A 46016-nucleotide genomic window follows, 5' to 3' on the forward strand; every position below is an offset into this window, starting at 1 on the left:
ACGGACGGGGCGCCGCGCTGAGGCACGGGCTTCAAAGCCCTTGGATGAAGCGGTCTCCCGTCCGCTACCGCACCGGACACTCTAGCCGATCCGGCGCGTCCTGACTTACAAGGATGACGGATCTGATGGCTGCGTATCCGCCTAAATCACGACTTCCCTCAACACCCTCCTGCAATCCATCTCGTATTCGAGATCGACCACCGGCGGGCGGCAGAAGTGCCAGGTCAGGCCGGAGCGCGTCGCACCGCGGCGGACCAGCTCGTCGACGAGCACGGGATGGATGTCGTGCACGGTATACGCCTGCACCGCGGTCGTCTCCTGCCAGCCGAAGCTGAACTCCGCAAGACGGCGCTCCATCTCGCCGGTGGTGAAGCGGACCTTCTCCCGCCACGCGCCGGGGCTGAGATCGCGGTAGCAAACGATGCGGTCGGGATAGCTGGCAGTGCCGCTGCGGGCCTCGGCGCCGCCTGCGATCACGAAGGACGGCGACGTGCTCGTGCTCGGCCGCGTGAACGAGAAGGCGTGGAACGACGGCTCGGCCGGCGGATCGATCTCGGGACAGACATTGCTGCGCGCCACCGGATTGATGGTGCCGTCGAACAGGCCCCATTCGGCGAGCGTCTTGACGTAGTGCTGGTTAAAGGCGCGGAAGCCGTCCTCGGTGAAAGCCGCCGGCGAACGCAATTCGCAGGCGCAGAACGCGGTCAGCGGGCGGCCGGCGTCCTTGATGTAGGCCGCAATCCGCGCAAAGCCTTCCGCGAGCGGCACCAGGCGATCGAAGCGCACCCGCTCGATCTCATAGCCGGCGTTCGCCTGCGCACCGCTTGAATATTGGAACACGGCCGGAATGAACCGGTAATTGCCCGCCGCAAATTCGCTCGCCATGCCTGTTTCCTCCAGATCTTGTGTGGCGAGCATAGCGTTTTCGAGCGAAGTGGTCTTCCGGTTCGCGTGAAGAAAACGCGTCAAACCAAAGGGTCTTCGGCCCGCCCATCAGCGAAGGCTATCACGGGACAAAGAAAAGGCGGCAGTGGCTTTCGCCAAGTGCCGCCTTTCCTGCGAGCATGAGCTTGGAGGGCTCAGGTCGGTTTCAGTGCGCCGTCGCGGGCATCGAGTTCGTAGTCGGCGATCTGCTTGGCGCGCTCGGACCGGGCCGCGGCCTGGTGGTCGGTCGCGATCACCGTGTAGACCATCGGCAGCACGAACAGCGTGAACAGCGTGCCGATCGTCATGCCGGTGACGACGACGAGCCCGATCGAGAAGCGGCTGGCGGCGCCGGCGCCCGAGGCAGTGAGCAGCGGCAACAGGCCGGTGACCATGGCCGCCGTCGTCATCAGGATCGGACGCAGACGAATCCGGGCCGCCATCTCGATCGCCGAGCGACGGTCCAGTCCCTCCTTGAGCTGCAGTTCGTTGGCGAACTCCACCATCAGGATGCCGTGCTTGGTGATCAGTCCGACCAGCGTCAGCAGGCCCACCTGGGTGTAGATGTTCATGGTGGCGACGCCGAAGAACAGCGGGATCAGGGCGCCGACGATCGCCATCGGCACGGAGATCATGATCACGAACGGATCGCGCAGGCTCTCGAACTGCGCCGCCAACACCAGGAAGATGATGATGATGGCAAACGCGAAGGTGACCAGCAGCTGGTTGCCTTCATGGACGTATTGCCGGGAGTCGGCCAGGAAGTCGTAACTGAAGCCCGACGGCAGCTTCTTGGCTTCGCCCTGCAGGAACTCCACCGCCTGGCCCATCGAGACGCCGGGCATCGGCACGGCCTGGAAGGTCGACGAATTGAGCTGGTTGTAGTGGGTCAGCGCGTTCGGATCGACGCCGGTCTCGACCGTCACCACGGTCGACAGCCGGACCAGCTGCCCGGTCGCGGTCGGGACGTAGTAGTTGTCGAATGATTCCGGCGCGAGCCGGCTGGCGCGCGGCACCTGCGGAATCACCTGATAGGAGCGTCCTTCGAGGTTGAAGCGGTTGACGTAGTTGCCGCCGAGCAGCGTCGCCAGCGCGCCGCCGATCGACTGCATGGTGATGCCGAGGTCGCTCGCCTTGGAGCGATCGACCTTCACGCGGACCACCGGCTGGTTGAAGTCGAGGTCGCTGTCGGAGACGATGAACAGGCCGCTCTTGCGCGCAGCGTCCTTCAGCTTGTTCATCTGGTCGAACACCTGCTGGAACCCGGCCGTCGACGAGATCACCATCTGCACCGGCAGACCGCCGGGACCGCCGGGCAACGGCGGCAGGCTGAACGCGAACGCGCTGACGCCCTCGATCTTCGACAGCTCGGCCTGCACCAGCGGCTGCAGCGCCTGGGCCGAGCGCTTGCGCTCATCCCACGGCTTGAGCAGCATGCCGGCGAAGCCGCCCTGCGGACCGGTGATGCCGTTCAGGATGAACCGCAGATCGGTCTCGGGAAACTTCTGGAACTCCTTGTCCATCTTGTCGCCGTAGAAATCGATGTAGTCGATGTTGGCGTATTTCGGCGCCTTGGTCACCGCGAACACGATGCCCTGGTCTTCCTGCGGCGCCAGCTCCTTCTGGATGTGCATGTAGAGGAAGCCGACCAGACCGAGGATGGTCACGGCGAACAGCGCCGTGATCGGGCGGTAGTCGAGCGAACGGTCGAGCTGGCGGCCATAGGCGCGCGTCAACGCGCCGAACACGCGATTGACCAACCTGGCGAAACGCCCCTCTTCCGCGCTCTTGAGGAACACCGAGCACATCATCGGCGACAAGGTCAGCGCGATCACGCCTGACACGATCACCGAGCCTGCCAGCGTGAAGGCGAATTCGCGGAACAGCGTGCCGGTCACGCCGCCGAGGAAGCCGATCGGCGCGTACACCGCCGCGAGCGTGATCGTCATCGAGACGACCGGGCCCACGATCTCGCGTGCACCTTTCAGCGATGCCTGCACGGGTGGCAGGCCCTCCTCGAGATGTCGATGGATGTTCTCCACCACCACGATGGCGTCGTCGACCACGAGACCGATCGCCAGCACCATCGCCAGCAGCGTCAGCAGGTTGAAGCTGAAGCCTGCGGCCAGCATCAGGATGCAGACGCCGATCAGCGACAGCGGAATGGTGACGACGGGGATGATCACCGAGCGCAGCGACGCCAGGAACAGGAAGATGACGACGACGACGATCAAGACGGCTTCGGTGAGCGTCTTCTGGACCTCGTCGATCGACGATTGGATGAACTTGGTGGAGTCGTAAGCCACCTTCATCTTCATCGACGGCGGCAAATTGCGCTCGAGGTCGGGGAACAGCGCGCGCACACCCTTCACCAGGGTCAGCGGGTTGCCTTGCGGCGTCGCCTTGATGCCGATGAAGATCGCATGCTCGCCGTTGAAGGCGACGCTGGCGTCGGTCGACTGCGCCGCGAGCTCCACCGTGGCGATGTCCTCAATGCGCACGAAGCCGCCATCCTTTGCCTTCACGATCATTCGCTTGAACTGATCGATGTTCTGAAGGTCGGTATTGGCCGAGACGTTGGAGACGATGAAGAAGCCCTTGGTCTGGCCGGCGGCCGCCTGGAAGTTGTTGGCGGCGATCGCAGCTGCAACGTCGTTGGGTGACACGCCGCGTCCGGCCATCCGGTTCGGATCGAGCCAGACGCGCATCGCAAAGGTCTGGCCGCCCAGGATGTCGGCCGAGGCGACGCCGTCGACCGTCGAGAGCACCGGCTGCACGACGCGGGTCAGATAGTCCGAGATCGCCGATCCGGTCAGCTCTTCGCTGGAGAAGCCGAGATACATCACGGCGATGGTGTCGCCGGTCGCCTTGCTCACGACTGGATCGAAGGCTTCCTTCGGGATCAGATATTTGACCGAATTGACCTTGGCGAGCACTTCGGTCAGCGCCTGGTTCGGATCGTGATTGAGCTTGACGTAGACCTGAATCGTCGAGGTGCCGAGCACCGAGTTCGACGTCATGTAGTCGACGCCTTCAGCCGAAGCCACGGCCTGCTCGATCGGCGTGGTGATGAAGCCGTTGATCAGCTCGGGCGACGCGCCGGGATATGACGTCGTGATCGTCACGACGGTATTCGACAGGTTCGGATATTGCCGGATCGGCAGCACCATCGCCGCGCGCAAGCCGATCAAGAGGATCAGCAGGCTGACGACGACCGACAGCACCGGGCGCTTGATGAAAATATCAGTGAAGGCCATCGCCAACTCGATTCGTGTTGTCTGCCGGTTGCGGCAACATGTGGCGGAGGGCCAATCGGCCCTCCGAGTTCAGATGATGAAGATCAGTAACGCGGCGGCTCGGCCGGAACCGGCGGCTGCGGATCGTTCGAGATCGCAACAGCCATTCCCGATTGCAGCTTGATCTGGCCGACGGCCACGACCCTGTCCCCGGCCTTCAGGCCCTTGAGGATCTGGACGCGGCCTTCGACACGGTTGCCCGTCTTCACGAAGGTGCGGTCCGCGGTCAGGCTGGTCTTGCCGTCCTCGCCCTTCTTCTCGGTGATCAGGAACACCGAGTCGCCGTACAGCGTGTAGTCGACGGCGGTTTCGGGAATGGTCACGACCGGCGGCTTCTCGGGCAGCACGATCGTGGTGGTCGCGAACATGCCGGGCTTGAGAATGCTTTCCGGATTCTGGATCGTCGCCTGCACCCGGATGTTGCGGGTCTCGGTCGCGATCTGCGGCTCAATGGTGGTGATCTTGCCCTCGAAGGTGCGGCCCGGATAGGCATCGACCGCGACCCGCACGGCCTGGCCGACCTTGATCTGCGAGCTCTGCTTCTCGGTCACGGTCAGGTTGGCGTACAGCACCGACAGATCGGTGAGCGACACGATCTGCGTGCCGGCCGTCAAATACTGGCCGACTTCGACCTGGCGAACGCCGAGATCACCTTCGAACGGCGCGCGCACCAGCTTCTGCGAGATCAGCGCTTCGGTCTTGGCAATGCCCGCTTTGGCCTGGTCGTAGGTCGCCTGCGCCGTATCGACGGTCGACTGCGGCCCGAACTGGCGCGACGCGAGCTGCTTGGCGCGGTCGAGTTGCTGCTCACCCACGGTCGCTTGCGCCTTGAAGCTGGCGAGGTCGCCCTGCTCCGGTGCGTCGAACAGCTGCACCAGCGGCGTGCCCGCCTTCACATGGCTACCGGCGGTGAAATGGATCTCGGTTATGCGGCCCGGCACGTCGGTCGTGACATTGACCTGGTGCACGGCGACGAGATCGCCGACGGCGGTCAGAAGGTTCGGAATCACCTCGGTCTTCGCCTCGGCGACCGAGACGTTCGACGGCGGCGGCTTATTGTTAGCGAAGAACTGCGCGATCATGTGGCTGCGGAAGGCGTTGAAGCCGACCAGCGCGCCGACCAGCAGCGCCAGCAACAATCCCACGATGATGAACCAACGCACCAGGCGGACGGGACGCTTGGCTTGCTTCTCCTTGAGCGGTTGCCCCGAGATGTGGCTTTCGGTCTGGATATTCATGTCATGCACTTTCTGCAGTTACCGACGGTCCTGCGCTCGGCGACGGCTGGCGGCCCAAATGAGTTGAAATTGCGGCTTCGGTAAGTCCGATGCCGCGAAGAATGAACTGGCAAAGCTGCCGCTCGGCCGCAGCGGCATCCCCATAAGGGAGACAAGGTGTCGCAGGCAGCTGCGTCAGTGCGCCCATAAGCACGGTATGGTGCGCAAACCAGAACAGGTTGAGCGGCTCGTCACCGATCCGCGTCGCTTCGCCGGCGGCGATCGCACGCTCGAGCGAGGCAGCGAAGGTCGGACCGATCAGCTTGCCGACCTTGTCGTAGAGCAGGCGCGCAAACTCGCCGTCGTCGAGATGGCTCGTCACCATCAGCCGCATCCGCTGCGCCTCTTCCTGGTCGGGCGCATCGCGCAGCTGCATGAAGTGGCCGACCATGCCCTGCACCAGTTCGATCAGCGTCGCTGTAGAGGGCTCCTGGCCGAGCAGATGTGCGAGATCGGGATCCGCCTCGCACTCTTCGGCAAGGATTTCGGCATAGAGCGCCGCCTTCGACGGGAAGTGCTTGAACAGCAGCCCTTCCGAAATGGCAGCCGCGGCCGCCACGCTCTTTGTCGTGGTGCCGGCAAAGCCGTTGCGGGAGAAACACCGCTTGGCAGCGCTCAGGATCAACTGACGCCGCAAGTCACTCGTCATGCGTAAGGTAGACATTTGGGTCGTGAGTAATCACTCACTTTACCAAAAGTCAAGGTTCTATTGCACCGCGAAAGTCACTTTATATCGGAGTGTGTCCGACTGACCCTCTAATGCGGTTGACGATGTAGGTGCCGTCGCGGCTCGACAGCACGCGTTCCAGATTGGCCCCGTCGATCTTCGCGCTGGCGAACCGTGGTCCCGCCGCAACATCTTGCAAAGACGAAGCAAAAGCCTCGACCTCAGCCATCGTGCTGATCGAGCGGCTATCTCCGATTCCGCAGGCTTTGGCAACACCGACGAGGTCGGCGGGGCCGCCGGTATGGCTGGCCTGGCCGCCGGTCTCGCCATAGGCCTCGTTGTCGAGCACGATGATCGAGAGGTTTTTCGGCTGTTGCAGCGCGACGGTCGCGAGGCTCCCGATCCCCATCAGCATTTCGCCATCGCCGGTGATCACGACCACCGGCAGCGTCGGCTGGGCCAGCGCGAGGCCGAGCCCGATCATCACGGCGCCGCCCATGCCGCCCCAGAGATAGAAATTGCGATCGTGGTCGCCGGCGGCGGCGATGTCATAGGTCGAGGCGCCAAGGCCGCCGACGGCGAAGGCGCCCTTGCGATCCCTCAGCAGTTCGGAAACCACGGCGCGGCGGTCGAGGAGATTGGCTTTGCTCATTTGGTGAAGACCTTTGCCCCGATCAGGCGCTGCGACAGCAGCACGGCGGTTGGCGTGCAGGCGTTGTAGGCTTGCGCCGCGCCGGCTTCGACGACTTCGCGCACCTCGTCCGGACGCGAGGCGCGCAGCACCTTGATCCCCGACAATTCGAGAATGCCTTGGGTGTTCGAGCCCATCGGCACCTGCCAGGGATTGAACTCCCCCCATTCGCCGCGCATCGTCACCAACGTGAGGAACGGCAGGCGGAAGATCTGCACCAGCGACAGCATGTTGATGCAATTGCCGACGCCGCTCGACTGCATCAGCAGCACGCCGCGCTGGCCGCCGGCCCAGGCGCCAGCGAGCAGCGCCACGCCTTCCTCCTCGGTGGTCAGCGCAATGCCGCGCATCGAGGACGATCCCAGCACGCGCTCGATCAGCTCGGAATGCCCGGCGTCCGGCACGTAGGGCACCTGACGCACCTCGAAGCGCTGCAAGATCGAAAAGATCTCCTCGGGCCAGGAGGCCGCGGTGTCGGCTCGGGCATGCATCGGCGTTTCCGGTCTCTGTTGTTTGGCCGCGACTGTAGAGGGGCACGCGCGCTTCATCAAAGCGCAATAGCGCATATGGCTCTGCGATTTACTCGCATCGCGCGCCGTGCGCGGCGAGCTGTTCCCGGTCGCTGTAAATGATGTTGCGCGGCCGCCGCCCCCGGCTTACGATAGTTGCAAATGAAACCAATTGGGCTGGATCGCCATGAACGGGCACGCGCGAGAGCTGGCTGACGGCTTCGACCTGGAAAAGCTGACGGCTGACTTCTACGCGGATCCCTACCCGACCTATCGCGCGCTGCGCGAGCACGCGCCGGTCAAGCGGCTGCCGAACGGCTGCTATTTCCTCACCCGCTACGACGACCTTATCGCTGCCTACAAGAACACCAGGACGTTCTCCTCCGACAAGAAGAAGGAGTTCTTGCCAAAATACGGCAACTCGCTGCTCTACGAGCACCATACGACCAGCCTCGTCTTCAACGACCCGCCGGCGCACACCCGCGTGCGGCGCCTGATCATGGGCGCCTTGTCGCCGCGGGCGATCGCCGGCATGGAGCCGGACCTGATCGCGCTGGTCGACAGCCTGCTCGACCGGATCGCCACGAAAGACCGCTTCGAGCTGATCGGCGATTTCGCCTCCGCAATCCCGGTCGAGGTGATCGGCAATTTGCTCGACGTGCCGCACGACGAGCGCGAGCCACTGCGCGACTGGTCGCTGGCGATTTTGGGTGCGCTGGAGCCTGTGATCGCCAAGGACGCGTTCGACCGCGGCAACGATGCAGTGAAGGATTTCCTCGCCTATCTCGAAACCCTGGTCGAACGCCGCCGCGCCAAGCCGGGCAATCCCGAGCGCGATGTGCTGACGCGATTGATCCGAGGAGAAGGTAATGGCGAGGACAATGGCGAGCGGCTGACCGCGAAGGAATTGCTGCACAATTGCATCTTCCTGCTCAACGCCGGCCACGAGACCACGACCAACCTGATCGGCAACGGGCTGGTGACGCTCACCCAATATCCCGAAGAGAAGCAGCGGCTGATCGCGCAGCCCGAGCTGATCAAGACCGCCGTCGAGGAGATGCTGCGCTACGAAAGCTCGAACCAGCTCGGCAACCGCATGATCGTGGAGGAGACCGAACTCGGCGGCATCAAGATGCCCCCCGGCACGCTGGTCACGCTGTGCATCGGCGCTGCCAACCGCGACCCCGCGCAATTTCCCAACGCTGAAGGCTTCGACGTCGCACGCACGCCGAACCGCCACCTCGCCTTCGGCACCGGCGCGCATCAATGCGCCGGCATGGCGCTGGCGCGCCTCGAAGGCGCCATCGCGATCTCGCGCTTCCTTAAGCGCTTCCCGAACTATGCACTCGACGGCGAGCCGGTGCGCGGCGGCCGGGTACGCTTCCGCGGCTTCCTCAGCGTGCCATGCCGGCGCGGCGCGTGATCCGATGAGCATAGAGCAATTGCGCAAGCGCTGGGGCGATTCGCTGCTGACGGTGCTGACCGTGCTGCTCGTGATCATGATGTTCGTGGTGGCGCCGCTGCAGGCGCTCGGCCTGTTCGAGTTTCAGGTGTTCGAGCTGTTGCTCGCCATCTTCCTGGTCGGCGGCGTGTTCGTGATGTCGGGCAGCGCGATCGCCGTCGTCACCATGCTGATCGCGCTGGCGATGATCGTGACCGGCGCGATCCTGCGGCTGCGCTCGCCCTCGATCCTCGACCTCAATCTGTTTGCCGGCTCCTGGCTGCTGGTCGGCATCACGATGGCGGTGACGGTCGCGCGCGCGACCTTCGCGCCCGGACGCGTCACCTATCACCGGGTGATCGGCGCGGTCCTGCTCTATCTCACGGTGGCGGTGATCTTCGCCGCGCTCTACACCTTCATCGGCACGCTGGTGCCGGATGCGTTTGCCGGCATGAAGGTCGAGGACCGCCCGTCGCTCGCGAGCCAGCTGATCTACTTCTCCTTCGCCACGCTCACGACGACAGGCTATGGCGACGTTGCGCCGCTGCATCCCCTTGCGCGCAGCCTGTGCAACGTCGAGGCAATCTTCGGCCAGCTGTACCCGGCGACACTGCTCGCCCGGCTCGTCACGCTCGAGATCGCACACCGCGATCAGGATTCGTAGCGCAGCGCCACCGGGATGGACCGAATTTGGTCCACAGCAATCCTTTAAGCCGCGCGGGCCGATACCCAAATCAGTGATAATGTGCAGGACGGCATCCTTGGTGCCGACATCACTGGAGTGACGAAACATGCGTCCGCCAGTCACCGATTTCATCGCAAGGGAAGCGCAGTTCGGCGCCCAGAACTACGCGCCGCTCGGCGTCGTGCTGTCGCGCGGCGAAGGCGTCTGGGTTTGGGATACCGATGGCAAGCGCTACCTCGATTGCCTGTCCGCCTATTCGGCGGTCAATCAGGGCCACTGCCATCCAAAGATCCTTGCCGCCATGGTGGAGCAGGCTGGCCGGCTGACGCTGACCTCGCGGGCCTTCCACAACGATCAGCTCGCCCCGTTCTACGAGGAACTCGCCGAGCTGACCGGATCGCACAAGGTGCTGCCGATGAACAGCGGCGCGGAGGCGGTGGAAAGCGCAATCAAGTCGGTGCGCAAATGGGGCTACGAGGTCAAGGGCGTGCCTGACGGCGAGGCCGAGATCATCGTGTGCGCCGACAATTTCCACGGACGCACGCTTGCGATTGTCGGCTTCAGCACCGACCCGGACACACGCGCGCATTTCGGGCCGTTCGCGCCGGGCTTCAGGATCATTCCGTTCGGCGACGCCAGGGCGCTGGAGGATGCGATCACGCCGAACACCGTTGCCTTCCTGGTCGAGCCGATCCAGGGCGAGGCCGGCGTTGTCATTCCGCCTGCGGGCTATTTCGCTGAAGTCCGCGCGCTCTGCACCCGCAACAACATCATGCTGATCCTCGACGAGATCCAGACCGGTCTCGGCCGCACCGGCAAGCTGCTGGCGGAACAGCACGAAGGCATCGAGGCCGACGTGACGCTGCTCGGCAAGGCGCTGTCCGGCGGCTTCTATCCGGTCTCGGCGGTGCTTTCCAACAACGAGGTGCTCGGCACGCTGAAGCCCGGCCAGCACGGCTCGACCTTCGGCGGCAATCCGCTCGCCTGCGCGATCGCACGCGCGGCGCTGCGCGCGCTCGTCGACGAAGGCATGATCGAGAACGCGGCCATCGAAGGCGCACGCTTCCTCGCCGGCTTGCGCGGCATCCGCGCCAACACGGTTCGCGAAGTACGTGGACGCGGGCTGATGCTCGCGGTCGAGCTTCACCCCGAGGCTGGTCCCGCCCGCCGCTATTGCGAGCTGCTGCGCGAGAAGGGCATCCTCGCCAAGGACACCCATGACCACACCATCCGGATCGCCCCGCCGCTGGTGATTACGCCCGATCAGGTCGATTGGGCGCTGGAGCAGATCGGCGCCGCGCTGACGCAGGACCTTTCATGACGGCGAGATAGCGGGCGGCTACCTGAACCGCAGGTTTGCGCGGGAGAGCTGGCTGATCGAGGAACACCCCATCAGCCGCATGTCCCGCACCAGCTCCGCCTGCAGCAGACCAAGTGCCCGCTCGACTCCGGCCTGGCCGGCCGACGCCAGCGGATAGAGATAGAAGCGTCCGAGGCCGACGGCCTTGGCACCCAGCGACAGCGCCTTCAGGACATGGCTGCCGCGCTTGATGCCGCCGTCCATCATCACATCGATCCGGTCGCCCACGGCATCGACGATCTCGGCCAGCTGATCGAACGCCGCCCGCGAGCCATCGAGCTGCCGGCCGCCGTGATTGGACAGGATAATGCCGGTGCAGCCGATCTCGACCGCACGCTTGGCATCATCAACCGACATGACGCCCTTCAGGCAGAACTGGCCGTTCCACTGCCGGACCATTTGCGCGACGTCGTCCCATGTCATGGCCGGATCGAGCATTTCCGTGAAATAGCGCCCGATCGACATCGCACCGCCGCTCATATCGACATGCTCGTCGAGCTGCGGCAGCTTGAAGCTCTCATGGGTGACGTAGTTGATGGCCCACGCAGGCTTGATCGCGAATTGCAGCATGCCGCCGAGCGTGAGCCTGAAAGGAATCGAAAACCCGGTGCGCAGGTCGCGCTCACGGTTCCCGCCGGTGATGCTGTCGACCGTCAACATCATCACGTTGACGCCGGCCTGCTTGGCGCGCTGCATCATCGCCGTGTTCAGGCCTCGGTCCCGGTGGAAATAGAACTGATAGACCTGCGGCGTAGCGTAGGCCTTGCGCAATTCCTCGAGGCTCACGGTCCCGAGCGAGGACACGCCGAACATCGTCCCGTATTTCGCCGCGGCAGCGGCGACGGCCCGTTCGCCCTGATGATGAAACAGACGCTGCAGCGCGGTCGGCGAACAATAGAACGGCGTTGCCAGCTTCTGGCCCATCACGGTGACCGAGAGATCCACGTTCTCCACGCCGCGCAGGACATTGGGTACCAGATCGCAAGGCTCGAAGCTCGCGGTGTTCTGCCGAAGCGTCGCCTCATCGTCCGCCCCGCCGTCGATATAGTCGAAGATCGGCCCCGGAAGCCGGCGCCTTGCCAGTTCGCGGAAGTCATGGAAATTGTGGCAATCGCTCAAACGCATGTCGTGCTCCGAAGGTCCGGACCGCGGAGATCAACGGCCGCCCGTGCCGCTCACACCCACAGCACCCGGAATAACCGGCACGCTTCGCCTTGTCCACCGAACCGGTCGTTGGGTCAGACCACCGTCCGATGCCGCTCGATGCAGGTCCGCAGCACGTCGTCCAAGGGCCGGCTCCACCAGTCATTCGAGAAGATCTCGATCTCCGAATAACCCGCAAAGCCTTGCGCTTCGACCATTGCGCGCACCGATCTGATCTCGATGACACCGTCGCCCATCATGCCGCGATCGTTGAGGATGTCTTTCGTCGGCACCAGCCAGTCGCAGACGTGGAACGCCAGCAGGCGATCCTTGCCGGCGCGCGCGATCTGGCTCTTGAGTTCGGGATCCCACCAGATGTGATAGACGTCGAGCGCAACGCCGATCGCGCCGGTGCGGCCGGGATCGAGCGCGTCGCAGATGTCGAGCGCATGTTTGGTGGTGTTCACGCAGGCGCGGTCGGCCGCATAGGCCGGATGCAGCGGCTCGATCGCCAGCGGCAGCTTTGCCTGTTTCGCATGGTCCAGCATCTCGGCAATGCCGTCACGCACCTGCGACCGGGCCATCGCGATATCCTTGGACGCCGTGCTGCCCGGCCGCGAATATTGCGGCAGGCCGCCGACCACGAGCACGATGCAGGACGCGCCGAGCGCGGCCGCCTCGTCGACCGCGCGGCGATTGTCGTCGCGCGCCTCGCTGCGATGCGCGCTGTCAGCCGTGAACATGCCGCCGCGGCAATAGCCCGAGAGATCGAGCCCGGCGTCCTTCACCGCTCGCACCGCGCGGTCGAGGCCGACGCCGGCGACCTGGTCGCGCCAGGGATCGATGGCACGGATGCCGTGACGCGCGCAGGCCTCGATGATGGCGAGGAGATCGCCCTGCTTGCGGACGGTTGCCGTGTTCAGCGACAGCCAGCGGTGGTCGTTGGAAAAATCACGCATCAGGCGTCGATACCACGGGTCGCCAGGATCGCCGCCATTCGGCGTGTCGCGAGTTCCGGATTGGCGAGCAACCCCGCTTGGTCAGCGAGCCGGAACAGCTCGGCGAGATGCAGGGTCGAACGCGCACTCTCCTGTCCGCCGACCATCGTGAAATGATCCTGGTGGCCGTTGAGATAGGCCATAAACACGATGCCGGTCTTGTAGAAACGCGTCGGCGCCTTGAAGATATGGCGCGACAGCGGCACGGTCGGGCCCAGTACGTCGTGGAAGCCGGCCTCATCGCCCGCAGCCAGCCGCGACAGCGCGTAGGACGCCGCGGGCGCGATCGCGTCGAAGATGCCGAGCAGCGCATGGGAGAAGCCCTTGGCGTCGCCGGCGATCAGCTCGGCATAGTTGAAGTCGTCGCCGGTGTACATCTTGACACGCGGATCGAGCCGCCGCCGCATGTCGATCTCGCGCTGCTTGTCGAGCAGCGAAACCTTGACGCCATCGACCTTGGCGGCATTGGCGTTGATGATCGCAACCGCAATGTCCATCGCCTTGTCGAGATCGGCCGTGCCCCAATATCCTGACAGCGCCGGATCGAACATATCGCCGAGCCAGTGGATCATCACGGGCTCGCGGACCTGCGACAGCACGCGGTCATAGACCTTGGCGTAATCGTCCGCATTCCTGCCGAGCTTTGCCAGCGCCCGCGAGGCCATCAGGATGATGCGGCCGCCGACCTTCTCCACAGCCGCGATCTGCACCTCATAGGCGCGGATCACGTCGTCGATCGATTTGGCGTCCTCCACCGCGAGATGATCGGTGCCGGCGCCCGAGAACACCAGCGCATTACCCCTGGTCTTCGCGGCCTTCACCGAACGCTGGATCAGTTCGAGCGAAGTCGCCCAATCGAGGCCCATGCCGCGCTGCGCAGTGTCCATCGCCTCGGCAACGCCAAGGCCGAGCTCCCAAACGTGCTCGCGGAACGCGATCGTCTTGTCCCAGTCGATCGCGGCCGTCAGCCAGGGATCGACGTCGGCGCGCGGATCGGCGACCACATGGGCGGCCGAGAACGCAACGCGGTTCAGCGTGCCCTCGAGCTTCGCCGGAAAAGTCCGCGTGGCCGCCAGGCGGTAGGTCTCGAGGCTGCCGCCATCGGTCGGCAGCTTCAGCGACAACGATGACATCGGCAAGATCGGCTTGTTCATGACAAAGTCCTCTCTCAGACGACGATCGGGGCGACGTCGATCCAGCGCCGTTCCTTCCAGCTCTTCAGCGCACACTCGGCAAGCTGCACGCCCTTGGCGCCCTCGAGCAGCGTGTATTTATAGGGCGCATCCTCGCAGACGTGCCGGATGAACATCTCCCACTGCTCCTTGAAGCCGTTGTCGTAGACGACGTTCTCAGGGAGCTTCTGCCAGTCGGCATAGAAATCGTGCATGCGCTTCTCATCCGGATTCCACACCGGCCGCGGCGTGGCCTGGCGCGCCTGGATCACACAGTCGGTCAGGCCCGCCACCGCCGAACCGTGGGTGCCGTCGACCTGGAAGGTGACGAGGTCATCGCGGTAGACCCGCGTCACCCAGCTCATGTTGATATGCGCGATCACGCCGCCCTTCAGCTTGAAGGTGGCGTAAGCGGAATCGTCGGCCGTCGCCTGGTACTGCTTGCCCTTCTCGTCATAGCGCTCGGGTATATCGGTCGTCCCGATGCAGACCACGCTCTCGACCTCGCCAAACAGGTTGTCGAGCACGTAGCGCCAGTGGCAGACCATATCCAGGATGATGCCGCCGCCATCCTCGGTGCGGTAGTTCCACGACGGCCGCTGCGCCTCCTGCCAGCCGCCCTCGAACACCCAATAGCCGAATTCGCCGCGCACCGAGAGCATGCGGCCGAAGAAGCCGGAGTCGCGCAGGAAGGCGAGCTTCTTCAGGCCCGGCAGGAACAGCTTGTCCTGCACCGTGCCGTGCTTGAGCCCCTTGGCATTGGCGAGCTTCACGACCGCAACGGCTTCCTCCAGATTGGTGGCGATCGGCTTCTCGCAATAGACATGCTTGCCGGCGTTGATCGCCTTGGTCAGCAGCGAAGGCCGCGCCTGCGTGGTCGCGGCATCGAAGAACACGGTGTCATTCTTGTCGGCGAGTGCGCGATCGAGATCGGTGGTGTGGCGCTCGATGTTGTAGCGCTTGGCCAGGCTAGCGACCTTCTTGGCATCGCGGCCGACCAGGATCGGATCGGGCATGATGCGGTCGCCATTCGCGAGCAGCACGCCGCCCTGCTCGCGGATCGCGACGATCGAGCGGATCAGATGCTGGTTGAGACCCATCCGGCCCGTAATGCCGTTCATGATCAGGCCGAGGCGTTTGGTCGTCATACTGTCTGCTCCTGCGAAACGCGTGGTGTGGGCCGCTTCAGCGGCCGCATGGTGGACCAGTCCGGACGGATCGAACTGGCAAAGCCCGGCGCGGCGGCGATCGATCTCGTCAGCAGATCGCCGTCATGGATCGCAAGGCGGACCTTGCCGCCGGTGCGCGCGTAGAGATCGGGATGCGCGACAAGAAAGGCATCGGCCTCATCGGCCGGGGTGTCGGCAAAGCCGTCGACGTAATGATGTCCGTTGCGTTCGGCATGGGTGACGCCGATCAGCGCCCCGAGCGCGAGATCCTGCTGCACGCCGAGCCCGGCCTGGCAAGTCAGGTCCTCGCCACTGATGAAGTACGGGCCACCATCCGCGCTCCATGCGGCCGCGCGGGTGGCATTGATGATCGACTTGTAGATGCCCTTGCACGATTTCGAGGAAATGCCGCGATAGCCGAGCGCCCGCGCCTGCGGGAATGCATCGTAGCAATCGTCGGCCTCGTCGATGACGAAGTTCCGCGCCGCCAATCCGCCGAGTGGCGAAGCCTTGGTGATATCGCGCGGCATCGGCTGCTCGATATAGAGCAGGTTTGCCGCGATCGGCTTAAGCGCCGCGTCATGGTCGAGCCGGTCGATCAGCGCGTTCAGAGCCGCCAGGTCGGCATACTGCTCGTTGGCGTCGAGCGTGACCCGGCTGGCGTAAGGCAGCCTTGTGAGCTCGCTGCCGATCCGCGCCAGCCGCGCTGCGTCATGGGCGGGATCGCCGTTCAGCTTGAGCTTGAAATAGCGCGCACCGGCGTTCTCGTCTGCGTCGGCGACACCGCCCTCGCCTTCAACCTTGTCGTCCATCCCGACCGTATGCCTCACGGCCACGCGGTCGATCCGCCTGCGTGTTGAAAGGAACCGCGCGATAGCCGCGTCGTCGATATCCGGCGTCAGCCGCGCGTCGATTTCGGCGATATTGCCGGTCATGCCGTCGAAGAAGTTGACACCCACCACGCGCAGCAATCCATCGAGGATCGCCTTGTCGATCTCGGCCGGGCCAAAGCTGGCGGCGAGCGGCGGAATATCCTCCGCAGCGCAGGCGGCAACCTGCGGGCCGATACAGCTGGCATGCAAGCCGAACGCGGTCTCGAAACTCCGGTTCGCCAGATAGAGCTCGCGTGCAATCGCAAGCGAACGGCGCAGGCCGTCGAGCGACTGCGCCTCCGTCAGATGCGGCCGCTTGTCGAACCATTTCGGCGCCAGCATTTCGGCACTGGCGCCGGTCGCGCGCCCGTTGCCCTCCACCTCGATCTCGACCCGCACGAACAGCTGCGTGGATGCGGTGATCGTCACCGCGCCGAAACGGAACGGCCGGGCAAACACCAGCGGCCGTTCGAAGAAGGCGATATCGTTGACTTTGAGGCGAAGCGGCATTGAAGGCTCGGGTGTTAATCCAGCGACCCCTGCGTGAAGAAATGCTTCCGGATCCGCTGCACCAGCTCGGTGAAGACGGGATCGGACATCGTCTCGAGCGAGCGCGGCCGCGGCATCGGCACGTCGTAGATCGCGGCGATCGCGCCGGGCCGCTCGGTCATCACGAGCACGCGGTCGGCGAGGAACACGGCTTCCGGGATCGAGTGCGTGATCAGCAGCACGGTCTTGCCGGTCTCGCGCTGGATCCGCATCAGCTCGACATTCATCCGCTCGCGCGTCATGGCGTCGAGCGCGCCGAACGGCTCGTCCATCAGCATGATCTTCGGGTCATGCACCAGCGCGCGGCAGATCGAGGCGCGCTGCTGCATGCCGCCTGACAGCTGCCACGGCAGCTTCTTCTCGAAACCCTCGAGCCCGACCAGCTTCAGCAGCGCCTTGGCGCGGGCGAGATATTTGTCCCGGGCGAGCTGCTTCATGTCGATCGGCAGCATCACGTTGGAGAGGATGTTGCGCCACGGCAGCAGCAGCGCGTTCTGGAACACGATGCCGACATTGCCGTGCGGCTTGGTCACCGGCTCGCCGTCGACCAGCACCTCGCCGGTCGTCGGCGGCAGCAGGCCCGAGATCATCTTGAGCAGCGTGGACTTGCCGCAGCCGGAGGGCCCGACCACGACAAAGAACTCGCCGTCATTGATGGTGAAGTCGAGCGGCCGCAGCGACGGCACGTCGCCGTCGCGCGACCGGTAGGTCTTCGATACGCCTGAGAGCTTGATGCCCGGCGCAGCGCCGGCCGCGCGGTCTGACACCAGGCGCAGATGCGCGGCGGGCTGCTCGGCAGCGCTCTTGATTGCCGATTTCATGGCTTACGAGTCACCCTTCGGCAGATAGTCGTTGGTGTAGAACGCCTTCGGATTGGCTTTCGCCTTGGCGTCGAGGCCGCCATACTCGACCATCAGATTGACCGACTCGGTCATGTTCTGGTCGGTGACCTGAAACGGCCGCTTGGCCTTCGTCTCCGCCGTGCGATAGAGCGGGATCGTCAGTTCGAACCCTTGCGTCAGCGTGTCGATCTTGCCGCCCTTCGGGTTGGCGTCGAGGATCGACTGCGCTGCGGTTTTCGGGTCCTTCTCCGCGGCCTCCACCGCCTTTGTGGTCGCCGACATGAAGCGGCGGACCAGGTCGGCATTGGCCTTCACATAGTCGGAGTTCGCGATGATGCCCGACGACACCATGTTGATGCCGTAGTCGGCGAACTTGATCGGATAGACGTCCTTAGCCGTTGCGTCCTTGATCTTCATCGACTGGTCCATGACGTAGCCGAGCAGCAGATCAGCCTGGCCGTTGATCACGGCGTTGAGCTTGGTCTGGCCGTCGCCGGCAACGGTGTTGAAATCGCTTTCCTTGAGGCCGGTCTTCTTCAGGAACAGCGGCCAGATCTGCGTCATCGAATCCGCGGGCGTAATCGCGACCGTCTTGCCCTTGATATCCTCCGGCTTCCTGATGTTCTTGTCGACGAAGCCCATCGCCGACATCGGGCTGGTCTGCAGCAGCACGCCGGTGGCGATGACCGGCGCACCCTTCACCGCGGCGCGCATCATCGTGGGCACGTCGACATAGCCGAAATCGGCGGTCTTGGCCGCCACCGCCTGCGTGGTCGCGGCCGAGCCGCGGCCTTCCTGGATCTCGAGGTCGATGCCCTCAGCGGCATAGATGCCCTTGGCCTTGCCGTAATAGAACGGCGCGTGCTCGCCATAGACGTACCAGTTCAGCATCAGCACGACCTTGTCGGCCGCGGACGCCGGCGCCACCGCAAGCGCGGTCCAGGCCAGTGCGGCAATAACGGCAGTGAGCAATCGCATCAGATAATCCTCCCGTTGTTCTTTTTCGTCATTGCGAGCCACCCGGTCGGCGCGAAGCGCCGCCGGATGACAGGCTCCGCGAAGCAATCCATCGTGCAGCAAGTGGAGAAATGGATTGCTTCGTCGCTATCGCTGCTCGCAATGACGCTTGCTGTTGTTTCTGTGCACAAATCCTAGGATGCGAAGATGATGTCGTCGCGCTGGCTGACGTGCCAGGGGATCACGAGCCGCTCGATGCGGTCGACGATCCAGAACAGGATGACGCCGAGCAGCGCCAGGATCACCAGCGCCGCGAACATCGTCGGCAGGTCGAAGGTGCCGATCGAGCGCTGCATCACATAGCCGATGCCGGAATTGGAGCCGACGAACTCGCCGACCACGGCGCCGACCACGGCGAGCGTCACCGAGACCTTGAGGCCGGAGAAGATCGCGGGCATCGCGTGCGGCAGGTTGACCGCGCAGAACACCTTGAAGCGACTGCCCTGCATCGCGCGCGCGAGGTCAACCATGTCGGGATCGACCGACTTGAAGCCCTGCACCGCCGAGACCACCACGGGGAAGAAGCCGAGCAGGAATGCGGAGATCACCTTGGGGATGATGCCGAAGCCGAACCACACCACGAACAGCGGCGCGATCGCGATCTTCGGCACCGATTGCGAGAACACCAGCAGCGGATAGACGTAGCTCTCGACCGTCCTCGAGCCCGCGATCAGCATCGCTGTGGGAATGCCGAACAGCGCCGAGAGCAGGAAACCGCAGATCGTCGCATAGGTGGTCGGCCAGGACTGCCGCAGCAACTCCGGCCAGTCGCTCCACAGCACCGCGACGACGTCGCCGGGCGACGGGATCTGATAGGCCGGGATGCGGAACAGGCGGATCGCGAGGTCCCACGCCACCACGATGACCACCAGGAACAGGAACGGGCGCACCCACGCCGCGTTCAGCACCTTCGACACGCCCGAAGGGCTCTTTGCCTCCGCCACGTCACGCTCCCTTGCCGTCTCTGTGTTCGTGCAGAAATTAACCCGTTGGATAAATACTGTCCAGCCCTCGCACACAGCAAAATCGCGCCGTAGCACGCGACTTTCGTCAGGCGAGATTTTTTTGGGAGGTTCGCCGCAGCCCGGATGAGCACAGCGATATCAGGGAAAATCCGTCCGCGCGGATGGTCTGTTCCGGATGTCGCTTCGCGCATCCGGGCTACGGGGCCACTGGCGTTCACACCACCCGGTGTTCCGCCGCGCGCAGCGGCGGCATCGCGTTGCCAAACGCGGCGGTGGACTTGCCGGTCAGCGCCGCCAGCACCAGCGCGGTCATGTGCTCGAGGCGCTCGTCGCGGGCGTCTTTCTTGAGCAGGTCGCGACCGAAGATCACGCTCAGCGTGGCGCTGTTGGAGAGATAGAAGAACGCGAGCCCCGCGATCGAGATATAGAGCTGCACCGGATCGACCGCGTCGCGGAAATCGCCGCTCTCGACCCCGCGCGTCACCACGGTGCGGATCATCTCGACAAAGGGCGAGTGCATCGACTTGACCTTGGTCGAGCGCTTCAGGTGCTTTGCCTTGGCGAGGTTTTCCGTGTTCAGCAACGCCAGGAACTCGGGGTTGCGCAGAAAATAGTTCCAGGTGAAGGCGATCAGGCGCCCGATCGCCTCGGGTGGGTCGAGATGCTCGAGATCGAGCGTGCGCTCCTCGGCGCGGATCTTCTCGTAAGCGCCCTCAAGCACCTCGAGATAGAGATCCTCCTTGTTGCCGACATGGTAGTACAGCATGCGCTTGTTGGCGTCGGCATTGGCCGCGATGCGGTCGACCCGCGCGCCGGCGAGGCCATGGGCGGCGAATTCCTGCTTGGCCGCCTCGAGAATCCGCAGCCGCATCCCCTGGGGGTCACGCTGCCATCTCTGTATCCGCTTTGCTTTCGCCAAATCGATCGCCCGTGATGCTGAACTGTCGAATGTAGCATGACGCGCGGCGTTTGAGAACGAATGTTGTCGTAACGGCCATGCGGGAATATTTCTCGCAAGTGCGGCTTTCGTCATTCCCCGGTGCGCAATTGCGCACCTGAGGGCGTGCGCAGCACGAACCCGGAATCCATCGACCCGCATGTACCGGTGATGAATGGATTCCGGGCTCTCGCTTCGCGAGCCCCGGAATGACGAAGGAAATAAGCGCTCGGAATGCCTGGGTGCACGCTGTCGTGACGACGCGCAGATTGAACGCGGCCTAGTCTGGCTTTCCCTGTGAGGGCTGCACCAGTAGCGTCGGCACGCCGCACGTGCCGTTGCGCACCGTCATCACGCGCGTGCCGGGCTTGCGGCCGGTGCGAATCTCCGAGACGTCGACGCCGACGGCAACCAGCCGCGCGCGGGTGGCCTCGATATCGGCGACGCGCCAGCAGATGCCGCGCAGCCGGTCCGGCGCTTCCGTCTCCGCCTTGACGTTTTCCTTGCCCGGCCGGTGCGTGACCTCGACCACGAGGTCGCCGCAGCGGAAGAACATCAGCCGGCCCCATTCGGGATGTGACCGGTCGAGCGCCATGTCGAGCCCGAGCCGCGCACCATAGAGTGCCGCCGCGCGCTCCGGGTCGGCGGTCGAGACCACCACATGATCCATCGCGGTGATCGAGGCCGGCGTGGTGCGCACCGATAGCGGCCGCTCCTGCTCGCGCTCCAGGAAGAACATGCGCACACCCCGTGTCGCATCGGTCGCCGCACGCGTCCGCTTCCACGCCAGCGTGGCGCCGCTGATCTCGTCGCGGCTCTCGACCTCGGCGACGGGCTCGGGCTTCAGGGTCAGCCTGTCGAGCTTGCGGTGTGTCCTGGCGATATCGCTGGTGCGGAAACAGAGGCTCGCAAGCCCCTCGCCTTGCGTGACGAGCGCGCTGCGGACGCGCTGGGCGGCATCATCGTCGCCGCGCGGCGCCATCAATTCCAGCGTCGTGTTGTCGAGCGTGAACAGCACACGGTCGGCGCCGTCGCCGCTGTTGCGCCAGGCCGGCGCCCGCGCGAAAAGCGTCTCGTAGGCGGCGCTGGCGGCGGCAATGTCGCCGGTGAGGACGACGACATGATCGAGACCGGTAATCATGGCTCTGGCCTCCTCGAATCTGCCGTCATTGTGCTTCTCCTTACGATCTCGGAACTGCGGCCTGCCACCGGCCGTTATGCCGCATACCAGAACGGCCCGGCACATCCATCATCTCTACCTGTAAACCAAGCTGGGATGCGAATAATTTCAGCGATATCGGCCGATCAGCGGTGCTAGTCTGATCGTCGGCCGGGACCACACCAAGCGATCACGGGAAGCGAATGCAGGCTCTCTTCATTGGACAGACCTATATCGACGTCACCTTCATCACGGATCACATGCCGGTCGGCGACGAGAAGCACGTTGCAGACGCCTATGCGGTGTCGTTCGGCGGCAACGCGGTGACCGCGGCGTTCTGCTGCGCCAAGCTCGGCGTCGAGCCGGACCTGATCGCTACCATGGCCAATGACTGGCTGGGACGGATGTTCTGGGACATGGCCGACAGGTACGGCATCTCGTTCCATCCCCGCAAGGTGAACTCCTCCTCGCTGTCCTTCATCATGCCCAACGACGGCAAGCGCGCCATCGTCCGCTGCCGCGACGACCAGCACATCCATCCCTTTCCGCTGCTGAACATCAAGGGCTGCCGCGCGCTGCACATCGACGGCCACCAGCCGGACGCCGCGATCCATTACGCAAAGCTCTGCCGTGAAGACGGCATCCTGACCTCGCTCGACGGCGGCGGCCTGCGCACCAACACCCACGAGCTGCTCGCATTCATCGACGTCGCGATCGTCGCCGAACGGCTGTGCGAGCAGATGGACAAGACGCCGGAGCAGATGCTCGATTATCTCAAGAGCCGCGGCTGCCGGGTCGGCGGCATCACCATGGGTGAGCGCGGCCTGCTCTGGTACGACGAGGCGGGCACGGTGCAAACGCTGCCGGCATTTCCGATTCCACGCAAGCGCGTGATCGACACCAACGGCGCCGGCGACGTCTTCCATGGCGCTTACATCTATTCCTATCTCGCCAATCCCGGCAAAGCCTGGCATGACCACTTTGAGTTTGCGCGCGCGGCGTCGACCTACAAGATTCAGAAGCTCGGCAACGAAGCCGGCCTGCCGACGCTCGCCGACATCGCGGCCGTCAAGCAGGAGTTCGGCGCCGCGGTCTGACAGGGCGGAGTGGGGTAAGGCATGGGGCGCGTCTTCGTCGCCGGCAGCATCAATATGGACGTGGTGGCGACCGCCGAGCGCCATCCGAAGATAGGCGAGACGGTCGCGGGCGAGGCCGTGCTGTATTTTCCCGGCGGCAAGGGCGCCAACCAGGCAGTGGCATCGGCCAAGCAGGGCGTGCCGACCACGCTGGTCGGCCGGCTCGGCACCGACGCGTTCGGCAAGGAGCTTCGCGCCTTCCTTGCCGCGCAAGGCGTCGATCTCAGCTTTGTCAAGGACACCGGCGGCACGCATTCGGGCACCGCGATCATCACGCTCGCCAATGCCGACAACACCATCGTGGTCGTGCCCGGCGCCAACGGGCTGGTCGATGCCGACGATGTCGCGGCACCCGTGCTTGCCAGGGGCGACGTCGCGGTCAGCCAGTTCGAGATCCCGCTGCCGACGATCGCCGCATTTTTCAGCCGCGCCCGCGCCGCCGGCGCCACCACGATCCTCAATCCGGCACCGGCGAAACAGACCGACAAGGCGCTGCTCGATCTCGTCGATGTCCTGATCCTCAACGAGACCGAGCTCGGCCTGCTGACGGGAGCAGAGCTGCGCGACAGCGATGATCCCTCCCGCTTCGCCGAGGCGGCACGGAGCCTGGGGCGTGGCAAGACGATCTGCGTCACGCTCGGCAGGCTCGGCGTGCTGGCGCTGGTCGAGGACCAGCCGCTGCTCGTGCCGGGACGCGAGGTCAAGGCCGTCGACACCACAGGCGCCGGCGATTGCTTCGTCGGTGCCCTCGCCTCGCAGCTCGCCAGCGGCAAGCCGCTCGGCGACGTGCTGGCCTACGCCAACATTGCCGCCTCGATTTGCGTGCAACGGATGGGGGCCGCGCCGTCGATGCCGACGGCGCAGGAGGTGACCGCTATTCTCTCCCCGAGTCGTCCCGGCGAAGGCCGGGACCCATAACCACAAATCTCAATGTTGTGCGGCGCTGGAACGACGATCCTGTTCACAACATAGGCCGCGGAGTATGGATCCCGGCTCCGTGCGCAATCGCGCACTCGGCCGGGACGACGCTTGCTTACATTTGTGCCAGCGCACTCTTCAAATCAAAGCCCGTATCCACCGCCTGTTCCGGCGTGATCGAACCGCCCGCGCCGAGCAGCCGGCGCCCGAACATGTGGTCGCCGGCACGGTTGACCGACTCGATGCCGAGCAGCCTGTCACCGCGATAGCAGAACGCCGAGAACGCCCCTTGCGCGCGGTCGCCGCGCACCACGACGCGGTCGTAGCCGGTGGTAAGACCCGCCATCTGCAGCTTGTCGGGGCCCTGGTCGCTCCAGAACCACGGCAGGCCGTCATAGACCTCGGTCTTGCCGGTCAGCCGCGACGCCACGCAGCGCGCATGGTCGGTCGCATTCTGCACCGACTCGAGCCGCAGCGATCCGCCGAAGCGCTTGCTGGTGTAGAGCGCGCAATCGCCGATCGCGGAGATATTCGGATCGGCGGTCGAGAGATGCTCGTCGACGATGATGCCCGATGCGACCGGCAGGCCGGCCTCCGCAGCGAGCTCGACATTCGGCAGCACGCCGACGCCGACCACGACGAGATCGGCCGGGATGTTCGTCCCATTGCTCAGGCTGACGCCGGTGACCTTGGCGCCATCGGCCTCGATCGCCGTGACCTGCACCCCGAGGTGGATCCGGATGCCGGCCGCGCCGTGGCGCGACTGCGAGAACTCGGAAATCTCCGCGGTCACCGCGCGCGCCATCACGCGCGAGGCGAGCTCGACCACGTCGACCTCGAGGCCCTTGGCTCGCGCGGTGGCCGCGAATTCGAGCCCGATGAAGCCCGCGCCGATCACGACGACGCGCATGCCGGGTGCGAGCAGATCGCGCAGCGCCTGGCTCTCGTCGAGGATGCGCAGGTAGCGGACGGCGTCGAGCTTTGCGTTGGGAATATCGAGCAGCCGGTTCCGCGCGCCGGTCGCGAACACCAGATGGCCGTAGTCGAGCGACGTGCCGGAGGCCAGCGCCACCTTCCGCACGTTGCGGTCGACCGCATGGGCGCGATCGGTGATCAGCTCAATCTTGTTGTCCTGGTAGAATTTGTCGGGCCGGAACATCAGGGTCTCGGGCCCGCCGGTCCCTTTCAGATAGGCCTTCGACAAAGGCGGCCGCTGGTACGGCAAATGACCTTCGTCATTGAGCAGGGCGATGCGCTCGGCAAAGCCGGCCTGGCGCAACGACGCCGCGAGCTGGAAGCCGGCATGTCCGGCGCCGACGATGATGACCGAGCCTGTCATCGGAACAACCCAAATACGCGCGAGCAGGAGTGACCCATCCCGTTTCCTCTTGTCGATGTTAGCTTGCGTGCCCCGTCACCACAGCGCTCGTGTCTGCGTACCGAAGGCGCGCGCTATTTGGCCCCATGGCTCGCGCTGATGCAAGGGGGTCCCGGGCAAATCTGGGCACCCGAAAGCCGCCCTGGGACGCCGGGCCGGATTGCCACGGCTCCCGGCAAGGCCTTAAATGTCCGGAAATAACAAGCCCAAGGTCTTCAAAATGCCAGCACCCGCCTCCGCCAACGACCCTGCCCTGCTCCGCATCGACGGCGCGATTGCGACCATCACGCTGAACCGGCCGGCCGCGTTCAATGCGATCGACATGACGATCGCCAAAAAGCTCGAGCAGCTCGGCGCCGAGGTCGAAGCCAACAAGGACGTCCGCGTGCTGGTCATCGAGGGCGAAGGCCGCGCCTTCTGCGCCGGCGGCGATCTGCAAACCATCGGTGCTGCGACCGAAGCCAACAACATCGCGCCCGTGGTCGGCGAGATGCTGCATCACTACCATGCCTTCATCGAGACGGTTCGGCGGATGCCGAAGATCGTACTGTCCAGCGTGCACGGGTCGGCGGCCGGCGCCGGCATGGGCCTCGCCTTCGTGACCGACCTGTGCATCGCCGCGGAGGATGCCCGCTTCACGCCCGCCTATGCCAAGATCGGCGTATCGCCCGACGGCGGCAGCACGGTCGGCATCGTCGGCACGGTCGGGACCCGCCGCGCGCTGCAGATTTTCCTGGCCGAGGACGGCTTCACCGCGCAGCAGGCCTATGAATGGGGACTGGTCGTCAAGACCGTCCCCGCGGCCGAGTTGAAGGCCGCCACCCGGCAGCTCGCCGAGCGCCTGGCGAAAAATCCGCCCGCCGCGATCGCCGGGACCAAGTCACTGGTCTATCAGGCCGCCACCACGCCGACCAAGCAGCAGCTCGATGCCGAGGAACACAAGATCATCACGTCGATGCACACCGAGGATTTCCGCGTCGCGGTGAAGAAGTTCACCAGCAAGTCGAAGTGACCGCGTGGCGCTTCCCTCGCGCTCGTTCCTGTGCCTCCGGCACGGGACCACCGACTGGAACAGGCAAGGCCGCTTTCAGGGCCTGACCGACAATGCCCTGAACGAGGCCGGCATAGCGCAGGCGCGCGTCGCCGTTGAGCGGCTAGCGGGCGTTGCGTTGGCCGCGATCGTTGCAAGCCCGCTGCGCCGCGCCGTCCAGACGGCGGAGGTCGTGGCGGCAACGCTGGGCAAAGAGGTGAGCATCGATGCCGGCATCATCGAGTGCGATTTCGGAAGCCTCGAGGGCCAGTCGATCCGTGAGACGATGCAACAGCATGGCATCACCGCGATGGATGACCTCACCTCGGTCCTTCCTGCGGATGGCGAACCATGGCCCGCGGTGTCCGAACGCGCGCTGCGTTGCGTAGCGACGTGGCAGGATCGGCATCCGCGCACGGACATCTTGTTCGTCTGCCATGACGGCGTGATGCAGGCGATGGCGCAGGTGCTGTGCGGCGGCTTCTTCGAGAACCGTCACGGGACGCCGTTCCGCTATGCACGGAACGGCGATGGCTGGAAGGTGGAGCAGATCGATTAGTTCGGGCAGATGTATCCGGTGCCGCCGGGTGCCTTGAAGCAGCCGACCGATTCCGGGATCACCTGCTTGGGCAGCCACAGCACGACCTTCGGAAAATAGATCGTGAAGCAGATCGTGACCAGGAACACGACGTAGATCGGCAGCGCCGCCCGCAGCGCTTTCGCAAAGCTGATGCCGACGAATTTCGAGGCCATCAGCAGCACTAGCCCATAGGGCGGCGTGATCAGGCCGAAGGCAAGTGTTGCGATCAGCACGACGCCCATATGCACGCCGTTGATGTCACCGGCCTGGGTCAACGCGTTCACCAGCGGCATGAAGATGATGATGGTCGGCACCGGCTCGATGAAGTCGCCGACCACGGTGAACAGCAGCACCATCAAGAGCATGATGAGGTGCGGATCGTTGCCGGCGATCGAGGTGATCCAGTCGGCGATGTAGATGGCGCCGCGCAGATAGGCCAGCATCCAGCCGAAAGCGTTCGCCGCCCCGATCGTGATCAGCGGCAGCGAGAAGATCAGGCCGGCGAGACAAAAATCATACGGGATCTTCTTCAGGTGCCCGCGGTTCAGCGCCGGGATCACGACGAGGATGATATAGGCGACCGCGACCACGCCGGCCTCGGTCGGCGTGAACCAGCCGGTCAGGATGCCGCCGAGCAGGATCACCGGGATCATCAGCGGCAGCGCGGCGTCGCCGGCAGCGAATGCGATCTGGCGCAGCGGCGCGCGCGGCTTGCGCAGGCCTGACGGACCGAAGAAATAGCAATAGATCATCAGCCCGAAGCCGATCATCAGCCCGGGCACCACGCCCGCCATGAACAGGCCGGCGATCGAGACGTTGCCGACCGCGCCATAGACCACCGCCGTGATGCTCGGCGGCACCAGCGCCGCGATGGTCGAGGCCGAGGCGATGATCGCGGCGATGAAGGCCGGCTCATAGCCCTCCCGCCGCATCGGCCCGCCGAGCGCCCGGCTCATGACAGCGACGTCGGCGGTGGTCGAGCCGGACATTTCCGAGAAAAACATGCTGAACACGACGACGACCTGCGACAGCCCGCCCCTGATATGCCCGACCAGCGAGACCGACAGGTTGGCGATGCGGACCACGACATTCGCCGAGCTCATGAGCTCGCCGACCAGCAGGAAGAACGGGATCGCAAGCAGCGCCTCGGAATCGACGCCGTCGAATATTTTCTGAATGATCGCGGCAAGCGAGACATCCGACAGCATTGCGCCGACGAATACGCCGGCCATCAGCGAGAACGGCACGGGCACGCCGAGATAACCGAAGAACAGGAAGCAGGACGACATCAGCACGAGCACGACCGGTGCGCTCACGGCTGCACTCCCGTGGTGGCACTGGTGTTGATCGCAGGAATCGCAAGATCCTCGTCCGGCGGCTCCGGATGATCAAAGCCGTTGCGGATGCCGTTGACGAGCTGCTCGATCGTGAACAGGCCGATCAGGATGCCGGACAGGGGAATCACCGCATAGAGCGACGCGATCGGCGTGCCGGACGGCAGCCGGAAACTGCCGAAGCCGCGGAGGTAATTTTGATAACCGTACCAGACGAGGCAGAAGGCAACGCCCAGCACCACCAGGCGGATGACGATCTCGACGGCCAGCCGCGACCTGCCGTGCATCGCCTCCGAGAGCGCGGTGAGATAGAGATGATCGTTGCGCCTGGTCGCGACCGCGGCGCCAATGAAGATCGCGTAGATGAATAGCGTCGAGGTCACCTCCTGAAGCCAGAGCCAGGGATGACCGATGGTGCGGGTGACGATGTCGGCGGTGACCGAGAGCGAGAAGCCGAAGCACAACAGGCCGCACAGCATCATCAGGATCAGCTCGAGCCGGTCCAGCGCCCGCCATTTCAGGTGCCGCTGCCGTTGCAGCACCAGTCTGTCGGCGATGGCCATGCTTCAAACTCCGTCGTCCCGGCGAAGGCCGGGACCCATAACCCCCGGCTCGAGTTGCTTGCAGAAAGTTGGCGACCTAATCGCTCAACTGAAGGGCCGCGGCGGATGGGTCCCGGCCTTCGCCGGGACGACGTGGGGCGTCCGTTCAGTTGATCGCGCGGATCAAATTCTTGATCTTCTCCGCGTGCGGGCCAAGCTCCTTGGCGAGCTTGTCGAGATAGGGATCGGCGATCGCGGTAAAACTCTTCTTGTCCACATCATCGACCACTTTGACGCCGAACGACTTCAGCTTGGTCAGCGCATTCCGCTCGAGCTCGAAGGCCTTCTGCGGCTCCTTGGCGCTGACCTCGTTGGCGGCCGCCTGCACCCATTGCTTCTGCTCGGCGGACAGGCTCTGCCACAGCTTGTCGGAGACGAACAGCAGCGCATTGTTGGCCTCGTGCTCGGTGATCGACAGCACCGGCGCGACCTCATAGTGCTTGTTGACGAGATAGACGTTGATGCTGTTCTCGGCGGCGTCGACCACGCCGGTTTGCAGCGAGGTGTAGACGCTGCCGAACGGCATATGAACCGTCTGCGCGCCATAGGCCGGGAACATGGTGTCCTCGGTCGCGGTCGCCTGCACCCGGACCTTCACGCCCTTGAGGTCGCCGACGTTGTGGATTTCCTTCTTGCTGTAGATGTGGCGGACGCCCTGCGAACCGGTGCCGATCACATGCAGGCCCTGCGCAGTCTCGTCGATCATCGTCCTGATGGCGTCGAACACCTGCGGGTCCGCCAGCGCCTTGATCACATGGGCGTCGTTGCGGAACAGGAAGTGCAGCGACATCACGCCGGCCTGCGGCGAGATCGTCGCCGTGTTGGCGGAGGAGACGATCGCGAACTCGATATCGCCTGATTTCACGAGCTGCAGCAGCTGCGGCTCCTGGCCGAGTTGCGCGCCGGGATATTGGTCGACGATCATCGTCCCCTTGCTCAATTCCTTGAGCTTCTCGGCGAACAGATCGCCGGCGACCGAATAGCCGGTGTTGCGCGGCTGGTCATAGGCGAAGCGGAAGTGCTTGACCTCCTGCGCGCCGGCGCGCGCCGTCAGCAGCAGCGCTGCCGCGGCCATGGCGATCCCGACGATCCTGGCTGAATAGCCCATCGCGACGTTCCCCCTGTTTTTGATTGACGCGATCATCCCACCAGTCCCGCGGGATTGTCAATAAAACAGAAGGAATTAGACGACGGCAGGCGCTATCGTGCACTGCATCGCTGAAATTATCGACAATTCGGCAATTTCGCCGAACGACACACGCGACTTGCCAGTTACTTGCCCTTGGCGCGCATGAAGTCGAAATCGCAGCCCTCGTCGGCCTGCAGGATCGTCTCGTTGAAGAGATGCGCGTAGCCGCGCCTGGCCCAGTCCGGCGTGCCGGCAGGGGTCAGCGCGGCGCGACGCTTCTGCAACTCGGCTTCGTCGACCAAGAGATCGATGCTGCGCTTGGCAACATCGAGCCGGATCATGTCGCCGTTGCGCACCAGGCCGAGCGGACCGCCGACGGCGGACTCCGGCGTGATGTGCAGCACGATGGTGCCGAACGCCGTGCCGCTCATCCGCGCATCGGAGATACGGACCATGTCCTTCACGCCGGTGCGCGCGAGCTTCTTCGGGATCGGCAGGTAGCCCGCCTCCGGCATGCCCGGCGCGCCCTTGGGGCCGGCGTTGCGCAGTACCAGCACGTCGTCGGCGGTCACGTCGAGCGCGGGGTCGTCGACCCGCAGCGTCATGTCCTCGACCGACTCGAACACCACGGCACGGCCGGTGTGCTGCAAGAGCTTTGGGCTCGCCGCCGACTGCTTGATGACGGCACCGCGCGGCGCGAGATTGCCGTGCAGGATCGCCATCGCGCCTTCGGACTTGATCGGGTTGGTCTTGGGGCGGATCGCATCCTGCCCCGGCACGTCCTCGGCATTGGCGACGACCTCGCGCAAGGTCTGACCGGTAATCGTCCTGGCATCGAGATCGATGAGGTCGCCAAGCTGGGCCATCAGCTTCGGCACGCCGCCGGCGTGATGGAAATGCTCCATGTAATGCTCACCCGAGGGCTTGAGGTCGACCAGCACGGGCACCTCGCGGCCGAGCTTGTCGAACGCCTCGAGATCGATCTTGTGCGGCGAGCGGTTGGCGATCGCCGTGAGGTGAATGAGCCCGTTGGTCGAGCCGCCGATCGCCTGCATCACGACCTGGGCGTTGCGGAACGACGACGGCGTCAGGATCTCGCTCGGCTTCGGTCCCTTGGTCTTCGCCATTTCGGCGGCGACGCGGCCGCTGGCCTCCGCGGAACGAAAGCGTTCGGCATGTGGCGCCGGGATCGTCGCGCTCATCGGCAGCGACAGGCCGAGCGCCTCGGTGATGCAGGCCATGGTGGAGGCCGTGCCCATCACCATGCAGGTGCCGACCGACGGCGCGAGACGGCCGTTCACCGCCTCGATCTCGACATCGTCGATCTCCCCGGCGCGATACTTGCCCCACAGCCGGCGGCAATCGGTGCAGGCGCCGAGCACCTCGCCCTTGTGATGACCGACCACCATCGGCCCGACCGGGTTCACAACGGTCGGCAGATCGGCGCTGATGGCAGCCATGAGCTGCGCCGGCAAAGTCTTGTCGCAGCCGCCGATCACGATCACGGAATCCATCGGCTGGGCGCGGATCATCTCCTCGGTATCCATCGCCATCAGGTTGCGCAGGTACATCGAGGTCGGATGCGCAAAGCTTTCGGCAATCGAGATGGTCGGGAACACGAACGGCATCGCGCCCGACAGCATCACGCCGCGCTTCACCGCTTCGATGATCTGCGGGACGTTGCCGTGGCAGGGATTGTAGTCGCTGTAGGTGTTGGTGATGCCGACGATCGGGCGGTTGAGCGCATCATCCGAATAGCCCATCGCCTTGATGAAGGCCTTGCGCAGGAACAGCGAGAAGCCCGCGTCACCATAGCTGGTCAGTCCCTTGCGAAGTCCGTCGGCCATTTTCTTCTCTTCCCGTGGTTGTTCGGCCGCACTTAAGGAGCGGCGAGAATTATTGTCAATATGAGATAATCTGGCTGTAGAGCGCGGCTGGTCTGCGGCAAAATCGCCCCCATTATTGACAATAGCCATGGCGTCATGCTGACCTCCGGTATCGACCCGAAGCCGAGCGCGCATGACAGCCGAACCCATCTTGCCCGAACTCCAGGCCCCCTCGCGGGAGGAGGAGCAGGCGGAAGTGATCCGCCGGCTGGAGGAGGACATCATCTTCGGCCGCTTCGCGCCCGGCCTGCGGCTGGTCGAGGATACCCTGATGCAGCGCTACGGCGCGAGCCGGCATTTCGTCCGCCAGGCGCTGTTCCAGCTCGAACGTCAGGGCATCGTGCTGCGCGAGAAGAATGTCGGCGCCACGGTGCGGTTCTATTCGGCGGAGGAAGTGCGGCAGATCTACGAGGTGCGCGAGATGCTCACGCGCCAGGCCGCGCTAATGATCACCCTCCCCGCGCCTGACAGCCTGATCGACCAATTGAGCGAGCTGCAACGGCATTACTGTATCAAGGCCGACGCGCAGGACATGCGCGGAATCCATGAGACCAACGATGCGTTCCACCTCGCGCTGTTCTCCGCCTGCGGGAATCCCTACCTGGTGCGCTCGCTGCAGGACTACATGAACCTGACGCTGCCGATGCGCGCCAAGAACCTCGCCGACAGCGAGGGGCTCGCATTGTCGCGCCGCCAGCACGAATTGATGATCGAGCTCCTGAGAGGCCGCGACAGCTGGGCGCTGGCGCAGCTCTGCGTCGATCACATGCAGTACAGCAAGGCGGATTATCTCGTCCGCATCTCCAACGACAAAAAGCCGCAATAGCGCGATACGCGGCCTTCCTCGCGAAGGAGACGGCGATGCGTTACGTGGCCTTGTTGATGGGATCGTTCGCCGTGCAGCTCGCACTCGGTGGAATTGCCGACGCGGCCGATCCGCGCGCGACCGAGCTCACGTATGAGCCCTGGACCAAGACCTGCCTGACCGAGGCGAGCTGCTTCGTCGCCGCCGCCGCACGCGGCCAGTGCGCGCCGTCGGGCGGCTCCATCAGCGTCTCGCCACAGACCAGCACGCGCGCGCTGCTCACCGCGAATGTCGGCACGCGGACCATGCTGGAAGGCACGATCAGCCTGCGGATCGATCAGGACGAGCCGATGCAGGTCGCCAGGACGCACTGCTACACGCTCGGCTGCGGCGGCACGCTGGAGGCCAATGGCGAACTGATCGAGCGGCTGAAGCACGCGCAAACGATCGTGGTAGAGGCAAAGAACCTGACCGGGCAGAAGATCAGCCTCAGCTTCCCGCTCGCGCACTTTTCCCAGACCTATGACGGGCCCGGAAGCGCACCAAAGGCATCCGGGCAAGGCTCGAACGAGCCGCAACGGGAGCACACCGAGGCGGTCAAGCAGCTGCCGCAGTGCGACGACTGATCATTTCTTCCAGTCGATCACCCTCGTCATGTCGCCGTCGAACTCCATGCTGCAGAACGTGCCGCCCTGGTAATAATCGCCGACAGGATCGGGCGGCAGCTTGGCCTGCTCGGCCATCGCATGCTCGCGGAAGTCTTCGCCACGGCCGCTCGGACGATAGCCGAGATCGTAGGCGCGATGATTGTCCCACCACGAGCGCTCGTTGTAGGACGCGCCGTACAGCACCTCGAAATGAATGTCGGGATGTTCAAGCCCGATGCGGCAGAGCTGCACCAGATCCTCGGGCTTGAGCCAGATCGAGAGCCGGCGGTGATCGAGCGGCGCCTCGCCGAAATTGCCGATCCGGATGCAGGTCACCTTGATGCCGTGCTTGTCGGCATAGAGCGCGCCGACGCCCTCGCCGAACACCTTGCTCACCCCGTAACGACTGTCCGGACGCGCGGTAACGTCGGTGCCGATACGGTGATGGCGCGGATAGAAGCCGACCGCGTGATTGGACGAGGCGAAGATCACGCGCTTGACGCCCTTCTTGCGCGCCGCCTCGAACAGATTGTAGCCGCCGATGATGTTGGCCTGCAGGATCGCATCCCAGGAACCTTCGACCGAATAGCCACCGAAATGCAGGATGCCCTCGACGCCCTCGCAGACCGCCTCGACCTCAGCGAGGTCGGCGAGATCGGCCGCCTTGAATTTTTCGTTGCTGCCGAGATCGGCGGGCGGCTTGATGTCGCTCAGCAGGAGATCCGGATAGATCGGCGGCAGCAGCTTGCGCAGGCTCGTGCCGATTCCCCCCGATGCGCCGGTCATCAGTATGCGTGGCATGCCGTCCCTCGTCTTTCCTGTTTGCTGCAGCCGAATTGCGGTCGCAGGCCGACAATGATAGCAAACCATGCGCTCAAGGAAACACCATCGAAACACAACAACGAGAACAGCAAATGTCCGATGTTCATTCCGCCGGCTGGCGTCCCGCGACCTGTTATCCCGATCCCGCGATCCACGCGCTCGACCCGCGCTTCGAGAAATACTGGCTGAAACTCTCCGCCGTTGAGCGCATCGCCACCGGCCTGCGCTGGGCCGAAGGTCCGGTGTGGTTCGGCGACGGCCGCTATCTGTTGTGCAGCGACATCCCGAACCAGCGCATCCTCAAATGGGAGGAAGAGACCGGCGCGGTCAGCATCTTCCGCAAGCCGTCGAACTTCGCCAACGGCAACACTCGCGACCGTCTGGGCCGGCTGATCACCTGCGAGCATGGCGGTCGCCGTGTGGTGCGCACCGAATATGACGGATCGATTACGGTGCTGATCGATTCCTTCGGCGGCAAGCGGCTGAACTCGCCGAACGACGTCGTGGTGAAATCCGACGGCGCGATCTGGTTCACCGATCCGATCTTCGGCCTGCTCGGCAATTACGAGGGCTACAAGGCCGATCCGGAGATCGAGCCCAACGTCTACCGGCTCGATCCCGAAACCGGCAAGGCCAGCATCGTCGCCGAGGGCGTGCTCGGCCCGAACGGGCTGTGCTTCTCGCCGGACGAGAAGATCCTATACGTCGTGGAATCCCGCGGCGAGCCGAACCGCAAGATCCTCGCCTATGACGTCTCCGCCGACGGCAAGACAATCTCCAACAAACGCGTGTTCATCGACGCCGGCCCCGGCACGCCCGACGGGATGCGCTGCGACATCGATGGCAATCTGTGGTGCGGCTGGGGCATGGGCGATCCCGAACTCGACGGCGTCGTGGTGTTCGCGCCCGACGGCGTCATGATCGGCCGCATCGCGCTGCCGGAGCGCTGCGCCAACCTCTGCTTCGGCGGACTGAAGCGCAACCGCCTGTTCATGGCGGCGAGCCAGTCGATCTATGCGCTCTACGTCAACACCCAAGGCGCGCTCGGCGGTTAGGTCGCTCGTCGTCCCGGCGAAGGCCGGGACCCATAACCACCGATGGATCTTGGTTCAGTTAGCTAAAGCCGCGCTCTTCGCAAAACGAAGGCCGGTGGTAATGGGTCCCGGCCTCCGCCGGGACGACGATGAATAAGCATCCTCCAAACGTCTGACGCCGGAGCGGTGATCCGCCCCGGCGCCAAAATGTTATCTCTCGTGGCTCGGCTTACGCGGCGTTGTAGCCGGCGACTGCCTTGGCCTCGAGATATTCTTCCAGACCGTAACGGCCCCACTCGCGGCCGTTGCCGGACTGCTTGTAGCCGCCGAACGGCGCGGAGCGCTCGTTCGGCACGCCTTGCAGGTTGACGTTGCCGGCGCGGATCTGGCGGCCGACGCGGCGCGCGGTTTCCACGGTGTCGGCCGAGACGTAGCCGGCGAGACCATACGGCGTGTCGTTGGCGATCTTCACAGCTTCTGCTTCGTCCTTGGCGCCGAGGATGGTCAGCACCGGTCCGAAGATTTCCTCGCGGGCGATCGTCATGTCGTTGGTGACGTCGGCGAAGATGGTCGGACGGACATAGAAGCCCTTGTTGACGCCCTCGGGCAGGCCCGGACCACCGGCGACGAGCGTTGCGCCCTCGTCGATGCCCTTCTGGATCAGCGCCTGGATCTTGTCCCACTGGCCGCGGTTGACCACCGGACCGATCGTCGTGCCGTCGGCGCGCGGATCACCGGCCTTGGTCTTGTCGGCGACGCCCTTCGCGATCGCGGCCACTTCCTTCATCTTGGAGAGCGGCACGATCATGCGCGACGGCGCATTGCAGGACTGGCCCGAGTTGTTGAACATGTGCATCACGCCGCCGGTCACCGCCTTGGCGAGGTCGGCACCCTCGAGGATGACGTTCGGCGACTTGCCGCCGAGCTCCTGGCTGACGCGCTTCACGGTCGGCGCCGCACGCTTGGCGACATCGACGCCGGCGCGGGTCGAGCCGGTGAACGAGATCATGTCGATGTCCGGATGCTCGCTCATCGCGGCACCCACCTCCGGGCCGAGGCCGTTGAGGAGGTTGAACACGCCCTTCGGCACGCCGGCTTCATGGAGGATTTCCGCGAAGATCAGCGCCGAGGTCGGGGTGAACTCCGACGGCTTCAGGATCATGGTGCAGCCGGCGGCGAGCGCGGGCGCGACCTTGCAGGCGATCTGGTTGAGTGGCCAGTTCCAGGGGGTGATCATGCCGATCACGCCGACCGGCTCGCGCACGATCACGGCGGTGCCCATGGTCTCCTCGAACTCGTACTTCTTGAGCACTTCGAGGGTGTTCATGAGATGGCCGAGGCCGGCGCCGGCCTGCAGCTTCTCGGCCATCGGCAGCGGAGCGCCCATCTCGTCGGAGACGGCGGCGCCGATCTCCTTCATGCGGCCCTTGTAGACCTCGACGACCTTGGTGAGCAGCGCGACGCGCTCCTCACGGCTGGTCTGGGAATAGGTCTCGAACGCGCGCTTGGCGGCGGCGACTGCCTTGTCGACATCGGCTTTGGAGCCGAGCGCAATCTCATACATCGCTTCTTCAGTCGCCGGATTGACGACGGGGGTGGACTTGCCTTTGACGACCGGATCGACCCAGGCGCCATCGATGTAGAATTGCATACGATTGACCATCGGAAACCTCTTGTAGGGGGCGTATGGATAAGGGGAACGGAAAGCGTTCGGCAGGCATCCTTGCACGAAAGCAGGGCGAATTGAACCCGCCATATGCGGGGCGCGGCTCGTGCACGCCCACGGCATATAATGTCGCTGCCGCACCGGTGGCAAGGTTGGCTTCGTCGCCCCGGCGAAGGCCGGGGCCCATAACCACCGACGGCAATTGGTAATGGGTCCTGTTAGAACGAGCCGCGCTTACTTGCTACCACTTGTGGTTATGGATCCCGGCCTCCGCCGGGATGACGATGAGGAGAGATCCCTCGTCACACCGCCATCTTGCGATGCCGCACCGGGGCGCCGATCGACACGCTTTCCGCCGCGTCGATGATGGCATTGGCGTCGATGCCATAGTGCCGGTAGAGGTCGCCGATCGTCCCGGTCTGGCCGAAATGCTCGACGCCGAGCGCCTCGACCCGGTGACCGCGCACGCTGCCGAGCCAGCCGAGCGAGGCCGGATGGCCGTCGATCACGGTCACGATGCCGCAGTCGCGGCCGAGCGGCGCCAGCATGCGCTCGATATGACTCAAATGCTGCGTGCCGCGGTGGTCGCGGCGCAAATTCCGTGCGGCGGACCAACCCGCATAGAGCCGATCGGCAGAGGTTACCGCCAGGAGACCGACATCGCGGTGGCTCTCGCCGATCAGGCCGACCGCCTCGATCGCCTCAGGCGCGACGGTGCCGGTGTACGCAACAACGATATCGCAGTTCGGGCCCGGCTTGCGCATCCAATAGGCGCCATCGGTGATGTCGCGCTGCAGGTCCGGTGTCATGATCCGCTGCGGTTGCTCCAGCGTCCGGGTCGAGAGTCGCAAGTAAACCGAACCTCCCTCGGCACCCTCGCGCTGCATGTGGCCAAACCCCCAGCCCATGATCACGGCAAGTTCATCGACGAAGGCCGGATCGAACGAGGCGAGCCCGTCCTGTCCCATCCCGATCAAGGGCGTCTTGATCGACTGATGCGCGCCGCCTTCCGGCGCCAGCGAAATGCCCGACGGCGTCGCCGCCACCATGAAGCGGGCATCCTGGTAGCAGGCGTAGTTCAAGGCATCGAGGCCGCGCTCGATGAAGGGGTCGTACAGTGTGCCGACCGGCAGCAGCCGCGCACCGTTGATCTGCTGCGACAGGCCGAGCGCCGAGAGCATGATGAACAGATTCATCTCGGCGATGCCGAGCTCGAGGTGCTGGCCCTTCGGCGAATATTCCCAGGTGTAGGCGGACGGGATCTTCTCCTGCCGGAACAGGTCGTGGTTCTCCGCCTTCGCGAACAGGCCGCGGCGGTTGACCCAGGCGCCGAGGTTGGTCGACACCGTGACGTCGGGCGAAACGGTGACGATGCGCGACGCAAGCTCGCTGTCGCCGCGCGCGAGCTCATGCAGCACGAGGCCAAAACCCTGCTGCGTCGACATCTGCGCGGAGGCCTTGAAGGCCAGTCGCTCCGGCACGTCGATTTCAGGCGCCGAGAGACGGCGACGTCCCTCGCGGTTGAACGGCGCCGCGGCGAGGTAAGCCTCGAGCTTCGCGGGCTCTTGCGACAGGCCCTCGAACTTGTCCCACTCATGGCCGGTGCGGATGTTCTGCGCGGCGCGCCACTTCTCCATCTGCGCCACCGTCATCAGGCCGGCGTGGTTGTCCTTGTGGCCCTGCATCGGCAGGCCGACACCCTTGATGGTGTAGGCGATGAAGCAGACCGGCCGATCATGATCGATTGCCTCGAAGGCCTCGATCATGCTCGCCATGTCGTGACCGCCGAGGTTCGACATCAGCGCCAGCAGCTCGTCGTCACTACGGCGATCGATCAGCGCCGACACGTCGCCCTGGTCGCCGATATCGTCGCGCAGATGCTTGCGGAACGCAGCTCCCCCTTGGAAGCAGAGCGCCGCGTACATCTGGTTCGGGCAATTGTCGATCCAGCGCCGCAGCGCCTCGCCGCCCGGCTCGGCAAACGCCTCGAGCATCAGCTTACCGTATTTCACGATCACCACGTCCCAGCCGAAATTGCGGAACATGGTTTCGAACTTGGCCCAGAGCCCCTCGCGCACCACCGCGTCGAGCGATTGCCTGTTGTAGTCGACCACCCACCAGGTGTTGCGCAAACCGTGCTTCCAGCCCTCGAGCAGCGCCTCGAAGATGTTGCCCTCGTCCATCTCGGCGTCGCCGACCAGCGCGATCATGCGCCCTTCGGCCCGGTCCCGCATCCAGCCATGCGCCTTGACGTAGTCCTGCACCAGCGAGGCGAACAGCGTCTGCGCCACGCCGAGGCCGACCGAGCCGGTGGAGAAATCGACGTCGTCGACATCCTTGGTGCGCGACGGATAGGACTGCGCGCCCTTGTAGCCGCGGAAGTTCTCCAGCTTGTCGCGGGTCTGGTGGCCGAACAGATACTGGATCGCATGGAACACCGGGCTCGCATGCGGCTTCACCGCGACGCGGTCCTGCGGACGCAGCACCGAGAAATAGAGCGCCGACATGATGTTGGCGAGCGAGGCCGACGAGGCCTGATGGCCGCCGACTTTCAGCCCGTCGGCAGATGGCCGCACATGGTTGGCATGGTGGATGGTCCACGACGACAGCCACAGCACCTTGCGGGCCAGGGCTGTGAGCATGTCGAGGCGTTCAGGCGCGATTCCCATGGCAATACTCCGGGCGAATACGTCGGATGTTACTGCCGCGGCGACCGCCGAAAATCTCAATTCCACGCGACAGCACAGGAAAAATTGGGATAAATTCCCACGATCCGGCCCTCACCTGCGAGTTCATCCCAATGCCTGCCCTCGACGCCATCGACCGCAAGATCCTGAGTCTGCTCCAGACCGACAGCCGCATGACCATGCAGGAGCTCGCCGACAAGGTCGGGCTGTCGGTGTCGCCGTGCCACCGCCGGGTCAAGCTGCTCGAGGAGCGCGGCGTGATCTCTCGCTACATCGCAACCGTCGATCAGAAATCGCTCGGGCTGCACGTCTCGGTCTTCATCTCGATCAAGCTCGCGCGCCAGAAGGAGGAAGACCTCAACCGCTTCGCGCGCGCGATCTCGAAATGGGATGAGGTGCTCGAGTGCTATCTGATGACCGGCAACCGCGACTATCTGCTGCGCGTCGTCGCCGCCGACCTCTCCTCCTATGAAGCGTTCCTGAAGAACAAGCTGACCCGGCTCGACGGCATCGCCTCGATCGAGTCGAGCTTTGCGCTGAGCCAGGTGAAGTATTCGACGGCATTGCCGGTGTGAGGGCGTTGGTTGGTAACTCCAATCGGGCCAACACCACCGCGTCGTCCTGGCGAAAGCCAGGACCCATAACCACCGCATTTGGTTGTGAAGGGAAACTGGCCCCAGCCTCATGCAACGACGAACAATTGGGGTAATGGGTCCTGACCTTCGCCAGGACGACGATGCTGCAAATTAAATCGTCGCGACCGGATCGCCCGCGGGAACCCGGCGGCGGCGTTCGATGTTGATGTCAGGCATCACTGAGTATCCGAAGGGTGAGGACAGATGCTGAGGGCTGCCCGCTGCAAACATACCGTGCTGGCGCTCGCCGCGATCCTCGCAGTCGCGGCATCGGCCGCGCTGTTCGCGGGCAGCGCCTATGCCGCTCGCGGTGGCGGCGGTGGCCACGGTGGTGGAGGTCATGGCGGTGGCGGCTTTCATGGTGGTGGGGGCGGATTTCATGGCGGCGGAGGCTTTCATGGAGGCGGAGGCGGCTTCCACGGTGGCGGTTTCCACGGTGGCGGAATTCACGCCAGCGGCGCGCGTGGCGGCGGCTTTCACACCATCCATCCCGCTGCAAGGGGAGGCATGAGGCTCAGCGGTGGCTCCGGCGCGCGTCATAACCAATTCCGGCCCGCCGCTCATGCCGCGCGCGGCGCGCCGAGCGTAGCCGCCGGCCGTCATGCCGCCTCGCCCGCCGCGATGCGCCACAACGCGAACGCCGTGGGCCACTCGTTGGCCTCGCATCAGATCCGCACCGCGATGCAGAGACCGGGCGGTTTGCGGAACCCGATGGCGCGCGCCGCGATCATGACGGCCGCCGCCGGGGCGGCCTGGGGACATCACAACCGCAATGGCGGCTGGTGGTGGCGCCATCCGCATGGCGGGTTCGCCTGGGTCGGTCCGGTATTCTGGCCCTATGCCTATTACGATCTCTATGACTATGCCTGGTGGGGCGACGACTACGACCCGTACTTCTGGGACTATGGCTATGGCGACATCTATACCGGCCTGTTCGGCCCGTACGATTACAATGCCCTGAGCGGCTATGCCGATTACCTGCCGAGCCGCGGCAGCTCGCGACAGCCGACCGCGTCCAACAGCGACAGCCAGGCTGCGACGACGACGCTCGCCGACATGTGCGGCAGCGACAGAAGCGATATCGCGGGCTTCCCAATCGAGCAATTCCGCAGCGCCATTCAGCCCAATGCGGAGCAGAGCGCAGCGCTCGACGAGCTCGCGAGCGCATCGCAGAAGGCGTCCGAGACCATTCTCAATTCATGTCCCAAGGACGTGCCGTTGACGGCGCCGAGCCGCCTCGCCGCGATGCAGCAGCGCCTCCAGGCCATGCGCGACGCGGTCGGCATTCTTCAGCCAGCGCTGCAGAAGTTCTACGGACTGCTCAGCGACGACCAGAAAGCCAAGGTGACGGCGCTGGCAGCGGATCAGCGCCGCGGCCGGCGTGAGCCGACGGCGGACAACGGCAACTGCAATACGGCGCAGCCTGCGACCATCGCTTGGCCGGGCGAGGTCATCGAACGCGACGTCAAGCCGACCGACGCGCAGCGGGCGAGCCTCGATGCCTTGCGCGATGCGGCGACAAAAGCCGAGGACACCCTGAAATCGTCCTGCCCGCCCACCGACGCACGCACGCCGCCGGCACGCCTTGCCGCGGCCGAAGCCAGATTGGATTCGATGCTGCAGGCGATCGGCACGGTGCGTCCGGCGCTGGACAGCTTCTACAGCGCGCTCAGCGACGAGCAGAAGGCCGCGTTCGACGCTGTTGGCCCCGAGCGGGACGGCGGCAGGATCGCCAACGCCGCAATGACCGCCGCAGGCGGCGACGAACCGCCGCGAGGCCGTCATCGCCGCCACCACCACCATGGCCCGAATATCGGCGGCATGATCTTCCGGATGATCGGCTTGTAGGGCTCGCCATCGCCTCGCGCGTATGGCGGTGACACCACCCCGCGATATCCCAGCGGGGCAACCAGCCGGAGGCTACGGCGCAATCCACATGCCAACCACGATGATGGCCAGTGCAACGGCAATCACCAGCATGTCGGTCGTGAGCCAATCAGGCATTCCATTTGATGGCTGCTCGCTCATGTCCGCGACTCCTTCTGTTCGCGTCGAGCCAGTATGCTGAAGCGAAGCAGCGCGAACGAAGATGAACTGGATCACATAACGGCGCGACAAGCGGTCGCTGCGAATTTCTTGCATCCGCGCGCCCTCAAGTTGCAGCACCCGATTGATCTGCCACGCAGGTTTCTGAACATGTTCGACAACGCCGGCGGCGACGGCAAGCACAATAGCTCGTCGTCGCGTAGCGCGTAGGGTGGGTTTAGCCGAAGGCGTAACCCACCGTGTCGGCGGCAAGAGGGTGGGTTACGCGGAGTTTATCATCGGGCCGCCCTTCGGGCGGACCCGTTGGCTAGCCCACCCTACGTAGCGCTCCTCCTCACAGCACGTTGCGCTGCGCGAGGTTCTTCATCAGTGCGCCAACGCCGAAGGTCCAGGGCTCGCATTCGTCGCTGCCCCGCATGCGGTTGACGAGCTTGCCGAGCTGCGGCGCGGCAATGGTTACGATGTCGTCGCGCTTGTGGGTGAAGCCTTCGCCCTTGGCGTCGCGGTCCTTCACCGGTGCGAACATTGTGCCGAGGAACAGCGCAAATCCATCGGGATACTGATGCACGGGGCCGATGGTCTGGGCGACCAGATCGGTGGGGTCGCGGCTGATCTTGCTGATCGAGGAATGGCCCTCGAGCACGAAGCCGTCGGCGCCCTTCACGGTGAGGCCGACATCCATCTTCCTGACGTCGTCGAGCGAGAAGGTCCCGTCGAACAGCCGCAGCAGCGGGCCGATCGCGCAGGAGGCATTGTTGTCCTTGGCCTTCGACAGCAACAGCGCCGAACGACCCTCGAAATCGCGCAGGTTGACGTCGTTGCCGAGCGCGGCACCGACGATCTTGCCGGCACCGGAGACGACAAGCACGACCTCCGGCTCCGGATTGTTCCAGGTCGATTTCGGATGCAGCCCGGCATCCATGCCCGTACCAACCGACGACAGCGTCGGCGCCTTGGTGAACACCTCGGCGTCGGGACCGATGCCGACCTCGAGATACTGGCTCCAGGCGTTCTGGTCGATCAGCACCTGCTTCAACCGCATCGCCGGCTCGGAGCCTGGCTTCAGCTTGGAGAGATCGTCACCGACGAGGCGCACGACCTCCTTGCGGATTGCCTCCGCCGACGACGGGTTGCCGCGTGCGCGCTCCTCGATCACGCGTTCCAGCATCGAGATCGCAAAGGTGACGCCGGCGGCTTTCAGCACCTGCAAATCGACCGGCGCGAGCAGATGCGGCTTTGTCATGTCGCGGCCGTCGGGCGGCGTGTTGGCGAGGATCGCCTCGAAATCGCCGATCCGCTCGCCGCGCGTGCCACGCAACCCGGCCGCGGGATCGGCTTCCTCGCACAACGCGCTCACGGTGGGGAAGCGCGCGGTGACGTCGAACACGCCGTCGCCCCGCACCGCGACCACGGCGGGTCCGCCGGCCTGCGGCAGCCAGACCCGTCCAACCAGCGTGCCGGCGGTGCCGTCCTCCGGCAGGACGTCCTTTGGCGTGAGCGAAATCATCGGCGTCTCCTTTTTTGATCTTGTCAGCGCTTGTTAGCACAGTCCGCCAGCTAGCGTGAAACAGCGGTCACGCCATTGTCATAGAGGGGTAACATCGCCCGTCAATGCTCCCGTCGATCGACCTAACATACTGAAAGACGGACCTTCATGACCGCCTCCGACCTCACCGACGAAGCCACCCGAGATGAAGCCTTGCGCGATGAAGCCGCCCGCGACGAAGCCTTGCGCGCCCGCATCCATCAGGAGATGGCCGACAGCCTTGACGAGGAACTCGAGCTCGAGCTCGACGACATGAGGCTCGACCAGCTCGACCACGACGGCGTCACCGGACAGCCGTCGATAGACCGCAAGCTCTACTTCCGCGAATTGCTGCGGTTGCAGGGCGAGTTGGTCAAGCTGCAGGACTGGGTGCAGCACGAGAAGAGGAAGGTCGTGGTGCTGTTCGAGGGCCGCGATTCCGCCGGCAAGGGCGGTGTCATCAAGCGCATCACCCAGCGGCTCAACCCGCGCATCTGCCGCGTCGCGGCGCTGCCGGCGCCAAACGAGCGCGAACGCACGCAATGGTACTTCCAGCGCTATGTCTCGCACCTGCCGGCCGGCGGCGAGATCGTGCTGTTCGACCGCAGCTGGTACAACCGCGCCGGCGTCGAGAAGGTGATGGGGTTCTGTAACGACGAGCAGTATGAGGAGTTCTTCAGGTCGGTGCCGGAATTCGAGCGCATGCTGATCCGCTCCGGCATCATCCTGCTGAAATACTGGTTCTCGATCACCGACGAGGAACAGGCGTTCCGCTTCTCGATGCGGATCAACGATCCGCTGAAGCAGTGGAAGCTGAGCCCGATGGATGTCGAGGCGCGGACCCGCTGGGAGCTCTACACCAAGGCCAAGGAGACGATGCTGGAGCGCACGCACCTGCCGGACTCGCCGTGGTGGATCGTCGATGCCGTCGACAAGAAGCGCGCCCGGCTCAACTGCATCTCGCATTTGTTGAGCCAGATCCCCTATCAGCAGGTCACCCACCAACCGGTGGTGCTGCCGCCGCGGGTGCGCAACCCCGACTATCACCGCGGCCCGATCCCGCCCGAGATGTACGTGCCGGGAACGTATTGATGCTGGTCGTTTCCCTCTCCCCGTTCCTACGGGGAGAGAGAAACACGTCCCCGCAATTTCGGAATAATAGAATAGTGCCACTGATTTGCCCGACATGTCAAGTTGACGTGTCGAATGCAGGTACGCCTCCGGCTACTGTGCATGGGGTTGTTTTCGATATTTTGGCAGGGCGCCCCTGCGGAGGCAGGCTAGATGCGATTTGCCTACCGCAAGCTGGGCGAGCTGAAGAGATAGGCGTCTCCCCTTCGCCACGCCTACCAATGGCGCAGGTGTGCGCCCTTGCTGGCACCGGAACCCGACGCTAGGCTTCCCCGATCTGGTGCAGGGAGGCCCGCTTGACTCAATCCGACGACATCAAAATTTCCGAAGATCGCCGCGACGCGCTGCGTTATGCGCTCGGGATCGGCAGCGGCGCGGCACTCGCGGCCGCCATGGCAACCCCGGCCGCGGCGCAGACCCAGGCCGACAACACGCTCGACCGCATCAGGGCCAACAAGGTGCTGCGGATCGCGGTGCTGCCGGGCGAACTGCCCTATTTCAACAAGGATCTCGCCACCGGCACCTGGTCCGGCTTCTCGATCGAGATGGCCAACGACCTTGCCAAGCTGCTGGACGTCAAGCTGGAATATGTCGAGTCGACCTACGGCAATTCAATTCTTGATTTGCAGGCCAACAAGATCGACCTCGGCTTTGCGCTCAACCCGACCCCGCAGCGGGCGCTGGTGGTGGACTTCACCAGCCTGGTGTTTCCGCATCCGTTCGGCGCGATGCTGAAGAAGGGGCTGGAGGCCAAGACCTGGGCCGACATCAACAAGCCCGAGGTCAAGATCGCGGTTGACGTCGGCTCGGCCAACGAGGCGGTGGCGCGGCGCTTTGCGCCGAACGCCACCATCAAGTCGCTGAAGTCGCGCGACGAGGTGATGCTGGAAATGTCGTCGGGCCGCGTCGATTGCGTCGTCAACGCGCTGGTGCTCGGGCTGACCGCGATCGCCAAGAACACGAACCTCGGCACCTACAAGATCCTGGCCTCGCCCTCGGTGACGATCGCAAGCGGCACAGCGGTGCGGCGCGAACAGGACAAGCGCTGGCGCGATTTCCTCTCGGTGTGGATCGACTACAACCGCGGCATCGGCCAAATGCGCGAATGGTTTGTCAAAGGCCTCGGCCTCGCCGGCGTCAAGCCGGAGGACGTGCCGGTGGAGCTGAGTATTTAGAGCGCGTCTTTATCGATCACACTGCGGCCTCTTCACCTCTCCCCGCTCTTTCGCGGGGAGAGGTCGGATCGCATCGCAGATGCGGTCCGGGTGAGGGGCAAGGCACACTGCTCAACAAGTCGCGAATTGCTCGCCGGATGGAGGGCCCCCCCCCCCCCCCCCCCCCCCCCCCCCGCG

42 protein-coding genes are annotated in these 46016 nt (G+C 64.6%); 15 read left to right on the forward strand and 27 right to left on the reverse strand.

Annotation, left to right across the window (positions count from 1 at the left end; genetic code table 11):
- Positions 1-141: 141 nt before the first annotated feature.
- The 6 genes from cnbZ to BraRD5C2_RS09735 all read right to left on the reverse strand — a co-directional run bounded on the left by cnbZ (position 142) and on the right by BraRD5C2_RS09735 (position 7346).
- The gene (cnbZ, locus tag BraRD5C2_RS09710) at positions 142-885 is read right to left on the reverse strand and encodes a 2-amino-5-chloromuconate deaminase CnbZ (protein WP_223968057.1); all 744 of its coding nucleotides are present in this window, start codon (positions 883-885) and stop codon (positions 142-144) included.
- Positions 886-1079: 194 nt separating this feature from the next.
- The gene (locus tag BraRD5C2_RS09715; RefSeq protein ID WP_223968058.1) at positions 1080-4181 is read right to left on the reverse strand and encodes a multidrug efflux RND transporter permease subunit; all 3102 of its coding nucleotides are present in this window, start codon (positions 4179-4181) and stop codon (positions 1080-1082) included.
- Between the two features lie 83 nt (positions 4182-4264).
- Entirely contained in the window at positions 4265-5458 is a 1194-nt protein-coding gene (locus tag BraRD5C2_RS09720) for an efflux RND transporter periplasmic adaptor subunit (protein WP_223968059.1), read from the reverse strand.
- Between the two features lies 1 nt (position 5459).
- Positions 5460-6161 (reverse strand): TetR/AcrR family transcriptional regulator, encoded by a 702-nt coding sequence (locus BraRD5C2_RS09725; RefSeq protein WP_212311240.1) that lies wholly within the window; start codon positions 6159-6161, stop codon positions 5460-5462.
- 64 nt (positions 6162-6225) lie between these two features.
- The gene (locus BraRD5C2_RS09730) at positions 6226-6816 is read right to left on the reverse strand and encodes a thiamine pyrophosphate-dependent enzyme (protein WP_223968060.1); all 591 of its coding nucleotides are present in this window, start codon (positions 6814-6816) and stop codon (positions 6226-6228) included.
- Positions 6813-7346 (reverse strand): thiamine pyrophosphate-binding protein, encoded by a 534-nt coding sequence (locus BraRD5C2_RS09735; protein WP_146985094.1) that lies wholly within the window; start codon positions 7344-7346, stop codon positions 6813-6815. Before BraRD5C2_RS09735 ends, BraRD5C2_RS09730 begins: the two co-directional genes overlap by 4 nt.
- Positions 7347-7551: 205 nt before the next feature.
- Between BraRD5C2_RS09735 and BraRD5C2_RS09740 the strand changes: the two genes are divergently transcribed.
- The 3 genes from BraRD5C2_RS09740 to rocD all read left to right on the forward strand — a co-directional run bounded on the left by BraRD5C2_RS09740 (position 7552) and on the right by rocD (position 10811).
- Positions 7552-8787 carry a cytochrome P450 gene (locus BraRD5C2_RS09740; RefSeq protein WP_223968061.1) on the forward strand — a complete coding sequence of 412 codons (1236 nt, stop codon included), beginning with the start codon at positions 7552-7554 and terminating at the stop codon, positions 8785-8787.
- A gap of 4 nt (positions 8788-8791) precedes the next feature.
- Positions 8792-9469, forward strand: a complete 678-nt coding sequence (locus tag BraRD5C2_RS09745) for a potassium channel family protein (RefSeq protein WP_223968062.1) — start codon at positions 8792-8794, stop codon at positions 9467-9469.
- A gap of 127 nt (positions 9470-9596) precedes the next feature.
- The gene (gene rocD, locus BraRD5C2_RS09750) at positions 9597-10811 is read left to right on the forward strand and encodes an ornithine--oxo-acid transaminase (RefSeq protein ID WP_223968063.1); all 1215 of its coding nucleotides are present in this window, start codon (positions 9597-9599) and stop codon (positions 10809-10811) included.
- An 18-nt stretch (positions 10812-10829) separates the two neighbouring features.
- Here rocD and BraRD5C2_RS09755 read toward each other — a convergent pair whose 3' ends face one another.
- The 7 genes from BraRD5C2_RS09755 to BraRD5C2_RS09785 all read right to left on the reverse strand — a co-directional run bounded on the left by BraRD5C2_RS09755 (position 10830) and on the right by BraRD5C2_RS09785 (position 18573).
- Positions 10830-11975, reverse strand: coding sequence for an alpha-hydroxy acid oxidase (locus BraRD5C2_RS09755; protein ID WP_223968064.1), 1146 nt, complete (start codon positions 11973-11975; stop codon positions 10830-10832).
- Positions 11976-12088: 113 nt separating this feature from the next.
- On the reverse strand, positions 12089-12952 hold the full coding sequence (locus BraRD5C2_RS09760; RefSeq protein WP_223968065.1) for a sugar phosphate isomerase/epimerase family protein: 864 nt from the start codon (positions 12950-12952) through the stop codon (positions 12089-12091).
- Complete coding sequence (locus tag BraRD5C2_RS09765) at positions 12952-14145, reverse strand: dihydrodipicolinate synthase family protein (RefSeq protein WP_223968066.1); 1194 nt, start codon at positions 14143-14145, stop codon at positions 12952-12954. The genes BraRD5C2_RS09760 and BraRD5C2_RS09765 overlap by 1 nt, the downstream gene beginning before the upstream one ends.
- A gap of 14 nt (positions 14146-14159) precedes the next feature.
- Entirely contained in the window at positions 14160-15311 is a 1152-nt protein-coding gene (locus BraRD5C2_RS09770; RefSeq protein WP_223968067.1) for a Gfo/Idh/MocA family protein, read from the reverse strand.
- The gene (locus BraRD5C2_RS09775; protein WP_223968068.1) at positions 15308-16714 is read right to left on the reverse strand and encodes an enolase-like domain-containing protein; all 1407 of its coding nucleotides are present in this window, start codon (positions 16712-16714) and stop codon (positions 15308-15310) included. Before BraRD5C2_RS09775 ends, BraRD5C2_RS09770 begins: the two co-directional genes overlap by 4 nt.
- Positions 16715-16728: 14 nt before the next feature.
- The gene (locus BraRD5C2_RS09780; RefSeq protein WP_223968069.1) at positions 16729-17574 is read right to left on the reverse strand and encodes an ABC transporter ATP-binding protein; all 846 of its coding nucleotides are present in this window, start codon (positions 17572-17574) and stop codon (positions 16729-16731) included.
- A gap of 3 nt (positions 17575-17577) precedes the next feature.
- Positions 17578-18573: an ABC transporter substrate-binding protein gene (locus BraRD5C2_RS09785; RefSeq protein ID WP_223968070.1), complete on the reverse strand. Its 996-nt coding sequence runs from the start codon at positions 18571-18573 to the stop codon at positions 17578-17580.
- Positions 18574-18588: 15 nt separating this feature from the next.
- Here BraRD5C2_RS09785 and BraRD5C2_RS09790 point away from each other — a divergent pair, with 15 nt between their 5' ends.
- Positions 18589-18750, forward strand: a complete 162-nt coding sequence (locus BraRD5C2_RS09790; protein ID WP_223968071.1) for a hypothetical protein — start codon at positions 18589-18591, stop codon at positions 18748-18750.
- Here the strand turns inward: BraRD5C2_RS09790 and BraRD5C2_RS09795 are convergent.
- From BraRD5C2_RS09795 to BraRD5C2_RS09805, 3 genes are all read right to left on the reverse strand, one after another.
- A complete protein-coding gene (locus BraRD5C2_RS09795; protein WP_223968072.1) occupies positions 18747-19556 on the reverse strand; it encodes an ABC transporter permease in 810 nt (269 codons plus the stop codon). The genes BraRD5C2_RS09790 and BraRD5C2_RS09795 overlap by 4 nt on opposite strands.
- A 235-nt stretch (positions 19557-19791) precedes the next feature.
- On the reverse strand, positions 19792-20448 hold the full coding sequence (locus tag BraRD5C2_RS09800; protein ID WP_223968073.1) for a TetR/AcrR family transcriptional regulator: 657 nt from the start codon (positions 20446-20448) through the stop codon (positions 19792-19794).
- A 346-nt stretch (positions 20449-20794) separates the two neighbouring features.
- Positions 20795-21655 (reverse strand): VOC family protein, encoded by an 861-nt coding sequence (locus tag BraRD5C2_RS09805; RefSeq protein WP_223968074.1) that lies wholly within the window; start codon positions 21653-21655, stop codon positions 20795-20797.
- A 221-nt stretch (positions 21656-21876) separates the two neighbouring features.
- On the opposite strand from BraRD5C2_RS09805, the gene BraRD5C2_RS09810 reads away from it, so the two are divergent.
- Together BraRD5C2_RS09810 and BraRD5C2_RS09815 are read left to right on the forward strand one after the other, a co-directional pair.
- Positions 21877-22770: a sugar kinase gene (locus BraRD5C2_RS09810; protein ID WP_223968075.1), complete on the forward strand. Its 894-nt coding sequence runs from the start codon at positions 21877-21879 to the stop codon at positions 22768-22770.
- A 21-nt stretch (positions 22771-22791) separates the two neighbouring features.
- Positions 22792-23727: a ribokinase gene (locus BraRD5C2_RS09815; protein ID WP_223968076.1), complete on the forward strand. Its 936-nt coding sequence runs from the start codon at positions 22792-22794 to the stop codon at positions 23725-23727.
- 115 nt (positions 23728-23842) lie between these two features.
- On the opposite strand, the gene BraRD5C2_RS09820 is transcribed toward BraRD5C2_RS09815, so the two are convergent.
- Complete coding sequence (locus BraRD5C2_RS09820) at positions 23843-25066, reverse strand: NAD(P)/FAD-dependent oxidoreductase (protein ID WP_223968077.1); 1224 nt, start codon at positions 25064-25066, stop codon at positions 23843-23845.
- Between the two features lie 259 nt (positions 25067-25325).
- On the opposite strand from BraRD5C2_RS09820, the gene BraRD5C2_RS09825 reads away from it, so the two are divergent.
- Together BraRD5C2_RS09825 and BraRD5C2_RS09830 are read left to right on the forward strand one after the other, a co-directional pair.
- The gene (locus tag BraRD5C2_RS09825; RefSeq protein ID WP_223968078.1) at positions 25326-26117 is read left to right on the forward strand and encodes an enoyl-CoA hydratase/isomerase family protein; all 792 of its coding nucleotides are present in this window, start codon (positions 25326-25328) and stop codon (positions 26115-26117) included.
- A 4-nt stretch (positions 26118-26121) separates the two neighbouring features.
- Positions 26122-26694 (forward strand): histidine phosphatase family protein, encoded by a 573-nt coding sequence (locus BraRD5C2_RS09830; protein WP_223968079.1) that lies wholly within the window; start codon positions 26122-26124, stop codon positions 26692-26694.
- Here BraRD5C2_RS09830 and BraRD5C2_RS09835 read toward each other — a convergent pair.
- The 4 genes from BraRD5C2_RS09835 to BraRD5C2_RS09850 form a co-directional block, all read right to left on the reverse strand.
- Positions 26691-28031: a TRAP transporter large permease gene (locus BraRD5C2_RS09835; protein ID WP_176532731.1), complete on the reverse strand. Its 1341-nt coding sequence runs from the start codon at positions 28029-28031 to the stop codon at positions 26691-26693. The genes BraRD5C2_RS09830 and BraRD5C2_RS09835 overlap by 4 nt on opposite strands.
- Positions 28028-28612 carry a TRAP transporter small permease gene (locus BraRD5C2_RS09840; protein ID WP_223968080.1) on the reverse strand — a complete coding sequence of 195 codons (585 nt, stop codon included), beginning with the start codon at positions 28610-28612 and terminating at the stop codon, positions 28028-28030. The genes BraRD5C2_RS09835 and BraRD5C2_RS09840 overlap by 4 nt, the downstream gene beginning before the upstream one ends.
- Positions 28613-28757: 145 nt before the next feature.
- Positions 28758-29759 carry a TRAP transporter substrate-binding protein gene (locus BraRD5C2_RS09845; protein ID WP_212311261.1) on the reverse strand — a complete coding sequence of 334 codons (1002 nt, stop codon included), beginning with the start codon at positions 29757-29759 and terminating at the stop codon, positions 28758-28760.
- Between the two features lie 164 nt (positions 29760-29923).
- A complete protein-coding gene (locus BraRD5C2_RS09850; RefSeq protein ID WP_223968081.1) occupies positions 29924-31627 on the reverse strand; it encodes an IlvD/Edd family dehydratase in 1704 nt (567 codons plus the stop codon).
- 172 nt (positions 31628-31799) lie between these two features.
- Between BraRD5C2_RS09850 and BraRD5C2_RS09855 the strand changes: the two genes are divergently transcribed.
- Positions 31800-32492, forward strand: a complete 693-nt coding sequence (locus BraRD5C2_RS09855) for a GntR family transcriptional regulator (RefSeq protein WP_223968082.1) — start codon at positions 31800-31802, stop codon at positions 32490-32492.
- Between the two features lie 35 nt (positions 32493-32527).
- Entirely contained in the window at positions 32528-33097 is a 570-nt protein-coding gene (locus BraRD5C2_RS09860) for an invasion associated locus B family protein (RefSeq protein ID WP_223968083.1), read from the forward strand.
- Here the strand turns inward: BraRD5C2_RS09860 and BraRD5C2_RS09865 are convergent, their stop codons facing one another.
- Positions 33098-33919, reverse strand: coding sequence for an NAD-dependent epimerase/dehydratase family protein (locus BraRD5C2_RS09865; RefSeq protein ID WP_223968084.1), 822 nt, complete (start codon positions 33917-33919; stop codon positions 33098-33100). It lies immediately after the preceding gene.
- Positions 33920-34032: 113 nt separating this feature from the next.
- On the opposite strand from BraRD5C2_RS09865, the gene BraRD5C2_RS09870 reads away from it, so the two are divergent.
- A complete protein-coding gene (locus BraRD5C2_RS09870) occupies positions 34033-34995 on the forward strand; it encodes an SMP-30/gluconolactonase/LRE family protein (RefSeq protein ID WP_223968085.1) in 963 nt (320 codons plus the stop codon).
- A gap of 208 nt (positions 34996-35203) precedes the next feature.
- Here BraRD5C2_RS09870 and BraRD5C2_RS09875 read toward each other — a convergent pair whose 3' ends face one another.
- Positions 35204-36637 (reverse strand): aldehyde dehydrogenase family protein, encoded by a 1434-nt coding sequence (locus BraRD5C2_RS09875; protein ID WP_223968086.1) that lies wholly within the window; start codon positions 36635-36637, stop codon positions 35204-35206.
- Between the two features lie 305 nt (positions 36638-36942).
- On the reverse strand, positions 36943-39309 hold the full coding sequence (locus tag BraRD5C2_RS09880) for a transketolase (protein ID WP_223968087.1): 2367 nt from the start codon (positions 39307-39309) through the stop codon (positions 36943-36945).
- A gap of 131 nt (positions 39310-39440) precedes the next feature.
- On the opposite strand from BraRD5C2_RS09880, the gene BraRD5C2_RS09885 reads away from it, so the two are divergent.
- The gene (locus BraRD5C2_RS09885) at positions 39441-39902 is read left to right on the forward strand and encodes an Lrp/AsnC family transcriptional regulator (protein ID WP_024579268.1); all 462 of its coding nucleotides are present in this window, start codon (positions 39441-39443) and stop codon (positions 39900-39902) included.
- Positions 39903-40073: 171 nt separating this feature from the next.
- Here the strand turns inward: BraRD5C2_RS09885 and BraRD5C2_RS09890 are convergent, their stop codons facing one another.
- Positions 40074-40565 (reverse strand): hypothetical protein, encoded by a 492-nt coding sequence (locus tag BraRD5C2_RS09890; protein WP_223968088.1) that lies wholly within the window; start codon positions 40563-40565, stop codon positions 40074-40076.
- Between the two features lie 39 nt (positions 40566-40604).
- Between BraRD5C2_RS09890 and BraRD5C2_RS09895 the strand changes: the two genes are divergently transcribed.
- Positions 40605-41810: a Spy/CpxP family protein refolding chaperone gene (locus BraRD5C2_RS09895; protein ID WP_223968089.1), complete on the forward strand. Its 1206-nt coding sequence runs from the start codon at positions 40605-40607 to the stop codon at positions 41808-41810.
- Between the two features lie 72 nt (positions 41811-41882).
- Here the strand turns inward: BraRD5C2_RS09895 and BraRD5C2_RS09900 are convergent, their stop codons facing one another.
- Together BraRD5C2_RS09900 and BraRD5C2_RS09905 are read right to left on the reverse strand one after the other, a co-directional pair.
- Entirely contained in the window at positions 41883-42191 is a 309-nt protein-coding gene (locus tag BraRD5C2_RS09900) for a hypothetical protein (protein WP_223968090.1), read from the reverse strand.
- A 151-nt stretch (positions 42192-42342) separates the two neighbouring features.
- Positions 42343-43515, reverse strand: a complete 1173-nt coding sequence (locus tag BraRD5C2_RS09905; protein WP_223968091.1) for a fumarylacetoacetate hydrolase family protein — start codon at positions 43513-43515, stop codon at positions 42343-42345.
- A gap of 147 nt (positions 43516-43662) precedes the next feature.
- Here BraRD5C2_RS09905 and ppk2 point away from each other — a divergent pair, with 147 nt between their 5' ends.
- Together ppk2 and BraRD5C2_RS09915 are read left to right on the forward strand one after the other, a co-directional pair.
- Positions 43663-44625, forward strand: a complete 963-nt coding sequence (ppk2, locus tag BraRD5C2_RS09910) for a polyphosphate kinase 2 (RefSeq protein ID WP_374707974.1) — start codon at positions 43663-43665, stop codon at positions 44623-44625.
- A 335-nt stretch (positions 44626-44960) separates the two neighbouring features.
- Entirely contained in the window at positions 44961-45839 is an 879-nt protein-coding gene (locus BraRD5C2_RS09915) for a transporter substrate-binding domain-containing protein (protein WP_223968092.1), read from the forward strand.
- Positions 45840-46016: the final 177 nt, after the last annotated feature.

The sequence above is a fragment of the Bradyrhizobium sp. RD5-C2 genome, assembly GCF_019972155.1.
In the GTDB taxonomy this organism is placed as follows: Bacteria; Pseudomonadota; Alphaproteobacteria; order Rhizobiales; family Xanthobacteraceae; genus Bradyrhizobium.

What these genes read in the sequence shown, in the direction of transcription:
- cnbZ (WP_223968057.1), bottom strand. Translation starts at nt 885, where the DNA reads ATGGCGAGCGAATTTGCGGCGGGCAATTACCGGTTCATTCCGGCCGTG.
- BraRD5C2_RS09715 (WP_223968058.1), bottom strand. Translation starts at nt 4,181, where the DNA reads ATGGCCTTCACTGATATTTTCATCAAGCGCCCGGTGCTGTCGGTCGTC.
- BraRD5C2_RS09720 (WP_223968059.1), bottom strand. Translation starts at nt 5,458, where the DNA reads ATGAATATCCAGACCGAAAGCCACATCTCGGGGCAACCGCTCAAGGAG.
- BraRD5C2_RS09725 (WP_212311240.1), bottom strand. Translation starts at nt 6,161, where the DNA reads ATGTCTACCTTACGCATGACGAGTGACTTGCGGCGTCAGTTGATCCTG.
- BraRD5C2_RS09730 (WP_223968060.1), bottom strand. Translation starts at nt 6,816, where the DNA reads ATGAGCAAAGCCAATCTCCTCGACCGCCGCGCCGTGGTTTCCGAACTG.
- BraRD5C2_RS09735 (WP_146985094.1), bottom strand. Translation starts at nt 7,346, where the DNA reads ATGCATGCCCGAGCCGACACCGCGGCCTCCTGGCCCGAGGAGATCTTT.
- BraRD5C2_RS09740 (WP_223968061.1), top strand. Translation starts at nt 7,552, where the DNA reads ATGAACGGGCACGCGCGAGAGCTGGCTGACGGCTTCGACCTGGAAAAG.
- BraRD5C2_RS09745 (WP_223968062.1), top strand. Translation starts at nt 8,792, where the DNA reads ATGAGCATAGAGCAATTGCGCAAGCGCTGGGGCGATTCGCTGCTGACG.
- rocD (WP_223968063.1), top strand. Translation starts at nt 9,597, where the DNA reads ATGCGTCCGCCAGTCACCGATTTCATCGCAAGGGAAGCGCAGTTCGGC.
- BraRD5C2_RS09755 (WP_223968064.1), bottom strand. Translation starts at nt 11,975, where the DNA reads ATGCGTTTGAGCGATTGCCACAATTTCCATGACTTCCGCGAACTGGCA.
- BraRD5C2_RS09760 (WP_223968065.1), bottom strand. Translation starts at nt 12,952, where the DNA reads ATGCGTGATTTTTCCAACGACCACCGCTGGCTGTCGCTGAACACGGCA.
- BraRD5C2_RS09765 (WP_223968066.1), bottom strand. Translation starts at nt 14,145, where the DNA reads ATGAACAAGCCGATCTTGCCGATGTCATCGTTGTCGCTGAAGCTGCCG.
- BraRD5C2_RS09770 (WP_223968067.1), bottom strand. Translation starts at nt 15,311, where the DNA reads ATGACGACCAAACGCCTCGGCCTGATCATGAACGGCATTACGGGCCGG.
- BraRD5C2_RS09775 (WP_223968068.1), bottom strand. Translation starts at nt 16,714, where the DNA reads ATGCCGCTTCGCCTCAAAGTCAACGATATCGCCTTCTTCGAACGGCCG.
- BraRD5C2_RS09780 (WP_223968069.1), bottom strand. Translation starts at nt 17,574, where the DNA reads ATGAAATCGGCAATCAAGAGCGCTGCCGAGCAGCCCGCCGCGCATCTG.
- BraRD5C2_RS09785 (WP_223968070.1), bottom strand. Translation starts at nt 18,573, where the DNA reads ATGCGATTGCTCACTGCCGTTATTGCCGCACTGGCCTGGACCGCGCTT.
- BraRD5C2_RS09800 (WP_223968073.1), bottom strand. Translation starts at nt 20,448, where the DNA reads ATGCGGCTGCGGATTCTCGAGGCGGCCAAGCAGGAATTCGCCGCCCAT.
- BraRD5C2_RS09805 (WP_223968074.1), bottom strand. Translation starts at nt 21,655, where the DNA reads ATGATTACCGGTCTCGATCATGTCGTCGTCCTCACCGGCGACATTGCC.
- BraRD5C2_RS09810 (WP_223968075.1), top strand. Translation starts at nt 21,877, where the DNA reads ATGCAGGCTCTCTTCATTGGACAGACCTATATCGACGTCACCTTCATC.
- BraRD5C2_RS09815 (WP_223968076.1), top strand. Translation starts at nt 22,792, where the DNA reads ATGGGGCGCGTCTTCGTCGCCGGCAGCATCAATATGGACGTGGTGGCG.
- BraRD5C2_RS09820 (WP_223968077.1), bottom strand. Translation starts at nt 25,066, where the DNA reads ATGACAGGCTCGGTCATCATCGTCGGCGCCGGACATGCCGGCTTCCAG.
- BraRD5C2_RS09825 (WP_223968078.1), top strand. Translation starts at nt 25,326, where the DNA reads ATGCCAGCACCCGCCTCCGCCAACGACCCTGCCCTGCTCCGCATCGAC.
- BraRD5C2_RS09840 (WP_223968080.1), bottom strand. Translation starts at nt 28,612, where the DNA reads ATGGCCATCGCCGACAGACTGGTGCTGCAACGGCAGCGGCACCTGAAA.
- BraRD5C2_RS09845 (WP_212311261.1), bottom strand. Translation starts at nt 29,759, where the DNA reads ATGGGCTATTCAGCCAGGATCGTCGGGATCGCCATGGCCGCGGCAGCG.
- BraRD5C2_RS09850 (WP_223968081.1), bottom strand. Translation starts at nt 31,627, where the DNA reads ATGGCCGACGGACTTCGCAAGGGACTGACCAGCTATGGTGACGCGGGC.
- BraRD5C2_RS09855 (WP_223968082.1), top strand. Translation starts at nt 31,800, where the DNA reads ATGACAGCCGAACCCATCTTGCCCGAACTCCAGGCCCCCTCGCGGGAG.
- BraRD5C2_RS09860 (WP_223968083.1), top strand. Translation starts at nt 32,528, where the DNA reads ATGCGTTACGTGGCCTTGTTGATGGGATCGTTCGCCGTGCAGCTCGCA.
- BraRD5C2_RS09865 (WP_223968084.1), bottom strand. Translation starts at nt 33,919, where the DNA reads ATGCCACGCATACTGATGACCGGCGCATCGGGGGGAATCGGCACGAGC.
- BraRD5C2_RS09870 (WP_223968085.1), top strand. Translation starts at nt 34,033, where the DNA reads ATGTCCGATGTTCATTCCGCCGGCTGGCGTCCCGCGACCTGTTATCCC.
- BraRD5C2_RS09875 (WP_223968086.1), bottom strand. Translation starts at nt 36,637, where the DNA reads ATGGTCAATCGTATGCAATTCTACATCGATGGCGCCTGGGTCGATCCG.
- BraRD5C2_RS09880 (WP_223968087.1), bottom strand. Translation starts at nt 39,309, where the DNA reads ATGGGAATCGCGCCTGAACGCCTCGACATGCTCACAGCCCTGGCCCGC.
- BraRD5C2_RS09885 (WP_024579268.1), top strand. Translation starts at nt 39,441, where the DNA reads ATGCCTGCCCTCGACGCCATCGACCGCAAGATCCTGAGTCTGCTCCAG.
- BraRD5C2_RS09890 (WP_223968088.1), bottom strand. Translation starts at nt 40,565, where the DNA reads ATGACGGCCGGCGGCTACGCTCGGCGCGCCGCGCGCGGCATGAGCGGC.
- BraRD5C2_RS09905 (WP_223968091.1), bottom strand. Translation starts at nt 43,515, where the DNA reads ATGATTTCGCTCACGCCAAAGGACGTCCTGCCGGAGGACGGCACCGCC.
- ppk2 (WP_374707974.1), top strand. Translation starts at nt 43,663, where the DNA reads ATGACCGCCTCCGACCTCACCGACGAAGCCACCCGAGATGAAGCCTTG.